The sequence below is a fragment of the Paenirhodobacter populi genome, assembly GCF_004022215.1.
Taxonomy (GTDB): Bacteria; Pseudomonadota; Alphaproteobacteria; order Rhodobacterales; family Rhodobacteraceae; genus Rhodobacter; species Rhodobacter populi.
The window spans coordinates 1-57,671 of sequence record NZ_SAUZ01000017.1; the positions used below are offsets into that span (position 1 = coordinate 1).

Annotated in this window: 47 protein-coding genes and 1 riboswitch (1 of these 48 running past the window's edge); of the genes, 25 read left to right on the forward strand and 22 right to left on the reverse strand. The window is 67.1% G+C overall.

The genetic code is table 11. From position 1 onward, the window contains the following. The coding region (locus D2T30_RS14560) for an aldehyde dehydrogenase family protein (protein ID WP_128208515.1) at positions 1-122 on the forward strand (122 nt) is incomplete at its 5' end. Positions 123-363: 241 nt separating this feature from the next. Here D2T30_RS14560 and D2T30_RS14565 read toward each other — a convergent pair. Further along, positions 364-2,529 (reverse strand): esterase-like activity of phytase family protein, encoded by a 2,166-nt coding sequence (locus D2T30_RS14565; RefSeq protein ID WP_128209473.1) that lies wholly within the window; start codon positions 2,527-2,529, stop codon positions 364-366. Positions 2,530-2,628: 99 nt separating this feature from the next. Next, on the reverse strand, positions 2,629-3,408 hold the full coding sequence (locus D2T30_RS14570) for a carbon-nitrogen hydrolase family protein (RefSeq protein WP_241651296.1): 780 nt from the start codon (positions 3,406-3,408) through the stop codon (positions 2,629-2,631). A 247-nt stretch (positions 3,409-3,655) separates the two neighbouring features. On the opposite strand from D2T30_RS14570, the gene D2T30_RS14575 reads away from it, so the two are divergent. The 4 genes from D2T30_RS14575 to D2T30_RS14590 all read left to right on the forward strand — a co-directional run bounded on the left by D2T30_RS14575 (position 3,656) and on the right by D2T30_RS14590 (position 8,565). Further along, positions 3,656-5,221, forward strand: coding sequence for a D-aminopeptidase (locus tag D2T30_RS14575; RefSeq protein WP_241651297.1), 1,566 nt, complete (start codon positions 3,656-3,658; stop codon positions 5,219-5,221). A 92-nt stretch (positions 5,222-5,313) separates the two neighbouring features. Then, entirely contained in the window at positions 5,314-6,717 is a 1,404-nt protein-coding gene (locus D2T30_RS14580) for a hypothetical protein (protein ID WP_128209475.1), read from the forward strand. Between the two features lie 80 nt (positions 6,718-6,797). After that, the gene (locus tag D2T30_RS14585) at positions 6,798-7,994 is read left to right on the forward strand and encodes a glutathionylspermidine synthase family protein (protein WP_241651298.1); all 1,197 of its coding nucleotides are present in this window, start codon (positions 6,798-6,800) and stop codon (positions 7,992-7,994) included. Position 7,995: 1 nt separating this feature from the next. Then, positions 7,996-8,565 carry a DUF1190 domain-containing protein gene (locus D2T30_RS14590; protein ID WP_128209476.1) on the forward strand — a complete coding sequence of 190 codons (570 nt, stop codon included), beginning with the start codon at positions 7,996-7,998 and terminating at the stop codon, positions 8,563-8,565. A 296-nt stretch (positions 8,566-8,861) separates the two neighbouring features. Here D2T30_RS14590 and D2T30_RS14595 read toward each other — a convergent pair whose 3' ends face one another. The 9 genes from D2T30_RS14595 to D2T30_RS14635 form a co-directional block, all read right to left on the reverse strand. Continuing rightward, entirely contained in the window at positions 8,862-9,641 is a 780-nt protein-coding gene (locus D2T30_RS14595) for a heme ABC transporter ATP-binding protein (protein WP_128209477.1), read from the reverse strand. A gap of 1 nt (position 9,642) precedes the next feature. Continuing rightward, positions 9,643-10,704: a FecCD family ABC transporter permease gene (locus tag D2T30_RS14600; RefSeq protein ID WP_128209478.1), complete on the reverse strand. Its 1,062-nt coding sequence runs from the start codon at positions 10,702-10,704 to the stop codon at positions 9,643-9,645. Further along, a complete protein-coding gene (locus tag D2T30_RS14605; RefSeq protein ID WP_128209479.1) occupies positions 10,701-11,540 on the reverse strand; it encodes a heme/hemin ABC transporter substrate-binding protein in 840 nt (279 codons plus the stop codon). Before D2T30_RS14605 ends, D2T30_RS14600 begins: the two co-directional genes overlap by 4 nt. Continuing rightward, positions 11,540-12,559, reverse strand: a complete 1,020-nt coding sequence (locus tag D2T30_RS14610) for a hemin-degrading factor (RefSeq protein WP_128209480.1) — start codon at positions 12,557-12,559, stop codon at positions 11,540-11,542. Before D2T30_RS14610 ends, D2T30_RS14605 begins: the two co-directional genes overlap by 1 nt. Next, positions 12,556-13,131, reverse strand: a complete 576-nt coding sequence (locus D2T30_RS14615) for a biliverdin-producing heme oxygenase (protein WP_128209481.1) — start codon at positions 13,129-13,131, stop codon at positions 12,556-12,558. Before D2T30_RS14615 ends, D2T30_RS14610 begins: the two co-directional genes overlap by 4 nt. A gap of 47 nt (positions 13,132-13,178) precedes the next feature. Then, positions 13,179-15,215, reverse strand: coding sequence for a TonB-dependent receptor domain-containing protein (locus tag D2T30_RS14620; RefSeq protein ID WP_128209482.1), 2,037 nt, complete (start codon positions 15,213-15,215; stop codon positions 13,179-13,181). Between the two features lie 168 nt (positions 15,216-15,383). Beyond that, positions 15,384-16,685: a glycolate oxidase subunit GlcF gene (gene glcF / locus D2T30_RS14625; protein WP_128209483.1), complete on the reverse strand. Its 1,302-nt coding sequence runs from the start codon at positions 16,683-16,685 to the stop codon at positions 15,384-15,386. Position 16,686: 1 nt separating this feature from the next. After that, on the reverse strand, positions 16,687-17,817 hold the full coding sequence (locus tag D2T30_RS14630; protein ID WP_241651299.1) for an FAD-binding protein: 1,131 nt from the start codon (positions 17,815-17,817) through the stop codon (positions 16,687-16,689). Then, positions 17,818-19,260 carry an FAD-linked oxidase C-terminal domain-containing protein gene (locus tag D2T30_RS14635; protein WP_380730293.1) on the reverse strand — a complete coding sequence of 481 codons (1,443 nt, stop codon included), beginning with the start codon at positions 19,258-19,260 and terminating at the stop codon, positions 17,818-17,820. It lies immediately after the preceding gene. A 197-nt stretch (positions 19,261-19,457) separates the two neighbouring features. Between D2T30_RS14635 and D2T30_RS14640 the strand changes: the two genes are divergently transcribed. Beyond that, entirely contained in the window at positions 19,458-20,228 is a 771-nt protein-coding gene (locus tag D2T30_RS14640) for an FCD domain-containing protein (protein WP_128209485.1), read from the forward strand. A 252-nt stretch (positions 20,229-20,480) separates the two neighbouring features. Here the strand turns inward: D2T30_RS14640 and D2T30_RS14645 are convergent, their stop codons facing one another. Beyond that, on the reverse strand, positions 20,481-21,263 hold the full coding sequence (locus D2T30_RS14645; protein WP_128209486.1) for an IclR family transcriptional regulator: 783 nt from the start codon (positions 21,261-21,263) through the stop codon (positions 20,481-20,483). A 97-nt stretch (positions 21,264-21,360) separates the two neighbouring features. On the opposite strand from D2T30_RS14645, the gene D2T30_RS14650 reads away from it, so the two are divergent. The 6 genes from D2T30_RS14650 (at position 21,361) to D2T30_RS14675 (ending at position 28,682) form a co-directional block, all read left to right on the forward strand. Continuing rightward, a complete protein-coding gene (locus D2T30_RS14650) occupies positions 21,361-23,508 on the forward strand; it encodes a malate synthase G (protein WP_128209487.1) in 2,148 nt (715 codons plus the stop codon). Positions 23,509-23,518: 10 nt separating this feature from the next. After that, positions 23,519-23,944: a GlcG/HbpS family heme-binding protein gene (locus tag D2T30_RS14655; protein WP_128184833.1), complete on the forward strand. Its 426-nt coding sequence runs from the start codon at positions 23,519-23,521 to the stop codon at positions 23,942-23,944. 379 nt (positions 23,945-24,323) lie between these two features. Then, entirely contained in the window at positions 24,324-25,985 is a 1,662-nt protein-coding gene (gene lldP, locus D2T30_RS14660) for an L-lactate permease (protein WP_128209488.1), read from the forward strand. Continuing rightward, positions 25,982-26,770 carry an FCD domain-containing protein gene (locus tag D2T30_RS14665; protein WP_128209489.1) on the forward strand — a complete coding sequence of 263 codons (789 nt, stop codon included), beginning with the start codon at positions 25,982-25,984 and terminating at the stop codon, positions 26,768-26,770. The genes lldP and D2T30_RS14665 overlap by 4 nt, the downstream gene beginning before the upstream one ends. 10 nt (positions 26,771-26,780) lie before the next feature. Beyond that, entirely contained in the window at positions 26,781-27,914 is a 1,134-nt protein-coding gene (lldD, locus tag D2T30_RS14670) for an FMN-dependent L-lactate dehydrogenase LldD (RefSeq protein WP_128209490.1), read from the forward strand. A gap of 60 nt (positions 27,915-27,974) precedes the next feature. Then, positions 27,975-28,682, forward strand: coding sequence for a hypothetical protein (locus D2T30_RS14675; protein WP_128209491.1), 708 nt, complete (start codon positions 27,975-27,977; stop codon positions 28,680-28,682). Between the two features lie 124 nt (positions 28,683-28,806). Here D2T30_RS14675 and D2T30_RS14680 read toward each other — a convergent pair whose 3' ends face one another. Further along, positions 28,807-30,561, reverse strand: coding sequence for a glucan ABC transporter ATP-binding protein/ permease (locus D2T30_RS14680; protein ID WP_206612977.1), 1,755 nt, complete (start codon positions 30,559-30,561; stop codon positions 28,807-28,809). Between the two features lie 357 nt (positions 30,562-30,918). Between D2T30_RS14680 and D2T30_RS14685 the strand changes: the two genes are divergently transcribed. The 4 genes from D2T30_RS14685 (at position 30,919) to D2T30_RS14700 (ending at position 35,206) form a co-directional block, all read left to right on the forward strand. Beyond that, on the forward strand, positions 30,919-32,217 hold the full coding sequence (locus tag D2T30_RS14685) for a D-amino acid dehydrogenase (RefSeq protein WP_128209492.1): 1,299 nt from the start codon (positions 30,919-30,921) through the stop codon (positions 32,215-32,217). A 146-nt stretch (positions 32,218-32,363) separates the two neighbouring features. Continuing rightward, the gene (locus D2T30_RS14690) at positions 32,364-33,380 is read left to right on the forward strand and encodes a TRAP transporter substrate-binding protein (protein WP_128209493.1); all 1,017 of its coding nucleotides are present in this window, start codon (positions 32,364-32,366) and stop codon (positions 33,378-33,380) included. Further along, positions 33,377-33,913, forward strand: coding sequence for a TRAP transporter small permease (locus tag D2T30_RS14695; protein WP_241648255.1), 537 nt, complete (start codon positions 33,377-33,379; stop codon positions 33,911-33,913). Before D2T30_RS14690 ends, D2T30_RS14695 begins: the two co-directional genes overlap by 4 nt. Positions 33,914-33,925: 12 nt before the next feature. Then, positions 33,926-35,206 (forward strand): TRAP transporter large permease, encoded by a 1,281-nt coding sequence (locus D2T30_RS14700; protein WP_128209494.1) that lies wholly within the window; start codon positions 33,926-33,928, stop codon positions 35,204-35,206. A gap of 108 nt (positions 35,207-35,314) precedes the next feature. Here D2T30_RS14700 and D2T30_RS14705 read toward each other — a convergent pair whose 3' ends face one another. Continuing rightward, positions 35,315-36,895: a gamma-glutamyltransferase family protein gene (locus D2T30_RS14705; protein WP_128209495.1), complete on the reverse strand. Its 1,581-nt coding sequence runs from the start codon at positions 36,893-36,895 to the stop codon at positions 35,315-35,317. A 343-nt stretch (positions 36,896-37,238) separates the two neighbouring features. Here D2T30_RS14705 and dld point away from each other — a divergent pair, with 343 nt between their 5' ends. Together dld and D2T30_RS14715 are read left to right on the forward strand one after the other, a co-directional pair. Next, a complete protein-coding gene (gene dld, locus D2T30_RS14710; RefSeq protein WP_128209496.1) occupies positions 37,239-38,972 on the forward strand; it encodes a D-lactate dehydrogenase in 1,734 nt (577 codons plus the stop codon). 121 nt (positions 38,973-39,093) lie between these two features. Beyond that, on the forward strand, positions 39,094-40,302 hold the full coding sequence (locus tag D2T30_RS14715; protein WP_128209497.1) for an AGE family epimerase/isomerase: 1,209 nt from the start codon (positions 39,094-39,096) through the stop codon (positions 40,300-40,302). Here D2T30_RS14715 and D2T30_RS14720 read toward each other — a convergent pair. Genes D2T30_RS14720 through D2T30_RS14730 form a run of 3 tightly spaced genes read right to left on the reverse strand, consistent with a single transcriptional unit; the run spans position 40,293 to position 42,672 of the window. After that, positions 40,293-41,027 carry an ABC transporter permease gene (locus D2T30_RS14720; protein WP_128209498.1) on the reverse strand — a complete coding sequence of 245 codons (735 nt, stop codon included), beginning with the start codon at positions 41,025-41,027 and terminating at the stop codon, positions 40,293-40,295. The genes D2T30_RS14715 and D2T30_RS14720 overlap by 10 nt on opposite strands. Next, a complete protein-coding gene (locus D2T30_RS14725) occupies positions 41,024-41,725 on the reverse strand; it encodes an ABC transporter ATP-binding protein (RefSeq protein WP_128209499.1) in 702 nt (233 codons plus the stop codon). Before D2T30_RS14725 ends, D2T30_RS14720 begins: the two co-directional genes overlap by 4 nt. Further along, positions 41,722-42,672 carry an ABC transporter substrate-binding protein gene (locus tag D2T30_RS14730; RefSeq protein ID WP_128209500.1) on the reverse strand — a complete coding sequence of 317 codons (951 nt, stop codon included), beginning with the start codon at positions 42,670-42,672 and terminating at the stop codon, positions 41,722-41,724. The genes D2T30_RS14725 and D2T30_RS14730 overlap by 4 nt, the downstream gene beginning before the upstream one ends. A 143-nt stretch (positions 42,673-42,815) precedes the next feature. Continuing rightward, positions 42,816-42,919, reverse strand: a riboswitch (TPP riboswitch). A gap of 319 nt (positions 42,920-43,238) precedes the next feature. Here D2T30_RS14730 and D2T30_RS14735 point away from each other — a divergent pair. Then, the gene (locus D2T30_RS14735) at positions 43,239-44,870 is read left to right on the forward strand and encodes a Na+/H+ antiporter (RefSeq protein ID WP_128209501.1); all 1,632 of its coding nucleotides are present in this window, start codon (positions 43,239-43,241) and stop codon (positions 44,868-44,870) included. 90 nt (positions 44,871-44,960) lie between these two features. Beyond that, positions 44,961-45,833 carry an SMP-30/gluconolactonase/LRE family protein gene (locus D2T30_RS14740; protein ID WP_128184865.1) on the forward strand — a complete coding sequence of 291 codons (873 nt, stop codon included), beginning with the start codon at positions 44,961-44,963 and terminating at the stop codon, positions 45,831-45,833. Between the two features lie 4 nt (positions 45,834-45,837). Here D2T30_RS14740 and D2T30_RS14745 read toward each other — a convergent pair whose 3' ends face one another. Further along, positions 45,838-47,355 (reverse strand): VOC family protein, encoded by a 1,518-nt coding sequence (locus tag D2T30_RS14745; RefSeq protein WP_128209502.1) that lies wholly within the window; start codon positions 47,353-47,355, stop codon positions 45,838-45,840. 180 nt (positions 47,356-47,535) lie between these two features. Here D2T30_RS14745 and D2T30_RS14750 point away from each other — a divergent pair, with 180 nt between their 5' ends. The 5 genes from D2T30_RS14750 (at position 47,536) to D2T30_RS14770 (ending at position 54,428) form a co-directional block, all read left to right on the forward strand. Then, entirely contained in the window at positions 47,536-48,504 is a 969-nt protein-coding gene (locus tag D2T30_RS14750; protein WP_277749562.1) for a thiamine pyrophosphate-dependent dehydrogenase E1 component subunit alpha, read from the forward strand. A gap of 16 nt (positions 48,505-48,520) precedes the next feature. Beyond that, complete coding sequence (locus D2T30_RS14755; protein WP_128209503.1) at positions 48,521-49,531, forward strand: alpha-ketoacid dehydrogenase subunit beta; 1,011 nt, start codon at positions 48,521-48,523, stop codon at positions 49,529-49,531. Position 49,532: 1 nt separating this feature from the next. Next, positions 49,533-51,074: a 2-oxo acid dehydrogenase subunit E2 gene (locus D2T30_RS14760; RefSeq protein ID WP_128209504.1), complete on the forward strand. Its 1,542-nt coding sequence runs from the start codon at positions 49,533-49,535 to the stop codon at positions 51,072-51,074. A 9-nt stretch (positions 51,075-51,083) separates the two neighbouring features. Continuing rightward, a complete protein-coding gene (lpdA, locus tag D2T30_RS14765) occupies positions 51,084-52,484 on the forward strand; it encodes a dihydrolipoyl dehydrogenase (RefSeq protein ID WP_128209505.1) in 1,401 nt (466 codons plus the stop codon). Positions 52,485-52,844: 360 nt separating this feature from the next. Next, positions 52,845-54,428 (forward strand): sugar phosphorylase, encoded by a 1,584-nt coding sequence (locus D2T30_RS14770; RefSeq protein ID WP_380730241.1) that lies wholly within the window; start codon positions 52,845-52,847, stop codon positions 54,426-54,428. A gap of 93 nt (positions 54,429-54,521) precedes the next feature. Here the strand turns inward: D2T30_RS14770 and D2T30_RS14775 are convergent, their stop codons facing one another. The 4 genes from D2T30_RS14775 to D2T30_RS14790 form a co-directional block, all read right to left on the reverse strand. Then, complete coding sequence (locus tag D2T30_RS14775) at positions 54,522-55,742, reverse strand: glycosyltransferase family protein (RefSeq protein ID WP_128209507.1); 1,221 nt, start codon at positions 55,740-55,742, stop codon at positions 54,522-54,524. A gap of 39 nt (positions 55,743-55,781) precedes the next feature. After that, the gene (locus D2T30_RS14780) at positions 55,782-56,549 is read right to left on the reverse strand and encodes an HAD-IIB family hydrolase (protein WP_128209508.1); all 768 of its coding nucleotides are present in this window, start codon (positions 56,547-56,549) and stop codon (positions 55,782-55,784) included. A 72-nt stretch (positions 56,550-56,621) separates the two neighbouring features. After that, the gene (locus D2T30_RS14785) at positions 56,622-57,269 is read right to left on the reverse strand and encodes a TetR/AcrR family transcriptional regulator (protein ID WP_128184881.1); all 648 of its coding nucleotides are present in this window, start codon (positions 57,267-57,269) and stop codon (positions 56,622-56,624) included. Between the two features lie 6 nt (positions 57,270-57,275). Then, positions 57,276-57,671 carry the 3' portion of a membrane-bound PQQ-dependent dehydrogenase, glucose/quinate/shikimate family gene (locus D2T30_RS14790; RefSeq protein WP_128209509.1) on the reverse strand. 2,013 nt of this gene lie beyond the right edge of the window, so 396 of the gene's 2,409 nt are visible here — the last part of the coding sequence; its start codon lies beyond the right edge, outside the window — the gene reads right to left on this strand; it ends in the stop codon at positions 57,276-57,278.

Below are 57,671 nucleotides of genomic sequence, written 5' to 3' on the forward strand. Positions count from 1 at the left end.
GCCTGATCTCCAACGAAGTCGCCCCCTTCGGCGGCGTCAAGCAATCCGGCCTCGGGCGCGAAGGCTCGAAATACGGTATCGAGGAATACCTCGAAATCAAATACATCTGCAGCGCCATCTAGGCGCTTCAGAACCGGAATCGTGCGCGCTGGCGGATGGGACGAAAAGGGGCGCTGCCCCTCACGTATTCGGCGGGCATCCTTCCACTGGAAGGCTACCTGATCCGCCTTATCCCGGGATATTTCGGGAAGAAAGAAGGCAGAAAGGGCCGGTTCGCGGTGGCTAACCTGTTCTCAGCTGCCCGCGCGCGGATGACAAAAGGGCCGCCAACAGGCGGCCCTTCGCATTTGCGCGGAGAGGGGATCAGTCGAGCTTGCCCGCGTTCCAGAACAGCGTCTCGCCCGAGCTGTCATCGACCCCGTCATTGTCGGTGATGATCCATGCGTCGCCCGCGGCGTCGAAGGCGAGCCCCTCGACCTTGTCGACGACATAGCCGTTGGTCAGGGATTTGAGTTCCGGGATCAGGTCGCGGACTTCCTCCTTGCCGACGACGGGCAGGTCGCCGCCAAGGGCCGCGGGCTTCAGATCGGCCAGCGCGACGCGGAAGATCTTCTTCACCTTCGCCTTGTCGCCGATCAGGTTGTCGCGTTCTAGCACATAGGCATAATCGCCCTTCACCGCGATCTCGGACAGGCCCATCCAGCCTTCGCCCTTCGGCTCCAGCGGATAGCGCACCGCGCCCCATTCACCGGTCTTGGTGTCATAGGCGAGCAGCTTCACCTGACCCTTCGGATCGTCGCCCCATTCGCGCTGCATCGCGATCCAGAGCGTGTCGCCCACAAGCGCGATCCCCTCGGCGCCGAAGCGGGTCTGATGGGGCAGCAGTTCGGCGGGCAGGGCGACTTCCTTCTTGATCTCGCCCTTGGCGTTCACGTTGAGGATCGCATGCGGCACCAGCTTCGCCGCATCGCCTTCGTTCGCCAGCCAGAAGCCACCCTTGCCGTCGGGGGTGATCCCCTCGATGTCGAGCTTCTGCGCCGGGTTGCCGTCGCGGGTGATGATGGTCTGCTTCACGATCCGCGCGGGCTTTTGCGTCGCATCGATCTCGTAAAGCGAGGGCATCGCGGAATAGACGCTGTCCGAGGCGGCGACCAGATGGCCCGGCTGGCCCTCGACCGCGGCGAGCGCGCCAAGCGCCCCCCAGCCGACCAGCGGATCCGTTCCGGCCGAGGTCAGCATCGGATAGACCGGCGCGGCGTCCTGAAGTTCGTAGATCATCACATGGGCGCGGGCCGCGCCATCCTCGCCCAGATCGGCCTCGTTCGCCGTCACCAGCAGGTTGCGCGACGGGATCGCCACGGCGCCTTCGGGGCTGATGCCCGAGGGCAGGATCTGCAGGAGCTTCGGCGCGGCGATGTCGGTCAGGTCATAGACCCCGACGACCGAGGCGCGTTCCGACACGACGAACAGATAGGGGGTGTCGCCGAAACGGGCGAATTCGACGCTTTCGATTTCCACGCCCTTGGATTTCGACCGCTTTTCCGGGTAATGGCCGATTTCCGCGATGGCGCGTTCCAGCGAGGCGCCGGAGTCGTAAACTACGGTGCCGTCCTTGGCGAAGATGGTGAAGCCGCGCGAGCCGCCCTTCCAGTCGCCCTCGTTCGCGGTGGCGAAGTGATCGGCGTCGATCCATTTCACCCCATCGGGTTCGCGCGCGATCGGGTCGGTCGTCTGGGTGAAGCTCAGCTTGCCGTCGGTCTTGGTGTCCACGCCTTCCAGCGCGACGGAACCCGCCGGGAAATGCGAGGCGATCTTGCCGTCCTTGCCGACCACGACGATGTGGTTGTTTTCCTGCAGGGTCACGACGATCTCACCCGCGTCGTTGATGTCGACGAATTCGGGTTCCGGGTCCTCGGCGCCGACTTCGGCAAGGCCGGTCAGGTCGATCTTCTGGAGCTGCGCGCAATCCACCGCCTCGCCCGAGATCGGCAGTTTCACCAGATAGCCCGCGGGCATCTGCGGCAGGCCGCCGTCGCCCAGATCCTCGTTCCGTTCATTCTCGATCGCGACGGCGAGGAAGCTGCCATCGGGCGCGATGGCGACGGAATCCGGCTGGCCGCCCAGATCGCAGGACGCGGTTTCCGTGGCGCTTTTCAGGTCCACCACGGCCAGACGGCCCGAAGGGTTCGCCTTGCTTTCCGAGGTGTTGACGCCGACGAAAGCCTTGCCGCCGATGATATGCGCGGTCGTCGGCTCGCCGTTCAGCACGACATTGCCAAGCGGCTTCGGCGCATGCGGATCGGTGATGTCGATCAGCCCGACGACGCCAAGCGGGCTGTCGGTGTAGATCAGCGTGTTGCCGTCTTCGGAGACCGAGATGATCTCGGCCGAGGATGCGCGCCCGGTATCCTCGCCCGCGCCCATGTTGGCGATGACGGGGAAGGTGGCGATGCGGTTGAAGCTGTCGGCGAAGCCCGGCCCGGCGACAAGCGCCAGCACCGAAACGGCGGAAAGGAGGCGGGTGGTCATGGAATGTCCCTCTGGTCAGTCGAGGGTTCGGTAAGCGCCGCCTGTGTCGTTTCCGTTACCGGAAGATGAAGGTTATGTGTCGCCCGAAGGCACCGCAGATCACCCCTGCGGGATGCGCAGATCCGCCGCCTGCATCGACAGCAGACCCGGTTGGTAATCGTCCCGTTCCGGCAGGGTGACGATCAGGACCGCCTCGGTCAGGGCGCCCGCGCCGGCGATCGCCCGCGCATCCGGCCCGGCGATCACGGACCGTCCGCTGAACCGCAGACCCTCTTCGCTGCCGCAAAAATTCGCATAGGCGACGATCAGCGCGTTTTCATGCGCGCGGGCGGGCACCAGCACATCGGCGACGAATTCGTAGCCTTCGGGATTGGCCGTGGGGACGAGGATGATCCCCGCCCCTCGACGCGCGAGATCGGCGGCATGGGCGGGAAATTCGATATCGTAGCAGATCAGCAGGCCAAGCCTGCGCTTGCCGAGCGCGAAGACCGGTGGCGGTGCGTCGCCGGGGCGGAAGCTCGCCCTTTCCATCGGGCCGAACAGCTGGATCTTGCGATAGCTGGCAAGGATCGTGCCGTCGGGGCCGATGGCGACGGCGGTGTTGTAGACCTCGGCGCCGTCGCGTTCGGCCAGACCCAGCGTGACGCCGCAGCGGCTGTCCCGCGCCATCTGCCGCAGCCGGGCGATCCACGGCCCGTCGAGCGGCTGCGCCAGCGTGCCGTGCAGGTCGGGGCGGTTGTAGCCGGGCAGGAACAGCTCGGGCAGCAGCACCATGTCGGCCCCCGCCGCGCGCGCGACGGCAAGCAGCGTCTCCACATGGGCGAAGGCCGCCTCGATCCGGCCATCGGTCGGCATGGGTTGCGAAAGGATGAGTTTCACGTCTGGCTCCTGTTCCGGTCGGGTCATCTTCGCATGCCGGGCGGGGAGGGGGCAATCATCCCGTGACGGGTTCGGACGGGCTTCCCGTTTGCGCGGCGCGGCGCTAATTGTTGAAACCGCAACCGCAGGTGGGCGGATGGGGCGCAGGGGGCCAGCCCCCTCGGCGCAAGCGCCTCACCCCCGGGATATTTATGGAAACACGACAGCCCGGAGGCGTTTCGGGCGGTCATGGAAAGGAGCCCTCCCCGTGGAAGATTTCAATGCCGGAGCCGTCGAGGCCGTTCTCGATTCCCTGCCGAAGACCGTTCAGGGGCCGGGCGGGGTGGCGGGCGTCGTCAAAGACGGGCGCATCGTCGCGGCCCGCGCCTGGGGCTATGCCGACCTGACCGACGCGCGCCCGATGACCGCCGCGACGCGGATGCCGATCTGTTCGATCTCGAAGCAGTTCACCTGCGGCACGCTTCTGGCGACGGCGGGCGGGCCCGAGGTGTTCGATGACCGTCTGAAGGATTATCTGCCCCGGTTCGAGGGCGCGCTGCCCACCGTGCGGCAATTGTGCGACAACCAGTCGGGCCTGCGCGACTACTGGGCGCTGACGGTGCTGCATGGCGCGCGCGCCGAGCAGGAATTCCGCCGCGAGGATGCGCTGCCGCTGATCGCGCGGATGCGGACCGGGCATTTCGCGCCGGGCACGCAATATTCCTACTGCAACTGCAATTTCCGTATCCTTGGCGAGATGATCATGGCCCATACCGGGCGCGGGCTGGAGGATCTTTACCGCGAGCATATCTGGGGCCCGGCGGGGATGGAGACGGCCGTTCTGACCGCCGATACCCGCGCCCCGGTAGATGGTGTCGTGGGCTATGAAGGCAGTGCCGATCACGGCTATCTGCCCGCCGACAACGGCATCTACTGGATCGGGGATGCGGGGATTTCGGCCTCGCTCAACGACATGCTGGCCTATGAGGCATGGATCGACGCGACGCGCGACGACCCGCAGTCGATCTACCGCCGGCTGAGCGGAACGCCGCATTTCGCCGATGGCACCCGCGCGTGGTATGGCTACGGGCTGGCGCATGAGCGGATCGGTGATGTGGACTTCACCGGCCACGGCGGGGCGCTGCGCGGCTTTCGCGCCCATCGGATGAACGCCCGGTCGGCGCGGCTGTCGGTGGTGGTCATGCTCAACCACGAGGCGGATGCCCATGCCTGCGCGGCGCGGATCGCGCGGGCGGCGCTTGGCCTGCCGGATCCCGCCGAGCCGCCGATGCCCGAGGGCTGGGACGGGCTGTGGCTCGACCGTGACCGTGGGATGATCGCGCGTATCGTGACGGACCGGACCTCGGCCCGGCTGTTCTATGCGACGGGGCCGGTGCGGTTGCTGGCGACGGAGGACGGGGCGCTGGCCGCGCCGAACCTGCGGGTCGAGCGCGACGGGGCGGGGCTGCGCCTTGCCATCGCCGGCGAGAACACCCTGCGCCATCTGGAGCCGCTGGACGAAATCGACGCGGCGGATGGTGCCGCCATCGCCGGGGAGTATGAAACCGACGAGCTTGAGGCCCGCCTGCGGATCGAGGCCCGCGACGGCGGTGTTTTCGCCCGGTTCGAGGGGATGCTGGGTCAGGGCCGGATGGAACAGATGATCCCCGTGGCGCAGGATATCTGGGCGGTGGTGACGCGCCGCTCGATGGATGCGCCGGCGCCAGGGATCTGGACCTTCCGGATCGCGCGGGATGCGGCGGGCCAGGTCACGGGCGGCACGCTTGGCTGCTGGCTCGCGCGCGGGATCGGTTATCGCAGGATCGGTGGCTGAGGCGGCTCTTTGGTCTTTTTCACCGGGGCCTCTTCTTTTATGCAACGCCATGGAAGGTCCGCGGGGCCGCACTTGGACGGAAAGATCGCAGCATGACGGCGCCCGCGCGGGGAACGACCGGAACGGCGGTGGCGCCGGTGGTCTGGATGCAATGCCTGATGCTGGCGGCGCTGGTGATCGGCGAGATCGGCGGCTTCGGGGTGGTTTCGCTGATCGCCGCGGCGCTTGCCGTGGCGGCGACGGTGATGCAGTGGCCCCGGCTTCTGCCGCAGGCGCGGCTGTTCTTCGCCCTCGCGGCGGCGGGCGCGGGGGCGGTGGTGGTTCTGGCGCCACAGGCGATCCCGCAACTGCGCATCGCCCTGTTGCAGGGCGTCGGCTTCGGGGCGCTGATGATGGTGCTGGGCCTTTTGCGCCAGCCGGTGCGGCGCGCCGCCATCACCCGCGCGGCGGCGGAATACCTGTTGTCCTTCGGCGCGCGCGGGCGGTTCGCCGCGATCCTCAGCGGTTCGCATTTCATGAGCCTGATGTTCAACATCGGCATCATCGCGATGATCGGCGATCTGGTCCATGCCGGAAAGGGGCCCGAGGCGCGCACCGATCCGCCGCGCCGGGCGGTGGTTCTGGCGGCGATGCGGGGGGCGGCGCTGGCCACGGTCTGGTCGCCGATCGGGCTCGGTTTCGCGATCGTCACGGCGGGCATACCGGGGATCCCTGCGCTGCCCTTCATGGTGCTGTGCTTCGGCTTCACGCTGGCGGCGATGGCGCTCTCCGCGCTGCGCCCGATGCTGCCGGCCGAGGCCTCGGGCCGCCATTCCGCCGCGCCGGTCACGACGGCGGGGCAGGGCTCGCCCAAGGCGGTGGCCGAGACGCTGGCCGTAAGCGCGCTGCTGCTTGGTCTCGCCATCGTGCTGCATCAGTGGCTGGAGGTCAGCTTCACCATCGTTTCGGTGTTCCTGCTGCCGGTCTTTTCCTTCATCTGGCTGGCGCTGGAAAACCGCTCCGAACATGGCGCGCTGGCGCCGCGGTTGTGCAATGCGCTCACCGCGATGGGGGATCTGCGATCCGAAAGCGCCATCTTCATGTCGGCCAATGTCATCGGCGCCTGCCTGTCGATCGCGGTGCAGGCCTCGCCCCTGTGGGGCGCGATCCAGTCCGGCGGTTTCGCCGGGCTGCCGGTGCTGCTGGCCTGTCTGGTGATCGTGCCGCTGGTCGCCGCCTGCTACCTGCCGAACTCCATCGTCGTGGTGATGGCGGTGCAGCTTCTGGGGCCGACGCCCCTGGGGCAGGACCATCCGATGGCGCTTGGCCTGACGCTGGCGGTGGGCTGGGCGATGGCCATCGGCGTCTCGCCGATCAGCGCGATGACACTGATCTCAGGCGCGTTCTGCGCGGTGCCGCCGCGGCGCATCGCCTGGGGCTGGAACGTGCCCTTCGTCGTCTCTGTCACGGCGCTGGCGGCGGTCGCGGTGACGCTGGTTTACCTTGCGGGATGGTAGAACCGGGCCAAAAGGTCTTTCATGAAGCCGTCCCAGCGATTACATGACCTGCGTGACATGATCGAAACAAGGGGCAGACGGTGGAACTGAAGCATCTCGAACCGCGGGAAAACTGGCAGCAGATCGCGCAGGATGCGGGCTTCAGCTTCCACACGATGTATGGCGAGCCCTACTGGAACGAGGCGCGCGCCTACCGCTTCACCCTGCGCGAGATCGAGGAGGATATCGAGGATCCCTCGACCGAACTCCACCAGATGTGCCTCGACGCCGTGGGGCGGATCATCGAGAGCCAAGAGCTGATGGCCCGCATGGGCCTGCCCGAAAAGCACTGGGATTACATCGCCGGCACGTGGCGCGGCGGCGATCCCGGGCTGTATGGCCGGATGGATCTGGCTTATGGCGGCACGGGTCCGGCGAAACTGCTGGAATACAACGCCGATACGCCCACGTCGCTGTTCGAAAGCACCTCGTTCCAGTGGCAATGGCTGGAGGACCAGATCACCGCCAAGGTCCTGCCGCGCGACGCCGACCAGTTCAACGGCACATGGGAAGCGCTGGTCGCGCGCTTCGCGGAAATGTGGCCCGGCGGCGACACGATCTATTTCACCTCGGTTCCCGAGAACAGCGAGGATTACGGCACGGTCGAGACCATGGCCTGGGCCGCGAAGGAAGGCGGGGTCAACCCGCTCTACCTGACCATCGACAAGATCGGCGTCAGCGACGATGGCCGCTTCCTCGACGCCGACGGCTATCCGATCCGCTTCCTGTTCAAGCTCTACCCGTGGGAGAACATGCTGAACGAGCCCTTCGCCGATTATCTCGCGCAAAGCGGCTGTTTCATGCTGGAACCCGCGTGGAAGGCGCTCTTGTCGAACAAGGCGATCCTGCCGATGCTGTGGCGCTTCAACGAGGGGCATCCGAACCTGCTGCCCGCCTTTTTCGAGGACGAATTCACCGAGGCCGGCCCCGCCGTGCAACGTGCGGAAGCCGCCTTTGCCGCCGGGCGGGTGCTGAAGCCGATCTTCTCGCGCGAGGGGGCATCGGTGCGCATCCTCGACGCCGCGGGGGGCGAGATCGCGGCCTCCACCGATCACGGCTACGACGAACATCCCAGAATCGTGCAGGCCTATCACCCGCTGCCCGAATTCGACGGCAGCCATCCGGTGATCGGGGCATGGATCATCGGCGACACCTGCACCGGCATGGGCCTGCGCGAGGATCGCGGCCTGATCACCCAGAACCTGAGCCAGTTCATTCCGCATTACATCGAGGGTTGAGATGAAGCGTTCCCGGAACTTCCGTCCCCTGACCATCGGCCTGATCGGCGCCTCCGCCTTCGCGCTTGCCGCCTGCAAGGAGGAAACCGAACAGGCCACGGCCTATCCCGACCTGTCCGCATGCCTCGCCGACGCGAGCCGCGGCTCCGCCCCGGTGACCGAGGAGCAATGCCGCGTCGCCTATGCGCAGGCCTTGCAGACGGTCAACGACTCCGGGCCGAAATACGATGCGCTTGCAGCCTGCGAGGAACAGCATGGCGTCGGCAACTGCCAGCAGGCGGAAAATCCGGGCGGCGGCATGGGCAGCATGTTCATGCCGCTGCTGACCGGGTTCCTGCTTGGCAAGATGATGGGCGGCGGAATGATGTCGCAGCCGCTGACACCCACCAAGAACGGCACCTTCACCACGCCGGGCGGCACGCAGTTCAACAACAACCGGGGCGTGGCGACGGTGCCCACCTCGACCTTCACCAACAAATCCACCGCCGGGTGGAACAACGCGCAATCGGCCGCCCGCTCGACCGGCGGCTTCGGCTCGACGATGAGAAGCACGGGCGGCGTCGGCGGCTGACCCGGCCGCACGCGCTGACAGGCTGCTGAAAACGTCCGTGTGACGGGGTAGGGCTTGGCCGGAAACCGGGAAATCTGTCTTGCACTGGCCGGAAAAAACCGGATTTCAGGTCGATCTCATAGAACGATTTTGGCAATGATGCCTGCTCAAAATCCCTTCTCAGCAGCCTGCCACAGACGTTTGAACCCCCCGAACGAACCTTCTGCCATTCGTGTTTCCATAAATATCCCGGGGGTGAGGCGCTTGCGCCGAGGGGGCTGGCCCCCTCGCACCCCATCCACCCGCGAGTCCCGTCGCTACCCGCGCCCGGCCATCTGCGGCAGCAGCCAAGGCCCCTGCGCCGGAGCGGTATTGATCCGGATCCGGCTGCGATAGGCGGCGGACAGGCGATCGTCGGTCAGCACGGCCTCGGGCGGACCGTCGGCCAGCACCCGGCCCTCGGACATCAGCACCACCCGGTCCGCGTGCATCGCCGTCAGGTTCAGGTCATGCATCACCGCGACCACGCCGCCCCCCGTATCGGCAAAGCGCCGCAGCACCTCCATCACCAGGATCTGGTGGCCGATGTCGAGTGCGGCCACCGGCTCATCCACGAACAGCCAGCAGGCGCGGCCCTGCGTCACCGGCTGCCATATCTGCGCCCGCGCCCGCGCCAGATGACCGCGCGCCTGTTCGCCACCCGACAGATCGTGCAGGAAGTGATCGGCCTTGGCCGACAGACCGACCTCGGCGATCGCCATATCCACCACGGCGGGGGCATGGGCGCTGTGCCCGGCTTCAAACCCCATCCGCACCACCTCGCGCAGGGTGAAGGGAAAGCCCACCTGCACCGCCTGCTGCAAAACGGCGCGGCGCAGGGCCAGCAACCGGGGCGGCATCGCCGCAACCGGCGCAGCGTCCAAGGTCACCGCGCCGGGGCCGTCCAGATCGCCGGTCAACCGGCGCAACAGCGTCGTCTTCCCCGATCCGTTCGGGCCGACGATCACCGTCATCTCGCCGGGGCGGGCGGTGAAATCGACGCCATGCAGGATCTTGGTCCCGCCCAGTACCGCACCGATGCCGCGCGCCTCGATCATCTCACATCACCGTTCCCGGCCGGCGCGACAGCAGCAGCCACAGAAAGACCGGCGCGCCGATCAGCGCCATCAGGATGCCGATGGGCAGCTCCGCCGGGGCCACGATCAGCCGCGCCACGGTATCCGCCACGATCAGCAGCGCCGCCCCGAACAGCGCCGAGGCCGGGATCAGCCTGCGGTGATCCGGCCCGATCGCCAGCCGCAGCACATGCGGCGCGACGATGCCGACGAAGCCGATCCCGCCCGACACCGCGACCGCCGCCCCCGTCATCGCCGCGACGGCGAAGATCGCGCCGCGCTTCACCCGCTCGACCGGCACGCCCATGTGGCGCGCGGCGGGCTCGCCCATCGCCATCGCGTTCAGCCCGCGCGCCAGAAGCGGCGCGACCGCCAGCCCCGCCAGCAGCACCGGCGCGGCGGCGGCAAGCTTCACCCAGTTCGCCCCGGCGAGCGAGCCGAGCCCCCAGAAGGTCAGGTCGCGCAACTGCCGGTCGTCGGCCAGATAGATCAGGATCCCGGTGAAGGCATTCGCCAGCGCCCCGAGCACGATCCCCGCCAGCAGCATCGTGGTGACCGAGGTATGCCCCCGCAGCCGCGCCAGCCGATACAGGATCAGCGTGGTGATCCCGGCACCGGCAAAGGCGAAGACCGGCGCCAGATACATCCCCGTCACCGCATGGATCCCCGCGGGGAGCGCGCCGCCAAGGACGATCGCGCCGACCGCGCCCAGCCCACCCCCGGCGCTGACGCCGACCAATCCGGGATCGGCCAGCGGATTGCGAAACAGCCCCTGCATCAGCACGCCCGACACGGCGAGTCCCGCCCCCACCAGCGCGCCGAGGATCAGCCTTGGCAGCCGGATGCTGAACAGGATCGCCGTTTCCGCGGGGTTCAGCGGACGGAGGAACATCTCCCACGGCAGGATGCCCGAGGCACCGAGGCTGAGGCTCGCCCCCGCCACCAGCACCAGCAGCACCGCCAGACCCGCGACCACCGGCCCCGCGGGCAGGCGCGCGGGCGCGCGGCGGTTTCGTATCGGCGCGGATGCCCCGAGCACCGTCATGGCGCCCGATGGGCCGCAAGCGCACTGTGGAGCATGTCGATCGCCGCGCCGGTGCGCGGCCCGAAGCCAAGCAGCAGCAGACCCGGCAGCCGGACGACCGCACCCTTTTCCCCGGCGGGCGTATGGGCCAGCGCCGGATGCGCCAGCAGACCAGCGGTATCGTCACTGCCGTCGCCGCGGTCCATCATCAGGATGACATCGGGGGCGGCGGTGGCGATGGCCTCGTCGCTCAGCGTCTTGTAGCCCGTGAAGCCGGTCACGGCATTCTCTCCGCCCGCCAGCTCGATGATCGAGGAGGCGGCCGTCTGCGCCCCGCCGCCGGTCAGCCTTCCACCGGAATTCGCCAGCACGAACAGCACGCGCGGCTTCGGGCCGTGATCTTCGGCGACCCGGGCGCGGGCGGCGGCGATATCCGCCTCGATCCGCGCGGCGAGGTCGGCGCCCTTGTCCGGCACGCCAAGCGCATCGGCCACGACCCGGACCTTTTGCGCGACGCCCTCGGGCGTGTAGTCATCGGGGACGGTCACCATCCGGACGCCCGCGCCGCGCAGGGCCTCGATCGTTTCGGCGGGGCCGGCGCCTTCCTCCATCAGGATCAGGTCGGGGGACACCGACAGCACGCCTTCGGGCGAGAGCGCCCGGACATAGCCCACATCGGGCAAGGCCGTGGCCTCGGCGGGCCAGGTCGAGGTCGTGTCGCGGCCGATGAGCCGTTGCTGTTCGCCAAGCTGATAGATGATCTCGGTCACCGTGCCGCCAAGCGGCAGGACGCGATCCTGCGCATGGGCGGCGAGCGGCATCAGCATGAGCAGGGCGGACAGCAGCAGCCGGTTCATCAGACCCCCTCCGGCAGCGCGGCGACCAGCGCGTTCCATTGCGAAACGGCGTCCTCGCCGGCGCGCAGCACGCCGAAGATCTGCGCGATCAGCGCGCCGTCGGCGGCGAAGAATTCGACCGAATGGGCCGGGCCGCGTTGGGTGTTCTTCACCACCGCATAGATCTCGGCGATATGGTCCATCCGCAGGTGCAGATCGAACCCGGGGTCGAGGACGTTGATCCACGGCCCGGTTTCCACCACCCGCGCGATCGGGCCGGTGTGGATCTCGATGCAGCCCTGATTGCCGACGAAAACCATGATCGGCACGGCGACATCCGCCGCCTGCCGCAGCAGGCTTTCGACCGATCCGGGGGCGAGCCGCCGCGCATAGGGCAGCCCCGCGATCCGGTAGGCGCCCAGCCGGTTCATCTTGAGCCGCGAGGTCAGGCGCAGGAACTGATGCGTGTCGGTCAGCTCGTCCCAGCCGGCGCGCAGTTCATCGGCGCGGTCGGGGTTGGCCTTTGCGGGTTCGGGTGGCTTGCGCGGGGTGAGGGTCAGGCTCTGCCCCTGATCGGCCAGCCGCAGCCCGGCGACGAACCCGTCCCAATGCGCGGCATTGCTTTCGGGGCGCAGGTGGATCTTGTGGATCGCATCCCCCGCCGCGTCGAAGATCTGGACCGAGCGTTTCCCGCCCTCCCCCTCGACGGCAAAGGCATGGACCCAATGGCCGGGGAACAGCCGCAGGTCGATGCCTTCGTTCACCACCAGCGCGGCATGGGGACCGGGGCGGAAATTGTCATAGGTGCCGACCTTTTCGATCACGCAGCTTTCGTTGCGGGTCAGGGCCATGACCGGACCGAAACCCGCGAGCGCGGGGATCAGGCGATCGGGATGCGCCTCGATCCGGATGACCCCCGCGCCTGCGAAGGCCGCGCAAAGCCCGGCCTCCGCGATACCAAGCTTCGCCGCCAGATCGCGCGGGCGGGCCTGCGGTTCAGCCTCCCTCGCGGCGCGGATGTCGGCGGGGGAGAGGCTCATGCGAAGCTCCGTTGTGCAAGGCCGCGGGCATGGTCGAAGGCCGCGACGGCACCGGCGATCACCCGTGCCTCGTCCTCGGGGGCAAGCGGCGCGCTGTCGAGCCCGGCCTTGAACGCGCGCCAATGCGCGGCGCGGCCCTCGGGCGCGCCGGCCAGATGGCGGGCGCCGTGGTCTTCGGACAGGCCGAGCTTCTGCGCCGCCTTCAGCAGGAAGGCCGCACCGAGATTGGACCCCTCGATCACATAAAGCCAGCCGAGCGCCTCGGGCAGGGGCAGATCGCCCAACGGCGCGCCGGGATCGGGCAGGGCCCCGCCCAGATCGGCCAGATCCTGCGTGACGGCGGCAAAGCGGCTGAGCGCCGGCAGGTCCGCGATATGGTCCGCAAGGTCCGCCCGCGCGTAAAGCGGCGCGGTATGGTGGTGCAGGGAATATTGCATCGCCGCGAAGCGACCGTAATTTTCCACGCTGTCGAAGGGTTTGGCTGCCATGATCGTGCGGTCGAGCCGTTCATGCGCGTCATGGGTGGCGGCGCGCAGGGCCTCGGCACGGGTCAGGGTTGCGGTCTGGGTCATCGTCGGTTCCGTGTGTGGGGCCGGGTCCGGAAACCCGGCGGGGGAGGTCAGAACGTCTTGGCAAGCGTCAGCTTGAAGTTCCGCCCGGCTTCGGGGTAGGTCACGCTGGTTGCGGTGGTGGTGTATTGCAGCTGGTATTGCTTGTCGAAGACGTTTTCGACGCCAAAGTTGATCGTCGCGCCCGCCAGTGCGCCTTCCTGCACGGTGTAGCTTACGGCAAGATCGCTGACGCCGAAACCCGGCTGATGCACGATGCCCAGATCCTGCCCGGCGCCGCCGCGCAATGTCCAGGACAGATCAAGCCCGTTCCAGTCGCGGCCCACCGTGACGGAGCCCTGATCCATCAGCGCATATTCGTAGAACACCCAGTCCGTGGTGGGCGCGCGCTTGTTGTCGCTGAAGGTCTTGGTCAGCGCGAGGCGGGCGTAGACGCCGTTGTCGAGCTGATAGGTCGCCTGCGCCTCGATCCCCGAGGTCTTTCTCTGCGCGTAATAGACCGCCGTCGTGCCGACCGCCTGCGTGTTGTCGTTCCAGATGGCGGTCTGGAACAGGCCGATCGAGCCGCTCAGGCCGTCGCCGCCGGTGAAGACGTCATCGCCCCGATATTTCAGGCCGGTTTCCCAGGTGCGGCTCTGGAACACCTTGTCGCCGAAATAGATGGGGTCGATGGCGGGGCGGGAACCGGCGAAGTCGATCGGGCTGAGCCCCTCGCCATAGGCGAAGGAGCCGTAGCCCGTTACACCGTAGCCCAGACCCTTTTCGACGCCCAGACCGGCACTGCGGGCGGTGGCGCCCATATCGGCAAGCGGGGCCTCGGTATTGCTGCGCAGGGCATAGAGCCTTTGCCGTTCGATCCGCGCCCCGGCCGAGGCGGTCAGCTCATTGCCGAAATCCATCTGGTCGAGGGCGAAGATACCCTGCCGGACATATTTTCCGTCCCCGGAAACCTGCGTCATCACCTCTTTGCGGTGCTGGCGGGAAATCTCGGCCCCTGCGGTCAGCGTATGGCTGACGGTTCCGGTCACGAAGGTCGCGGTGTTCTTGGCGGTCAGCGTGTCGGTGTCGACGGAATACTCGCCGGCGAAGGAGCCGGAATAGCCGCTCACGGGTTCGATGTCGAACTGCTGGCGCGACTGCGAATATTGCAGGCTGAAATCGACCCAGGGGTTGTTTTCCGGCGCATAGGCATAGGTCAGACTGGCGGTGTGGCCCTTGCGGTCGCGGTTGATGGTGCCAAGCGCCGAGATGATCGAGGATTGCGCGAAGGGCACGTTGCGCTGCGCGCTTTCCGACCGGTTGTAGGAGAAGGTCAGCGACTGGTCCATCGCCGCGCCGAAACGGTAGCGCGCCTTCAGCAGGTAGGACGGGACGTTGTAGCCGCCAAGGTCGATCTTGTCGCCGTTGCCGTCCTTCTGGTTGTCGCGGTAGCTGCGGGTGTAGTTCGCCAGCAGGTCGAACGACTCGTTCGGCTGCCATGCCAGCGTGGTGGAGGTCGTCCAGCCGCCGCCGTTCGAGCTTGCGCCCAGAAGCTGGCGCACCTTGACGCCCGGCTGGTCGCCCGTCAGATCCGAGGCATTGATCGTTTCCGCCGCGACCGTGCCGCCGACCAGCCCCGAGCCGTATTCGAGCGAGGCGAGCGGCCCCTTGAACACCGAGACGGATTTCAGCAGCGCCGGATCGACGATCTGCCCCGATGTGTTGCGATAAAAGCTGCCGCCCGAGGAATCGACGCCATCCAGAACGAATTTCACCCGCGGATCGGAGGTCAGGGCCGAATTGCCGCCGAAGTTGCGGATGGTGAAGTTGGAGCTGAGCAGGTCATCCGCCCGCGCGACCGACACGCCCGGCACCTGCGAGATCGCCCGGGCCACGGTGGCGGCCTGCTTCTTCTGGATCTCGGCCGCGGTGACGGTGGCCGAGGGGCTGGTGCCGGCGGGATCGTCTTCCTTCGTTCCAGTGGCGGTGATCTGGATCGTGCCGAGCGCGACCGGATCGGTGCGGGAGGTGACCTCTTGCGCCAGCGCCGTCAGGGGCAGGCAGGTGGTCGAAAGCAAAGTGAAGCAAAGCAGGGCGCGCGTGTTCATGGCATATCCGCTGAAAGGGGGAGGACAGCTGGCGATACGCTTGCGTTACCTGCTCGTTACTTAAGTCGACTGTTTCTGTCAAATAACATGTATGCGCGGAGGATTGTGCATCCATGCACGGGCGGAAAGGGTCCGGAGCGCCGTATAAAAGGCGCTCCGAATCCGGTGTCAGGCAGCGGCACGGCCAGCCAGAGCGCGCGGTTTGGGCCCGCCGGTCGCCCAGTCCAGCAGCTCGACCGTATGGATCACCGGAACCCCGGTGGCCGAGCCGATCTGCATCATGCAGCCGATGTTGCCGGCGCTGATGACATCGGGTTTCAGCTCCTCCAGCGTTTCGACCTTGCGGGCTTTCAGCTCGGCCGAGATCTTTGGCTGCAACAGGTTGTAGGTCCCGGCGGAGCCGCAGCACAGATGGCCGTTGCGCGGCTCGACCACGGTGAAGCCGGCGGCGGACAGCAGTTCCTTCGGCGTCGCCTTGATCTGCTGGCCGTGTTGCAGCGAGCAGGCGGAATGATAGGCGACACGCAGCGGCACGGCATTGGATGCCGGGCCAAGCCCGAGCGTGGCGACGAATTCCGTCACGTCCTTTGCCAGAGCCGCGACCTTTGCCGCGTCCTGCGCCAGCGGACCGTCGCGGAACATCTGCCCGTAATCCTTGACCGTCGTGCCGCAGCCCGAGGTGTTGATGATCACGGCATCCAGCCCCTGACCCTTCACCTCGGCCATCAGGGCCCGGATATTGTCGGCGGCAAGGCCGTGGGCCTGTTCCTCCTTGCCCATGTGCTGCGGCAGCGCTCCGCAGCAGCCAAGCCCCTTGGGCACCACCACCTCGCATCCCAGACGCCGCAGCAGGCGGATGGTCGCATCGTTGATGTCAGTGTTCAGCGCCCGCTGCGCGCAGCCGATCAGCAGCGCCACGCGCTTCCTGCGCGCGCCCTGCGCCGCAAAGACCTGAGGCGCGTCATTCGGGCTGGGCGCCGGGGTCGCCGCCGGCGCCATGTCGATCATCGCACGCAGCCGTTCGTCGGGCAGCAGCCGCCGGAACGGCCGGGCAAGCCGAGCCCCCTTCAGCGCCAGCCGGAACCGCCCCGGATAGGGCAGGATCCACGCCAGCAGGCCGCGCAGCAGGCGGTCGCGCAGGGGGCGTTCGTATTTCTGCTCGATATAACTGCGGGCGTGGTCCACCAGATGCATGTAATCCACGCCCGAAGGGCAGGTGGACATGCAGCTGAGGCAGCCGAGGCAGCGGTCGATATGCCGGACGGTCGCCTCATCCGGCACCTTGTCGTTTTCCAGCATGTCCTTGATCAGGTAGATCCGCCCGCGCGGACTGTCGAGTTCGTCGCCCAGCACCTGATAGGTCGGGCAGGTGGCGGTGCAGAAGCCGCAATGGACGCAACTGCGCAGGATCTCGTTCGAGCGGCGGGTCGCGCTGTCGGCCAGTTGTTCCGGCGTAAAGGTGGTTTGCATGTCAGGCGTCCATCAGGCCGGGATTGAGGATCCGCGCCGGATCGAACGTGCGGCGCAACTGGTCGGAAAGGCGGGCGACGACGGGTGGCGGGGGCGTGAAGGCAGGTCCTTCGGCCCCGCCGCGCCGGATCAGCGTCGCATGGCCCGAAGGCAGCGCCGCGCGCAGCTGCGTCCCGCTGCCCGGTCCGCAATACCAGATCAGCCCGCCCCCCCAGTCGAGCGAGAAGGCCCCGCCAAGCGCCGCGAGCCGCCCGGTGATCGCCCCCGCATCGGTCGGACGCACCATCAGCCGCCACAAGGGCGCCGCCGTCCCGGCGAAATGGTCAAGCTCGCGCAGCGACCGCCACAGCGCGCGGGTTCCCTCGGCGTCGATCTGGTCGATCTCGCGGTTGCGGAACATCGCGCGCAGCTTTTCGCTGCGATAGGGAACCTGCCGGTCCAGCCCCTCGATCCGCAGATAGGCGGTGCCGTCGCGCCATGCGGCCCCGGCGATGTCATAGGGCGTGGCAAGCGCCACGGAAAACACCTCGACCGCCTGCGCGACGCTCAGCCCCGGCAGCGCCAGCGTTTCCGTCGCGCGGGCGGCGGGCAGGGTCTTCATCACCACCTCTGTTAGCACTCCGAGCGTGCCGAACGAGCCGCACATCACCTTGCCCAGATCGAGCCCGGTGACATTCTTCATCACCCGGCCGCCGTTCTTCAGGATCCGCCCCTGACCGTCGACGAAACGCACGCCCAGAAGATGGTCGCGGCAGGCGCCGACCCGCAGCCGGCGCGGACCGGAATCGTTCGCCGCCACCACGCCGCCGATCGTCGGTGTGCCGTTGCCGCCAAGCACGCCGCGCAGGTCGGCGGGTTCAAAGGCAAGGGACTGGTTTTCGCGGGCGAGCATCTCCTCGATCTCGGACACCGACGTGCCGGGGCGGACGATCAGGGTCATCTCGCCCGGTTCATAGGTGACGACGCCGGACAGGCGGGCGGTGGACAGGGTCAGCCATTCGGGGGATCGCCCCTCGATCCGCGTGCCGCCGCCGAAAATGCCGATCGGCGTGCGCCGGGCATGGGCTTCCGCGATAACCTCGGAAAGCTCCTGTTCGCTCGCGGGGGCGAGCATCTCGTCTTGCACTGTCATTCAACGGGCCTCCGCGCTGCGATGTGCCGCGCTCGATTGCAGCGGGAAGACCTTGGCGGGGTTCAGCAGCCAGTCGGGATCGAAGACATCCTTCACCGCCATCTGGATCGACAGGTCGTCATCCGTGTATTGCACGGTCATCAGGTCGCGCTTTTCCACGCCCACGCCATGCTCGCCGGTCAGGCAGCCGCCGACCTCGACGCACAGCCGCAGGATGTCGGCGCCGAAGGCCTCGGCCCGTTCCAGATCGCCGGGGGTGTTGGCGTTGAACAGGATCAGCGGATGCATGTTGCCGTCGCCCGCGTGAAAAACGTTGCCGACCTCCAGCCCGTGTTCCTTCGACAATTCGCCGATCCGGCGCAGCGTGTAGGGCAGTTGCGAAACCGGCACCGTGCCGTCGAGGCACATGTAATCGTTGATCCGCCCCATCGCGCCGAAGGCCGACTTGCGGCCCTTCCAGATCGCCATCGCCTCGTCGCCGTTGCGGGCCTCGCGGAATTCGACAGGGTTCAAGGTGTCGGCGATCTCGCGGATCAGGGCGATCTGGTGGTCGATCTCGTCGGGCGATCCCTCGACCTCGACGATCAGCACCGCCGTGCAGGTGGGATAGCCGGCATGGACGAAATCCTCGACCGCGCGCACGACCACGTCATCCATGTATTCGATCGCGACCGGGATGACGCCGGAGCGGATGATCTTGGCCACGCATTCGCCCGCGACCTCGGCGCTGTCATAGCCGATCAGGACGGGGCGGGCGCCCTCGGGTTTGGGCAGGATGCGCAGGACCGCCTCGGTCACGATGCCAAGCTGGCCTTCGGACCCGCAGATCAGGCCCAGCAGGTCCAGCCCCTCGGGCCCCATCTCGGTGCCGCCCAGCTCGATCACCTCGCCCGTGGTCAGCACCACCGTCGCGCCCATCAGGTTGTTGGTGGTGACGCCGTATTTCAGGCAATGCGCGCCCCCCGAATTCATCGCGATATTGCCCGCGATGGTGCAGGCAAGCTGCGACGAGGGGTCCGGCGCGTAGAAGAACCCGTGCGGGTCCAGCTCGCCGCTGACCGACAGGTTCGTCACCCCGGTCTGCACCCGGATGAAGCGGTTGTCGGTGTCGATCTCCAGATAGCCCCGCAGCCGCAGGGTCGAGATGATGACGCTGTCCGCCGTCGGCAGCGCCCCCCCGGCAAGCGAGGTGCCCGCGCCGCGCGGCACCACCGGAATGCCGTGGGCATGGCAGACCGTCATCGCCGCCGCCACCTCGGCCGTGGTGCGCGGCAGGACGACCGCCAGCGGCGGGCAGCGATAGGCCGTCAGCGCGTCGCATTCGTAGGCGTGGGTCTCGGCCGGGTCGGAAATCACGAGTTCCGCCGGCAATGCGGCGCGCAGGGCGGCGACGACCTCTTCCTTGCGGTTCAGGATGGCCTGATCCGGGGCGGGCATGGCGATGGTGGACATGCGATGCTCCTGGCTGGCGGGCGGGGCCCCCGCGTGCGTGGAAGGACGGCCCGCTCCTCCTCCGCGCGGCCCGCGACAGCCGGAATCCTCCTGCCGGCTGGTAAAATTATTTTACCACTCGATTCCGGGGAAAAGTCAATATACCATTATCGGCGACGTGGCGTCGGCTGGCGCAAAGAGGGCATGTGATGGCGATACCCCTGAAATCCGAACCCGCCGCGCAGGTCGTGGCGCGCCATATCGAGGCGCTGATCCTCGAAGGGTCGCTCGTTCCCGGCGAGCCCCTGCGGTCCGAACGCGATCTGGCCGAGCAATTCGCGGTTTCGCGCCCGACGCTGCGCGACGGGCTGAGGATTCTCGTCGACAAGGGGCTCTTGCGGCAAGGCGCGGGCCGGGGGCTGGAGGTGGCGCCGCTCGGCACCAGCATCACCGATCCGCTGATCGCGCTGCTGGCCGCACATGGCGAGGTGGCGGACGACTACCTCGAATTCCGCGACATCGTCGAATGTTCGGCGGCGGCCTATGCTGCGGTGCGCGCGAACGACATCGACCGCGACCGGCTGCGCGAATGCCTCGACCGGATCGCGCGCGCCCATGCCGCCGCCGACCCGCAGGAAGAGGCCGATGCAGATACCGAACTGCATCAGCTCATCTACGAGGCCAGCCACAACCTCGTCCTGCTGCAGATCATGCGGGCGCTGTCGGATTCGCTACGCCAGGATGTGATCCAGAACCGCGGGCGGCTGTTTTCCATCCCGACGATCCGCGAGACCCTGCGTGATCAGCACGTCGCCATCGCGCAGGCGATCCTCGACGGCGATGCAAAACGGGCGCAGGCGGCGGCGCATGACCACCTGACCTATCTGCGGCAGGCGGCGCGCGAAGTCCGCATGGCGCAGGAAAAGCTCGACCTGTCCCTGCGCCGGCTGCAACGGGGAGGGGTCGGAGTGCCCGGCTGAAAAGGCGCCGCGCCTCCTCTTTCGTGTTTCCATAAATATCCCGGGGGTGAGCCCGGAACGGGCGAGGGGGCTGGCCCCCTGCTCGCTATCCGCGATATCAGCGGTTCGGAGTCCGGGTGCGTTTCCGGCCGCATCCGGTCGCGCAGACGGACAGGTCGCAAGGGGGCCAGCCCCCTCGGCGCAAGCGCCTCACCCCCGGGATATTTATGGAAACACGAAAAGGGGTTTGTTTCGGAATTCCTGAGGTCCGGCCTATGCGTTTCCCGCCGAGACGGTGCCGCCAAGCACGCCGGTCAGCGCCCGCGCCTGATCGCGCACCTTTTCGCCGAGTGCGGCCATATCCGCCTCGCCCAGCCGGGCGGCGAGGGCCGAGACCGACAGCGCCCCCACCGGATCCCCCGCCGGCGACCAGACCACGGCGGCGACGCAGCGCATGCCGATGGTGAATTCCTCGTTGTCGAAAGCATAGCCGCGGGCGCGGATCAGGGCGATTTCCTGCCAGACGGCCTCGGGCGAATGCAGGCTGTGGCGGGTCATCGGGCGCAGGGGATGGCGGGCCAGCAATTCCTCGATCGCCGCATCGGGCCAGGTGGCGACGATCGCCTTGCCCATGCCGGAATTCATCACCGGGGCGCGGCCGCCGGGGGGAGCGATCGCGCGGATGATCTCGCGGCTTTCGACCTGGGCCACGGTAATGACTTCGCCGTCTTCGAGCACGCCGAGGTTGGCGGTCTCGCGGCTCATGTCGCGCAGGCGGCGCAGGTAGGGCGTGGCGGCGGCGATGAAGCTTTGCCAGCGGGTATAGGCGACGCCGACGACAAAGGCCTTGCGCCCGATGTGCCAATGCGTCTTCGCCGGGTCGAACTGCGCGAAGCCCCGCTGTTCCAGCGTCGTCAGCAGCCGGTGCGTGGTCGAGGGCGCCAGCCCGACCTCGCGCGCGATATCTGACAAACGCACGCCGTCGGGATGGATGGCGAGCGTTTCCAGCAATTGAAGGGCCCTGTCGACGGCCTGAACGGTTCCGGTCTTTTCCATTCCGCGATTGGTATTCCGTATCGTGGAAAAGTCAAACGCCAAACTGGAACTGCGCCCGCCCCTGCGCCTAACTGTTCCGCAAATGAGGAGAAAAGAGATGACGGATCGTGTCTCGCGTGCGGGGCTGGCGGTGGCGCCGGTCCTTGCGGATTTCGTGGAACAAAAACTGCTGCCCGGTCTGCCGGTGACGGCGGAGGCCTTCTGGACGGGCTATGCGGGCCTCCTGCGCGACCTCGCGCCGGAGAACCGCGCGCTGCTGGCGGAACGGGACGATCTGCAAAAGCGGATCGACGACTGGCTGACGGCGCATCGCGGCAAGGACTGGGACAATGCCGAATGGCAGTCCTTCCTGCGCGAGATCGGCTATCTGCTGCCCGAAGGGCCGGATTTCAAGGTCGAGACCGGGCCGAGCGACCCGGAGATTTCCGCCGTCGCCGGGCCGCAGCTTGTCGTGCCGGTGATGAACGCGCGCTTCGCGCTGAACGCGACGAATGCGCGGTGGGGATCGCTGTATGACGCGCTTTACGGCACCGATGCTCTGCCGGGACAGGCCGAGGGGCCGGGCTATGACGCGGCGCGGGGGGCGCAGGCGGTGGCCTGGGCAGCGGATTTCCTTGACCAGTCGGTGCCGCTGGCCGAAGGCTCGCACAAGGATGTGACGGATTACCGGGTCGAGGGTGGCAAGGTGGTCGCCACCTTGGGCGACGCGGAAACCGGGCTGACGGATCCCGACTGGTTCGTCGGCTTCTCGGGCGAGGGTGACCAGCGGTCGATCCTGCTGCGCCAGAACGGGCTGCATATCGAACTGGTCTTCGATCCCGCGCATCCGGTCGGCAAGGCTTCGGCCTCGGGCCTGCGCGATGTGGTGCTGGAAGCGGCGCTGACCGCCATTCAGGACTGCGAGGATTCGATCGCCGCCGTGGACGCCGAGGACAAAGTGGCGGCCTACACCAACTGGCTGGGCCTGATGAAGGGCGATCTGGTCGAGACCTTCGAGAAGGGCGGCAAGTCCCTGACCCGGCGGCTGGGCCCGGACCGCAGCTTCACCGCGCCGAATGGCGGCACGCTGACCCTGCCGGGGCGCGCGGTGCTGCTGAGCCGCAATGTCGGCCATCTGATGACGACGGATGCCGTGCTGCTCGACGGGCAGGAAACGCCCGAGGGGATGATGGATGCCATCGTCACCGTCGCCGCCGCGCTGCACGACCTGCAAAAGACCGAAGGTCCGCGCAATTCCCGCGCCGGTTCGGTCTATATCGTCAAGCCGAAGATGCATGGCCCGAAAGAGGCGGCCTTCGCCGACCGCACCTATGCGCGGGTCGAGGATATCCTCGGCCTCGCACGCGGCACGGTGAAGCTGGGCCTGATGGACGAGGAGCGCCGCACCTCGGCCAACCTGCGCGAATGTATCCGCGCGCTGAAAGGGCGGATCGTGTTCATCAACACCGGCTTCCTCGACCGCACCGGGGACGAGATCCACACCGTCATGCAGGCAGGCCCCGTGCTGCCGAAGTCGGAGATGAAGGATGCCGCCTGGCTGCCCGCCTATGAGGCCGGGAATGTCGATGCGGGTCTGGCGACGGGGCTGCGCGGCAAGGGCCAGATCGGCAAGGGCATGTGGGCGAAGCCCGACGCCATGGCCGAGATGCTGGCGACCAAGCAGGGCCATCCGCTGGCCGGCGCCACCACCGCTTGGGTGCCGAGCCCGACCGCCGCGACGCTGCACGCCGTCCACTATCATCAGGTCGACGTGCCCGCCCGGCAGGACGAACTGGCGAAACGCGAACGCGCCAGCCTCGACGCGCTGATGACCCCGCCGCTGATGGGGCCGCGCAATCTGTCGGCCGAACGCATCGCGCGGGAAATCGACCTGAACTGCCAGTCAATCCTTGGCTATGTGGTGCGGTGGGTCGATCAGGGCATCGGCTGCTCCAAGGTGCCGGACATCGACGATGTGGCGCTGATGGAGGACCGGGCGACGCTGCGGATCTCGGCCCAGTTCCTGGCGAACTGGCTGCTGCACGGGCTGATCACCGAGGAACAGATCGACGAGAGCCTGCGCCGGATGGCCATTGCGGTGGACCGGCAAAACGCCAAGGATGCGGCCTATGTCCCGATGGCGCCGGGCTATGACGGCCCGGCCTTCAAGGCGGCGCGTGCGCTCATCATCGAAGGCACGACCCAGCCCTCGGGCTATACCGAACCCCTGCTGCACGCCTGGCGGCGCGTGGCGAAGGCCCAGTGAGGAGGAAATCATGAAGACCATCACCCGACTCGACCTTGAAGACGCCCGCGTCCTGATCGCCGGGGCCGAGGCCCATGCGCGCGAGATCGGCGTGCCGATGTGCATCGCCGTGGTCGACGAAAGCGCCCAGCTCATCGCCTTTGAGCGGATGGAGGGCGGCAAGGTCACCTCGACGACCATCGCGCTCGACAAGGCGTTCACCGCCGCCGGGGCGAAGAAGGCCACGCATGAATACGGCGCATCGAGCCAGCCGGGCGCGCCCGCCTACGGCATCTTCTCGGCCATCGGCGGGCGGCTGATGGTCGTGGGCGGCGGCCTGCCCATCGCCTTCGACGGTGCGGTCGTTGGCGGCATCGGCGTGTCCTCGGGCACGCCCGCGCAGGATCAGGCCGTCGCGCAGGCCGGGATCGACCACTGGCTGGCACAGCAGAAGTAACACAGACCACTACCACTCGCGATCAGCGGCGCCCGGGTCAATCCGGGCGCCGTTTCGCGTTCCGGCGGCGCTGATTCGGGCGATCCGGGCGGCGCAAGGGGGCGCGACCATCCGCCGCAGTCCGATCCGGCGAAACCTGAGCGCAAGAAAATTACGTCGCCCGACAAGATGACGTAAAGTCATAACTCACGGAATCTTGAGCGGCGGCCCTGTAAAATCAGGGCTTTGGACGGAGCGCACGGTCCCCCATTCCGTCGTGGTCAGACCAAGCTACTGAAATTCCGCAAATAAATGTTTGACTTGGCGGGGCGCTTCGCAATCATACCCCGATATTGGGCCATTATGGTCCGACCATACTCTGGGAGGAGGACAGTCTCACATGACCTGGGCTCAGGATTATGTTCCTTTGGGCAATATCTGGATTTCGGCGCTGGTCGCCGCGATTCCGATCATTTTCTTTTTCGTCGCCCTCACGTTCCTTCGGCTGAAGGGATACATGGCGGGAACGATCACCGTCCTTCTGACGCTGCTGATCGCGATCCTCGTCTATCGCATGCCGGTGTCCGCGGCGCTGGCCTCCGGCGTCTACGGGTTCTTCTATGGCCTGTGGCCGATCGCGTGGATCATCGTCAGCTCGGTCTTCCTCTACAAGCTCACCGTGGCGACGGGGCAGTTCGACATCATCCGCAGCTCGATCCTCAGCGTGACCGAGGACCAGCGCCTGCAGATGCTGCTCGTCGGTTTCGCCTTCGGTGCCTTCCTTGAAGGCGCGGCGGGTTTCGGCGCGCCGGTGGCGATCACCGCGGCGCTGCTGGTGGGGCTGGGCTTCAAGCCGCTTTACGCCGCGGGGTTGTGCCTGATCGCCAACACCGCGCCGGTCGCCTTTGGCGCGATGGGGATCCCGATCATCGTCGCCGGTCAGGTCAGCAACATCGACCCGTTCCACATCGGCCAGATGGCCGGGCGTCAGCTGCCGCTTCTGTCGATCATCGTGCCGTTCTGGCTGATCATGATCATGGACGGCTGGCGCGGCGTGAAGGAAACCTGGCCCGCGATCCTTGTCTGCGGCATCACCTTCGCCACCGTCCAGTTCCTCACCGCCAACTTCATCGGCCCGGAGCTGCCCGACATCACCGCCGCCATCGCCGCGCTGATCGCCCTGCCGCTGTTCCTGCGCGTGTGGAAGCCGAAGCGCATCTTCCGCTTCGACGTCGAACGTGACGCGAGCGGCGCCGAGATCGCGCCCGTCGACACCTCGAAGACCTTCACCTCGGGCCAGATCTTCAAGGCCTGGTCGCCCTTCATCATCCTGACCGTGATGGTCACGATCTGGAGCCTCGCGCCCTTCAAGCGGCTGTTCGCCCCGAATGGCGCGATGTCGAACTGGGTTGCCTCGATCCATGTGCCGCTCCTTGACAACATCGTGCTGAAGACCCAGCCGATCGTGGCCGAGCCCACACCCTTCGCCGCCGTCTACAAGTTCGACTGGCTGTCGGCGGTGGGCACGGCGATCCTGATCGCGGCGCTGATCTCGATCGTGGTGCTGAAGGTGAAGCCCTCCAAGGCGGTCGAGGTGTTCGGCGACACGCTCAAGACCCTGATGATCCCGATCTACTCGATCGGCATGGTTCTGGCCTTCGCCTTCCTCGCCAACTATTCGGGCCTTTCGGCAACGCTGGCGCTGGCGCTGGCGCATACCGGGCACGCCTTCACCTTCTTCTCGCCGTTCCTCGGCTGGCTCGGGGTGTTCGTGACCGGCTCGGATACTTCGTCGAACGCGCTGTTCGGGGCCTTGCAGGCGACGACCGCGCACCAGATCGGCGTGCCCGACGTGCTGCTTGTCGCGGTGAACACCACCGGCGGCGTGACGGGCAAGATGATCTCGCCGCAGTCGATCGCCATCGCCTGTGCGGCGGTGGGGATCATCGGACGGGAATCCGACCTGTTCCGCTTCACGGTCAAGCACTCGCTGGCGATGTGTACGATCATCGGCATCGTCACCACGTTGCAGGCCTATGTGTTCCCCTGGATGATCCCATGACCACGGCGGAGCCACAGCCGAGACTGCGTGTGGCCGAGCGCCTCGAAAAGGAGATCGAGGCGCTCATCCCGAACAAGGGGCTGAAGCCGGGCGACCGGCTTCCGTCCGAACGGACCCTCGCGCAGACGATGAACGCCTCGCGCGCCTCGCTGCGCGAGGCGATCCGGCAGCTTGTCGCGCGCCAGATCATCGAGGTGCGCAAGACCGGCATTTTCGTCGCGCAGCCCCTGCCGCAGACCTGGGCCGAGGAAGCCATTGGCACGCCCCTCTCCGCGCTGGTCGCCGAACATGTCGGATACGGCCATGACGTGATGGAGGTGCGCACCGCGCTCGAAGGCACGGCGGCCTATTACGCGGCGCTGCGGGCGGACGATACCGCCCGGCGGCGGATCCGCGAGCGGCTGGAAGAGATGGAGGCCACCTACGGCAACGGCGACGCCCGGGAACAGGCGCGCCGCGACGCGGCCTTCCACCTCGCCATCGCCGAAGCCTCGAACAACGCCATCCTGCGCCATGTCATGTCGAGCCTGCTCGGCCTGTTGCAAAGCTCGATCTCGCAGAGCCTCGAAAAGCTCTACCTGCTGCCGCGCATGGCCGAGGGTCTCGCGCAGCAGCATCGCGCGCTATACGACGCGATCGTCGCCGGCGATGCCGAGGCGGCGCGCGGCGCCTCGGACACGCATCTGACCTTCATCGAGAATTCGATCCGGCAGATTGACGACGATCTGGCGCGCAAAGACCGTGCCCGTGCCGCCCGCGCGGCGCATATCACCTCCAGGAGTTGAGACCGTATCCATGATCATCTCGTCCATTTCCGATTACCGCGAGGCGGCGCGCCGCAGGCTGCCGCCCTTCCTGTTCCATTACATCGACGGCGGCGCCTATGCGGAATACACGCTCGGGCGCAATGTCTCGGATCTGTCGGAAATCGCCCTGCGCCAGCGGATCCTGAAGAACGTGGCGGAGCTGAGCCTTGAAACCGAGGTGCTGGGCCAGAAATTCGCCATGCCGGTGGCACTGTCGCCGGTGGGGCTGACCGGCATGTATGCCCGCCGCGGCGAGGTGCAGGCGGCGAAGGCCGCGGCGTCGCGCGGGGTGCCCTTCACCCTCTCCACCGTCTCGGTCTGCCCGATCGAGGAGGTGCAGTCCCAGTCCCCCGCGCCGATCTGGTTCCAGCTTTACGTGCTGAAGGACCGCGGCTTCATGAAGAACGCGCTCGAATGCGCGCAGGCGGCGGGGATCACCACGCTGGTCTTCACGGTGGACATGCCGGTGCCCGGCGCGCGCTACCGCGACCTGCATTCCCACATGTCGGGGGCGAATGCCAAATACTGGCAATACTGGCAGGCGGTGACGCATCCGCAATGGGCCTGGGACGTGGGCATCCACGGCAAGCCGCACGATCTGGGCAACATCTCCGCCTATCGCGGCCAGCCGACGAAGCTCGAGGATTACATCGGCTGGCTCGGGGCGAATTTCGACCCGTCGATCAGCTGGTCCGATCTGGAATGGATCCGCGAGTTCTGGAAGGGACCGATGCTGATCAAGGGCATTCTGGACGTGGAAGATGCGCGCGACGCGGTGCGTTTCGGGGCGGACGGGATTATCGTGTCGAACCACGGCGGGCGGCAGCTCGACGGGGTGCTGTCCTCGACCCGGGCGCTGCCGGCGATCGCCGATGCGGTCAAGGGCGACCTGACGATCCTTGCCGACAGCGGCGTGCGCTCGGGCCTCGACGTGGTGCGGATGATCGCGCTCGGGGCCGATGTGGCGATGATGGGGCGCGCCTTCGTCTACGCCCTCGCCACCGGGGGCGAGTCGGCGGTCGGCCATATGCTCGACCTCGTGGCGAAGGAGATGCGGGTGGCGATGGCGCTGACCGGCGCGCGCTCGATCGCGGAAATCAGTGCCGACTCGCTCGTCCGCTGACCCCTTGGCCGCCGTCCCGCCCCGTGGCAGGATGGCGGCCGGGAAACTAACGGACGCATCATGACCGCCGCGACCAGACGCTTTCGGGGACGCCCGACGGAATTCGACATCTTCGAGGGCCATGTCTCCTACAAGATCGTCCCCTTTCTGGATGGCCGGAGCGAGGAGATCCTTGCGCTGGCCGAAACCGCGGAGGGTGCGGAGGTCGAATCCGCGCTGGTCGCCTTCGGCCGCGACTGCGCGCTGACCGGGGCGCTGGCGCTGGCGGCGGCGGTGAACCGCTCGGTGATCGGCGAGGATTCCGATATCGTCTTCGCCGATGCCTGTCTGGCCGCATATTTCATCCTGACGGATCCGTTCAAGACCACGCGCAACACGCGGATCATGCTGTCCACGCATTTCCGCCGCTTCTTCGGGCAGGACATCGACTATCTGATCCTGTCCCCGGAACGCGAGATCCTGCACCTGAAACGCAAGGGCTGGCCCGCGATGGTCGCCCAACGCGATATGACACAGGAGCCGCGCGATCCGGATTTCTACGTCGATCTGCTCGCCCGGGTCAGCGCCGCCCGGCTGAACGCCAACTGGCACCCCTATGACGATCTCGAAAGCCGTCCCCCCCTGAAACCCGAGGCGCAGGAATTCTTCGACGAAAACCTCGACGCTCTGCGCCTGCGGAACTTCCCGAAGCTGACGGCATGGATAACCACCGCCCGTCAGGCACGCGCAACGCTGCAGGCGCGCGGCATCGCCTTCTGGGCGGACTAGGCCGCGGGCTCTGCCCCCGGCCGTTTGCAGCCCGCCAGATCTTTCCTGCTTTCATCTTTCCGAAAATATCCCGGGGGTGAGGCGCTTGCGCCGAGGGGGCTGGCCCCCTGACCCCGCCCGCCAATCACTCTTTCGGCGTCGTGATCGCGCCTTCGGTCACCATTCGCGCGAACAGCCCGCCCCGCCGCACCAGACTGTCGAAATCGCCCCGCTCCACGATCCGGCCCTGATCGAAGACAAGGATCAGGTCCGCATCCGCCACGGTCGACAGCCGGTGCGCGATGATCAGGGTGGTGCGGTCCGTCCGCAGCCGGTCGATGGCGCGCTTGATCCGGGCCTCGGTCACTGAATCGAGCGCCGATGTCGCCTCGTCCAGCACCAGGATCGGCGCGTTCTTCAGGATCGCGCGCGCCAGCGCCAGCCGCTGGCGTTCCCCGCCCGACAGCGATGCGCCGCGTTCGCCGATGACGAACTCATAGCCGCCCGGCTTGTGGCGGATGAAGTCATCCGCCTCGGCCAGTTTCGCGGCCTCGACGATCTCTTCCATCGTGGCCTCGGGGCGGCCGACGCGGATATTCTCGGCGATCGAGCGGTTGAACAGCCCCGCCTCCTGAAACACCGTGGCGATATTGTCGCGCAACGCTGCCAGCGTGATCGAGGGCAGGGGCCGCCCGTCGATGGAAATCGCCCCGCTGTCCGGATCGCGCAGGCGCTGCAACAGCGCAAGACAGGTGGTCTTGCCCGCCCCGGTCGCGCCGACCAGCGCCACGGTCTGGCCCGGCATCACCTCGAAGTCGATGTCGAACACGCCCTGATCGCTGTCGGGGAAGTGGTAGCTGACGTGATCGAAAACGATATGCCCCCTGGGCGGCGCGTCGAAGGGGTGCGCATCGGGGCCGTCGGCGACCTCGGCGGTGGCGTCGAGCAGGCCGAAATAGCTGCGCAGCACCGGGGTCTGCCGAAAGACATTGGTGACGAAGGACGCCAGCTGATCCAATTGCCCGACCAGCAGCCCGGCAAAGGCGCCGAAGGACACGATCTGACCCACGCTGATCTCTCCCCGCGCGGCGAAGATCGCGCCCACGGCAAAGATCACCACCATCGTCAGCGTCGCCGCCGCCCGCGTCAGCACCGTCAGCAGCCCCCACCACGTCAGCACCGGATATTGCGCCGCGAGCAGGGAGGAGGTGAGATTGCGCAGCTCGTTCATCTCCATCGCGAAGCGGCCATAGCTCTGCACCACGGTGACATTGCCCAGCACGTCGCCCACCCGGCTGTAGAGTGCGCCGGACACCCGCTCCACCACCCTCTGCCCGCTGTCGGTCTTGTGCACGACAAGGACATTGGCGGACAGATAGACGAGCCCCAGCACCAGCAGCACCACCGCCATCCGCGCATCCATCGAGAAGGCCGTGGGGATCATCAGCGCCACCCCGAACAGCGCCGTCATCTGCTGGCGCAGCGCGCCGAGCCAGATCGCGAACAGCGCATCCGTCCCCGACAGGATCGCCCGCACCACCGCCCCGGTGCCCGACCGCGCGTGATAGCTGATCGGCAGGGTGATCGCCTGCGAAAAGGCCCGGCTCAGCGCCGCCATGCGGGTGCGATGCGCCAGCCGGTCGGCGGCGATCGCCAGAACCGCGCTCGACAGGATGCCCGCCAGCCCGAACAGCGCCCACAGCCCGATCAGGCCAAAGGCGCCCGCGCCCTCGGCCAGCCGGTCCACCATGCGCCCGAACAGCACCGGCTCCGCCAGTTGCACCACCGCGACGCCGACCCCCGCCAGCGCCAGCCCCACCGCCAGTGCCTTTTCCCGCGCCAGCAGCAAAAGCGTGCGCCGATAGATTTCCAGCGTTCCCGGTTCGGCGGATGGGGTCACGATCTGTCTCCTGCGCAAGGCGGTCCGCCTGTGCTGCGGCAGCGGGCGGCAACTGTCAACGGCTGTCGCATTTCGCGGCATTTCCGTGCGCACGGCGCGTGGCCGGGCGCCGGTCCTTTGCGCAGCCGGCGTTTGCGCGCATCCTGTGACTCTGCGGCAACCCGGATCGCGGCTGAGTCTTTGCGACGCGCACCAAAATTCGACCATTTTTTGCCTCTGTCGAATAATCTGTCGCCCGATAATCCCGCACCGATGCAATCGTCGATCAATCGTGGATATGTGCGGCATCTTTGCCAAGTTCTTTCATCGCCGCCGATTATAGTGGGGCATCTCGCAATTCTTCGGCACGAGGCAGCCATGAAAGTCGTCATTCTCGGGTCGGGTGTCGTTGGCGTCACCTCGGCATGGTATCTTGCAAAGGCAGGGCATGAGGTCACGGTCATCGACCGCGAACCGGGTCCGGCGCTGGAAACGTCCTTCGCCAATGCGGGGCAGGTCAGCCCCGGCTATTCCGCCCCATGGGCCGCGCCCGGCATTCCGCTGAAGGCGCTGAAATGGATGTTCCAGAAACATGCGCCACTGGTCATCAACCTGACGCCCGACATGAAGAAGCTCGGCTGGATGGCGCGGATGCTGATGAACTGCACCGCCGAGGCCTATGCGGTCAACAAGAGCCGCATGGTCCGCATCGCCGAATATTCGCGCGACTGCCTGCGCGACATGCGCGCCGAGACGGGCATCACCTATGACGACCGGCAGCAGGGCACGTTGCAGATCTTCCGCCACGCCTATCAGGTCGAGGCAGCGGCGAAGGATATCGCCGTGCTCAAGGCCGATGGTGTGCCGTTCGAGGTTTATGACGCCGATGGCTGCGTCGCGCTGGAACCCGGCCTGAAGGCCTTCAAGGGCCAGATCGCCGGGGCGCTGCGGCTGCCGGGCGATGAAACCGGCGACTGCTTCAAATTCACCAACCGGCTGCGCGATCTGGCGATCGAAAAGGGCGTAACCTTCCGCTGGAACACCGCGATCGACGCGCTGGAAACCGAGGGCGGGCGGATCGTCGCCGCGCGCTCGGGCGCGGAACGGATCACCGCGGACGCCTTCGTCGTGGCCTTCGGCAGCTACTCGCCCATGCTGGTGAAGCCGCTTGGCATCAACCTGCCGATCTACCCGCTCAAGGGCTATTCGCTGACCGTGCCGATCACCGATTTCGACCATGCGCCGATCTCGACCGTGATGGACGAAACCTACAAGGTGGCGATCACCCGTCTGGGCGACCGGATCCGCGTCGGCGGTCTGGCGGAGATCAACGGTTTCAACCTCGACCTGACGCCCAAGCGCCGCGCGACGCTGGACAAGTCGCTGACCGATCTGTTCGGCGGGGCCTGCGATCCGGCACAGGCGCAGTTCTGGTGCGGCCTGCGCCCGATGACGCCCGACGGAACCCCGATCATCGGCCGCACCCAATACGGCAACCTGTTCCTGAACACCGGGCACGGCACGCTTGGCTGGACCATGTCGGCGGGCTCGGGCCGGGTGCTGGCGGATATCGTGTCCGGCAAGGCGACCGAGATCGACGCCACCGATCTGGGCTATGCCCGCTACCTGAAGGATCACGGCGGCCGGGTGCATCATCCGAAGCCGCAGGCCGCCTGACGGCAGCGCCCGGATATTGGGCAGCCCGGCGCGGATTTCACCGCACCGGGCATATTCCCGCCCGCAACCGATGGACCATCGTCCTGCCGTGTTCTAACAATCGGGCAACACCGCCCGAGAGGGCGCGAAGCAAGGGGACGATCGGAATGGGCAGACATATCCTTTGGGCCGGAACGGCGATCTGGCTGGGCGCGGCGGCGATGGCTTCGGCGCAGACGACGCTGACCGTGGCGAACTGGCTGCCGCCCTCGCATCCGCTGGTGTCCGAGGTGATCGTGCCCATGACCGAACAGATCGCCGAGGCGACGGGCGGGACGGTCAAGGCCACGATCCTGCCCGCACCGCTCGGCCCGCCCGGCGCGCATTTCGACTTCGCCGTGAACGGGGTCGCCGACATCACCTTTGGCGTGCAGGGCTACAACCCCGGCCGGTTCAAGACGACCAATGTGGTCGAGCTGCCCTTCCTTGGCGAAAGCGCCGAGGATATCTCGGTCGCCTACTGGCGCGTGTGGGAGAAATACCTGCAACCCGCCGGGGAATATGATCAGGTCAAGGTGCTGGCGGTGTTCAGCCACGGTCCGGGCGAGGTCTTCCTCAAGGACGGCGATCCGTCGGCGACCGACGTTCTGAAGAACCGCAAGATCCGCGTCGGCGGCGGCATCGTGCATGAGGTCGTCTCGGCACTCGGGGCCGTGCCGGTTGAGGGGCCGTCGTCCAAGGCCTATGAACTGCTCAGCCAGGGCGTCGCCGACGGGATCACCTTCCCCTATGAATCGGTCGCCTATTTCAAGCTGATCCCGCAGTTGAAAACCGCGATCTCGGTCCCCGGCGGGCTGTTCAACACCTCGTTCTACATCGTCATGAACAAGGCGAAATGGAACAGCCTGACCGAAGAGCAGCAGGCGCAGATCGACAGCGTGACCGGCGAGGCGCTGGCCCGCATGGCCGGGCAGATGTGGGACCGCGCCGATGCGGCGGGCCGCGCCGAGATGGAGGGCAAGATCGCCATCTCGCCGGCGACCGAGGACCAGATGGCCGAATGGCGCGCCGCGCTGCAACCGCTGACGGATGCGAAACTGGCCGAGGCGGCCTCGGCCGGGATCGACGCAGAGGCGGCGCATGACATGCTGGCGGCGGAAATCGCGGCCGAGGCGGCGAAGTGACCTCGGACACCGCGGACGCCAAGCCCCGCATGCCGGAGACGGACCCGTCTTCCGGCAAGCGGCCGGAGCCGGTGCCGCGCACCCTCGGGCGGCGGGTTCTGGCGGCGGTCTGCGGCACGATGCTGATGGCGATGATGGCGCTGACGGTCTGCGACGTGATCGGGCGCTATGTCTTTGCCCATCCCGTCACCGGCGCCACCGAACTGACGGAAATGATGCTGGTGGGGGTGATCTTCCTTGGCCTGCCGGCCGTCAGCCTCGACCGTGACCATGTGGCCGTCGACATCCTGACCGACCGCCTGCCCGGATGGATCCAGCCGTGGCGGGAGCTGCTGGTGTCGATCCTTTCCGCTGCCATCCTTGGCGTGATCTCGTGGCGGATCTGGATCTATGCGGGGCAGATCGCCAGCTATGGCGGGGCCACGAATTCGCTGCGCCTGCCGGTCGCGCCGCTTGGATATCTGTGCGCGACGGCGGGCGCGGTGGCGGCGGTCTTCATGGCCGTCGTCGCGCTGCGCGACCTGCGGCGCTGAACGGAGACGATCATGAATCACTGGCAGGTGGGCATTCTCGTCCTCTTGGTTCTGCTGTTCGCGGGGATGCCGATCGCCTTCGCGCTGACGCTTGTCGGGTTGGTGGGGGTGATCTCGATCATCGGGATGCAGCCGGCGCTGGCGCTGCTGGGCTCGACCTTCTTCGACAGCGGGCGGGACTATTCGCTGTCGGTGCTGCCGCTGTTCCTGATGATGGGCAATTTCGTCGTGCAATCGGGCATTGCAGGCGAGCTTTACAAGGCCGCCTACGCCTGGACGCGGCACCGCAAGGGGGGGCTCGCCTCGGCCACGGTGCTGGCCTGCGGGGCGTTTTCCTCGGTCTGCGGATCGTCGATGGCGACGGCGGCGACGATGGCGCGGATCGCGCTGCCCTCGATGCGGAAATTCGGCTACCCGGACCGGCTTTCGACCGCCTCGATCGCGGCGGGGGGGACGTTGGGGATCCTGATCCCGCCTTCGGTGATCCTCGTCTTTTACGGGATCATGACGCAGCAGGATATCGGGCGGCTGTTCCTTGCGGGGATCATTCCGGGGGTGATCGGGGTGATCGGCTACATGATCGCGGTGCGGATTTCCGTCGCGCTGTCGGGCCATGACCTGCCGGTCGAGCCGAAGCTGCCGCTGAAGGACCGGATCATGGCGCTGAAGGGCACGGCCGGGGCGATCTTGCTGTTTGTCTATGTGATGGGCGGGATCTATCTGGGCGTCTTCACCCCCACCGAAAGCGCCGGCATGGGGGCGGGCGGGGCGCTGCTCCTGCTGATCCTGTCGCGGCGCTTCAGCTGGAAGGGGCTGCTCGACGTGCTTTACGACACGATGAAGACCACCGCGATGATGTTCTTCATCCTCTTCGGCGCGCTGACATTTTCCAACTATGTCAACATGTCGGGGATGACGACCGACATTCAGGCCTTCATCGAGACATGGGGCGGCAACCGCTGGGGCGTGATCCTGATCATTCTGGCGATCTACCTTGTGCTCGGCTGCGTGTTCGAGAGCCTGTCGATGATCATGCTGACGGTGCCGGTGCTGTATCCGATCGTCGCGGCGCAGGGGTTCGACCTGATCTGGTTCGGTATCTTCGTCGTCGTGGTGACGGAGATTTCGCTGATCACCCCGCCCGTGGGGATGAATGCCTTCGTGCTGCGCTCGGTCGTGCCGGATGTGCCGATCGGCACGATCTTCCGCGGTCTCGTGCCGTTCGTGGCGATCGACCTTGTGCGGGTGGCGGTGATCATCCTGTTGCCGGGGCTGGTGCTGTTCCTGACCTGAAGGGCGCGCATGGGGAGGCGGAGGAGGGGGCCAGCCCCCTCTTTGCGCTGACGCGCAAATTCACCCCCGGGATATTTATGGAAAAACGACGGCAGGGACCGGCGCGCGTCAGTAGCCGAGCGCCATGCCGTCCTTGCGGCTGTCCGAGCCGCCTTCGAGCAGGCCGTCGGCCATGCGGATGGCTTGGCTGCCGCCGATCGGGCTTTTGACCACGACGATGCTGTGGCCGCGCGCGGCAAGGTCGGCGCGGACGGCCTCGGGCACGGTGGGTTCCACTTCGAGCACGCCGCCGTAGGCGAAGCTGCGCGGCCGGTCCATCGCCTCCTGCAGGCCGAGGCCGAGGTCGATGACCCCGGACAGGAAGGCCGCGTGGCCCGCCGCCTGATACTGCCCGCCCATGACGCCGAAGGGCATCTCGACCCGGCCGCCGCGCGTGACCATGCCGGGGATGATCGTGTGCATCGGGCGCTTGTTCGGGCCGATGGCGTTCGGGTGCCCCTCGATCAGCCGGAAGGACGCGCCGCGGCTGTGGAACAGCACCCCGGTTTCCGGGTCGAGATGCCCCGAACCGAAGCCGTGGAAGATCGAGTTGATGAAGGAGATCGCATTGCCCTCTTCGTCGACGACGCAGAGGTAGATGGTGTCCTTGTGCTCGGGCTCGTCCCAGAGCGCGGGGGCGCCGGCGCGGGTCATGTCGATGCGGGCGCGCAGGGTGGCGATGACCTCGTCCGAGAGCAGCCTTTCCGCCACGCCCCGGCAATGGTCGGGATCGCCGATCAGCGCGTCGCGGTGGTGGTAGGCGATCTTCGTCGCCTCGGCATGCAGGTGGATGCGGTCGGCCTCCGACAGGCTCGCCATGTCGAAGCCTTCGAGGATCTTCAGGATCAGCAGCGCCGCCGTGCCCTGCCCGTTGGGCGGGCATTCGTGGATGTCGTAGCCGCGGTAATTGGCGCTGACCGGCGTCACCCATTCGGCGCTTTCCTTGCCCGCGGCGAAATCCTCGGGCGTGTGCAACCCGCCAAGCGCCTGCAGCCGGGCGACCATGGCGGCGGCGTTCGGGCCTTCGTAGAAGGCGGCGGCGCCACCTTCGGCGATCTGGCGCAGGGTGCGGCCAAGGCGGGGCTGGGCGATGAGCGACCCCTCGGCCGGCACCGCGCCGCCGGGCAGGAAGACGGCGGCGGCGAATTCGTCGCCCGCCACGGTGGCCTTGCTGCCGGCCCAGTCCTGCGCGACGCGCGGCGTCACGCGGAAGCCGTCCTCGGCATAGCCGATGGCGCGGGCGAAGATGGTGGCGAGCGGCAGCGAGCCGTGATCCGCCATCAACCGGCACCAGGCCGAAATGGCGCCCGGCACGGTGACCGCATGGGGCGAGGTCTGCGGGATCGTGTCGGTCAGGCCGGCGGCCTTCAGCGCGGCGACCGTCGCGGCGGCGGGCGCCCGGCCCGAGCCGTTCAGCGCCATGACCTTGCCGCCCGCAGGCGCATAAAGCGCAAAGCAGTCGCCGCCGATCCCGGTCATCAGCGGATCCACCACCGCCTGCACGGCGACCGCCGCGATCGCCGCATCGACGGCATTGCCGCCGCGTTGCAGAACCTCAAGCCCCGCCGCCGTCGACAGCGGATGCGAGGTGGCGATCATCGCCTTGCCGGTCAGCGTCGAGGGCCGGCGGGCGGAAAAGAAGTTGAACATGGGATCTTCCCTCAGGCGTTGGTATGGCAGGTGGGCGCGGCGGTTCGCACGGATCGGCCGAGTCGTCCGGATTTTGATAGAGGATCGCCGCGCCGCAGGCAAAGGCCATGGCTCAGGCACGGGCGAAACCCGCCGGACTTGCGGGAGGCGAAGCCCTCTGCCGGTGCCCCCGACAGCGCCGATTTGCCCGGACCGGATCGGCCCCGGGCGGCGGCTTCACGCGGGATTTTCGCGCGCCGATGCCCGAAGCACATTGACGGCTGGCGGATAATCTGACCGCCTTGGGTCATTACCGGAAGGATTCGGCAGGCACTGACCCCGGATCCCGGAGGAGGAGAAACGGATGAAGGACTTCCCGCCCCCCGCGTCGCCGCGCGGCGCATTGCTCGAATCGCTCCGCGCCATTGTCGGGGCGGAGAACGTGCTGACCGCCGCGCGCCACACAAGGCGGTATATCCGCGGGATCCGCTTTGGCGGCGGGCCGGTCGCGGCGGTGGTGCGGCCCGGATCGCTGGTCGAGATGTGGCGCGCGCTCAACACCGCGATAGCCTCGGGCCGGGCGGTGATCTTTCAGGCGGCGAACACCGGGCTGACCGGCGGCTCGACCCCCTGGGGCGAGGATTATGACCGCGAGATCGTGCTGATCAGCGTGATGCGCCTGCGCGGGATCCATCACCTCGACGGCGGCAAGCAGGTCTTGTGCCTGCCGGGCGCGACGCTCGACACGCTGGAGAAATCGCTGCGTCCTCTGGGGCGGGAGCCGCATTCGGTGATCGGATCGTCTTGCATCGGGGCCTCGGTTCTGGGCGGGATCTGCAACAATTCGGGCGGCGCGCTGATCCGGCGCGGCCCGGCCTATACGGAAATGACGCTTTATGCCGAGATCCGGCCCGACGGCTCCATCGCGCTGGTGAACCATCTGGGGATGGAGCTGGGCAATGACCCCGAGGAAATCCTTGCCCGTGTCGAGCGGGGGGAATTGCCCGAGGTCGGGGACAGCACCGCCTGGGCCTCGGACCACGAATACAAGGACCATGTGCGCGAGGTCGATGCCGAGACGCCGGCCCGTTTCAATGCCGATCCGCGGCGGCTGCATGAATCGGCGGGCTGCGCCGGCAAGCTCGCGGTTTTCGCGGTGCGGCTGGATACGTTCGAGGCGGAAAAGGAAACGGCGGTCTTTTACATCGGCACCAACGACCCGGCCGAACTGACCGAGATCCGCCGCCATATCCTGTCGGGTTTCGAGAGCCTGCCGATCGCCGGGGAATACATCCACCGCGACGCCTATGACATCGCGGCGCGCTACGGCAAGGACACCTTCCTGTTCATCCAGAAGGCCGGGACGGACCGGATGCCCGCCTTTTTCGAGGCCAAGTCCCGCGTCGACGCCTTCACCGAAAAGCTCGGGCTTGGCACGACGATCTCGGACCGGATCGCGCAGGGCATCGCCGATCTGATGCCGCAGCACCTGCCGAAGCGGATGAACGACTGGCGCGACCGCTACGAACATCACCTGATCCTGCGGATGGGCGGCACCGGCATCGCCGAGGCCCGCGCATGGTTCGGGGAAATCTTCCCCTCGGCCCAGGGCGACATGTTCGAATGCACGGCGGAAGAGGGCAAGGCCGCCTTCCTGCATCGTTTCGCCGTGGCGGGCGCGGCGGGGCGCTACCGCGCGATCCACAAGCGCACGGTCGAGGATATCGTCGCGCTGGACATCGCGCTGCGCCGCAACGACCGCGACTGGGTGGAACATCTGCCGCCCGAGATCGACAGCCAGATCGAGAAAAAGCTCTATTACGGCCATTTCTTCTGCCACGTCTTCCATCAGGATTACGTGGCGAAGAAGGGCACGGACTGCATCGCGCTGGAACATGCGATGTGGCATCTGCTCGACGCGCGCGGGGCCGAATATCCGGCCGAGCATAACGTCGGCCATCTCTACAAGGCCAAACCGTCGCTTGCGGATTTCTATCGCCGGATCGACCCGACCAACAGTCTCAACCCCGGCATCGGGCAGACCTCGCGCAGCGCCCACTGGCATGAGGGGGGAAAGGGGTCGTCCTGTTGCGGTTGACCCCCGCCTTCGGCAAGGCGCCGCGCGGGCGTTCCGAAACCGCGTGCGTTCCATCGGATGGCGGCGCAGAATGAGGCGCGGCGGTCCCGCCCCCGGGCCGGATCACGTGAGGGAGGACGACATGACGACAGATCCCGCGAAGGACATCGCGGAGTATTCCGACAAACGCTGGCTGCTGGCGCAGGCCCGCGCGCTGCTGGATTTCCATGTGAATGCGGTCGATCCGAAGGGCGGATTCCGGACGCTTGATCTGGAAGGCCAGCCCTTGCCCCCCGGCCCCGGCGGGGCGGAGCGCGCGTTGCATGAGGTGACGCGGATGGTGCATGCCTATACGATGGCGACGCGGCTCGATTACCCGAAGGCGCGCGAGATCGTCGATCACGGCATCGAATGGCTGCTGACCCGGCAGTATGATGCACAGAACGGCGGTTTCTTCTGGAGTGTCGACGACAATGGCCCGGTGGACCCGCTGAAACAGGCCTATGGCCATGCCTTCGTGCTGCTCGCCGCCGCCTCGGCGCATCAGGCGGGGCACGGGGATGCGGAAAAGCTGCGCGATCTGGCGATGGAAACGCTCTGGACCCGGTTCTGGGAAGAAGAGCACGGCGCGGTCAGCGATACCTTCGATGCCGACTGGACCAACGGGCTGGCCTATCGCGGGCAGAACGCCAACATGCACCTGACCGAGGCGCTGATGGCCGCCCACGATGCCTGGGGGGATGCGATCTACCTGACCTCGGCGCGGCGGATCGCTGAGCGGATCATCAACGTGAACGCCCGGGCGGCGGGCTGGGTCGTGCCGGAACATTTCCACCCGGACTGGAGCCCCGATCCCGATTTCGCGGGGGATGTGATGTTCCGCCCCTCGGGCACGACGCCGGGCCATGCGCTGGAATGGGCGCGGCTGGTGCTGGAACTGTGGCAGCGCACGGGCCGCATGGACGACTGGATGCCAGAGGCGGCGCAGGGGCTGTTCCGGCAGGCGGTGGGGCTGGGCTGGCTGCCGGACGGCGGCTTTGCCTATACGCTGGCGAATGACGGAACGGTCTCGCGCGACTGGCGGCTGTGGTGGCCCTGCGCCGAGGCGATCAACGCGGCCTGGGCGCTGGATCAGGTCACCCCGGATCCGTTCTGGCGCGGCTGGTATGGCCGGGTCTGGAGCTTCGTCGACCGCAACATGATCGATCACCGGCATGGCGGCTGGTTCCCCGAAATCGGCCCGGATGGCGAACCGAAGACCACCGTGTTTGCCGGCAAGCCGGACATCTACCACGCCTTGCAGGCCTGCCTGATCCCGGCGGGCGTGATGGGGCCGGCGTATCAGCCGTAACGCGCGAACCGCGCGGCCACCAGCCGCGCGACCGCCGCATGAAAGGCCAACGCCAGCCCCGTCACCACGACAAGGCAGGCGAAAACGAGGTCGATCCGCATCCGCCCGTTCGCATGGATCATCAGCGCGCCCAGCCCCTCGGACCCGCCGACCCATTCGCCGATCACCGCGCCGACGGGCGCGTAGACGGCGGCGATCGTCAGCCCGATGCCAAGCGCGGGCAGCGCCGCGGGAATACGGATCCGCGTCATCACCCGCCACCGCGAGGCCCCCATCACCTGCGCCAGATCGAGCCACGCCGCCGGCGTCCGCCCCAGCCCGTCCAGAAACGCCGAGGCGACCGGGAAGAAGGTGATCAGCACCGTCACCGCGATCTTCGGCGCCATCCCGTAGCCCAGCCACAGCGTCAGGATCGGCGCGAGCGCGAAGATCGGGATCGTCTGCGACACCAGCAGCACTGGCCGCAGCGCCGCGCCGACCCGCGGCAGGGCGGAGGTCAGCAGCGCCACCGCGATGCCAAGGGCAGCGCCGAGCCCGAACCCCGCGATGATCTCCGTCGCGGTGCGCAGGGTCGCCCATGCCAGATCGGCGCGGTAGCGCCACAGCGCCTCGGCCACCGCCAAAGGCCCCGGCAGCAGAAAGGGCGGCAGGCCCGCGAGCACGATCACCCCTTGCCAGAGGCCCAGAAGGGCCGCCACCGTCAGAACCGGACGGGCGAATTTCATGCCGCCGCCCCGATCAGTCGGCCAAGGAGCGCAGCCTGCGCGGCCAGAACCTCGGGCGCATCCATAGGGCGCGGCGGCGGGGTCGCGGGGACCGGCTGTGCGGTCAGGCCGTTTTCGGTCAGAAGCAGGATGTGATCCGAAAGCCGCGCCGCCTCGCCGGGGTCGTGGGTCACCATCAGCACCATCCGGCCGCGCAGCAGCTCCGCCGCCAGATCCTGCATCCGCAGCCGCGACAGCGCATCGAGCGCCGAGAAGGGTTCGTCGAGCAGGACCGGATCGCGATCCTCGATCAGCGTGCGGGCAAGGGCGACCCGCTGCCGTTGCCCGCCCGACAGAGCGGCGGGAAACCGTTCGGACAGATCGCCGAGCCCCACGCGGGCCAGCAGGTCCCGCACCCGCGCGGGGTCCGCGCGTTCCCCCCGCAGGCGCGCGCCAAGGGCGACGTTCTGCGCCACCGTCAGCCAGGGCAGCAGCCCCGCATCCTGCGCCATCAGCGCGGCGGGGCGGCGGCCCTCGACCCGGCCCTCGAACCGCACGCCGGTGGGCAGCCCGGCGATCAGGCGCAGCAGCGTCGTCTTGCCGACGCCCGAGGGGCCGAGAAGCGAGGTCCATGCCCCCGTCGCCAGTTCCAGCCGCAGGGGCGGGAACAGCGGTCGGTCCTCCACCCATGCCGATCCGGTCAGGACCAGTGGGGTCATTCCTGCGCCCCCGGATCGATTGCCAGCCTTGCCACGGGGAACACCGTGTCGACCAGCCCGGCCTCTTTCAGAAAGACCTCGAACCGCGCATAGCGCCCCTGATCCAGCGCGGCGGGGCTGTGGGCAAAGCGGGGCAGGGTGTCGATCCACGCCTGCCGGTTCAGCTCATCCGACAGATCGGGCGAGGTGGCGGCGAAGGCGGCCCATGCCGCGTCGGGGTGGTTCAGGATCTCGGTCACGCCACGCTCCACCGCGCCGAGGAAGCGGTTGATCCGGTCGCGGTCGAGCGTTTCGGAATTGGCGACGAAGATCAGTTCGTCATAGGCGGGCAGGCCGGCTTCCTCGGGGTAGAAGCATTTGCCCGCGCCGCCCGCGAGCCGCATCTGCGTCAGCTCGAAATTGCGGAAGGCGCCGGCCACGGCATCCACCTGCCCGGTCATCAGCGCCGGGGTCAGCGACCAGTTGACGTTGATCATCTGGACGTCTTCCATGCTCAGCCCGGCGGAGCCGAGCATCGCCGCCATCATCGCCGTCTCGATCCCCGAAAGCGAATAGCCGACCTTGCGGCCCTTGAGGTCGGCGAGGCTTTGCACCGGCCCGTTCGCATCGACCATCAGGCAGTTGAGCGGCGTCGAAACCAGCGTGCCCACCCGCACCAGTGGCAGGCCCTCATGCACCTGCAGATGCAGTTGCGGCTGGTAGCTGACGGCAAGATCCGCCTTGCCCGCGGCGACGAGCTTGGGCGGTTCGGTCGGATCGGCGGGGGCGACGATGTCGACCTCGAGCCCGGCGTCGCGGAAATAGCCCATCTCCTGCGCGACGATGACCGGCGCATGGTCTGGGTTCACATACCAGTCGAGGATCAGCGTCAGTCGGTCCTGTGCCAGCGCCGGAGCGGCAAGCAGCAGGCCGGCAAGAAGCGCGGCGGTCAGTCGGGTCGGACGCATGGGAAGCCCTTTCGCGGAGGAATGAAACGCGGGAAAGGGGCAAGCATGCCGCAATGCAGACTGTGATAGACGGCGCCATGCCGTGCCCCCTCTTGAACCGGCGAGGGGGACAGGACGGAACACCACGGCAGGGCCGCGATCGCATCCGTGCTTTACCCGTTCCCTCCGCCGGCATGAACCGGATCAGGTTCGATGGGTTGGCAAAGCCTCTCAGCCCCGGTTTCCCGGGACACCCCAACGAGTAATCGCGCGAAGCCTACCCCGGCGCGGGGCGCGGTGCAACGGGGGAAGGGGCAGGTTGTTCGGGATGACGGGCGCGGGTGCGGGCGGTGAGGGAAGAAGGGGGCCAGCCCCCTCGCGCGTTCCGCGCTCACCCCCGGGATATTTATGGAAACACGAAAGGCAGAAGGCGGGTCGGGGGCAAGATCCGTTGGGGGGAGGCGGGCAGGTGTGCCTGAAAAATGAACCTGCGGTTGCGCCGGGATTTGCACCGTCGCGGCCGCGCATGTAGCTATGGGGAAATGGCCGCGCGGTCGCGCGCGGCGGGCATCTTGCAGGTGGGACAGGTGGCCGAACTTTCCGTCGTTCTTATCCTTCTTTTCGTCGTCGTGGTCAGTGGCGGGCTCAGCCGGATGCTGCCGAAGACGATCCCGCTGCCGCTGGTGCAGATCGCGCTTGGCGCCGGGGTGGCGGCGATCGCCGATCTGGGGGTTTCGCTGGAGCCGGAGCTGTTCTTCCTGCTGTTCCTGCCGCCGCTGCTGTTCCTCGATGGCTGGCGGATCCAGAAAGAGGGGCTGTTTCGCGACATCGGCACGATCCTGAATCTGGCGCTCGGGCTGGTGGTGTTCACGGTGCTGGGGATCGGGCTGCTGATCAACTGGCTGATTCCGGCGATCTCGCTGCCGCTGGCCTTCGCGCTGGCGGCGATCCTGTCGCCCACCGATCCGGTGGCGGTTTCGGCGATTTCGCGGCGGGTCAACGTGCCGAAGCGGTTGATGCACATTCTGGAAGGCGAGTCGCTGCTGAACGACGCATCGGGCCTTGTGTGCATGCGCTTTGCCGTCGCGGCGGCGATGACGGGGGCGTTTTCGCTGTCCTCCGCCGCGCTGACCTTTCTGTGGCTTGCGCTGGCCGGGGTGGCGGCGGGGGTGGCGGTGTGCTGGCTCGTCACCTTCACCAAGGGGCTGGTCACGGCGCGCTATGGCGAGGATGCGGGGTCGCAGATCCTCGTCAGCCTGCTGATCCCTTTCGCCGCCTATCTGGTGGCGGAAAAGATCGGCGCCTCGGGCATTCTGGCGGCCGTTTCGGCCGGGCTGACGATGAGCTATTCGGAAATCAGCGGCAAGGCGCTGGCGACGACGCGGATCCGGCGCAATGCCGTCTGGGATACGGTGCAGTTCTCGCTCAACGGCGTCATGTTCGTGATCCTGGGCGAGCAATTGCCGAAGATCGTCTCGAACGCCGTGGTGGTGGTGCAGGAAACCGGCCATCACGATCCGATCTGGATGCTGGCCTATGTTGTGGTGATCAATGTCGCGCTGGCGGTGCTGCGGTTCGTCTGGGTCTGGGTGTCCTACCGGCTGGTGCTGTTGCGCCAGCACCGGCAGGAAAAGACGGACTGGAAGCTGATCGCGGCCACCTCGGTCGCGGGGGCGCGGGGGGCGATCACGCTGGCGGCGGTGCTGTCGCTGCCGCTGACGATGACCGACGGATCGATGCTGCCGGCGCGGGACCTGCTGATCTTCATTGCCGCCGGGGTCATCATCGTGTCTCTGATCATGGCGAGCATCATCCTGCCGCTGCTGTTGCGCAATGTCGCCATGCCGCCGGAGCCCTTGCTGCTGCAACAGCAGGACCGCGTGCGGCAGGCCGCCGCCGAGGCCGCGATCACCGCCGTGGGCAAGGCGGTGCATGCGCTGCCGGTCGGGCAGGAGGACAAGGATCTGTATACCCACGCCGCCACCCGCATCATCGACATGTATCGCGAACGGATCGCGGGCTACGGCAGCAAGGAAGCCGCCGACATGGCCCGCTACAAGCGCGCGCAGGAGGCGGAGCGGCAGCTCTGGCTTGTCGCCATGCGGGCGGAGCGCGAGACGATCTACGATGCCTCGCGCCGCAACCGCCTGCCCGATGACGTTGCCCGCGACATGGTGCGCGAGGTCGACCTGATCGAGGAACGCCTCGGGTCGGCCTGATCCCGCCGGCGGGGCTGTCAGCGGGGTCCGTGCCGGACTATGTTGCGCGGCAGGCCCACCGAGAATGGAAACCGCGAGAAAGGAAACCGGATGAGCGTTTTCGATCCCCGCATCTGCACCTTGGGCGAGGGGGCGTTGTGGCATCCCGAACGGCGCGCGCTGTTCTGGTTCGACGTCGCCGGGCGCCGTCTTCTGTCGCGCTGCCCCGAAACGGGCGAGACCCACGACTACGCCTTGCCGGAAATCTGTTCCGCCGCCGCGTGGATCGACCGGGACAGGCTGCTGATCGCCTCGGAAACCGGGCTTTCGGTCTTTGATCTGGAGGCCGGGCGGTTCCTGTTGCGGCTGGCGGATCTTGAGGCGGACAATCCCGACACCCGCACCAACGACGGGCGCGCCGATCCCTGGGGCGGGTTCTGGATCGGCACCATGGGGCGCGAGGCGGAGCCGGGCGCGGGCGCGATCTACCGCCTTTACGGCGGCGAGCTGCGGCGGCTGTTCGACAATATCTCGGTCCCGAACGGGATCTGCTTCGCGCCGGACGGGTCCTGCGCCTATCACGCGGATACCGACCGTGGCCTGATGTTCCGCACGGCGCTGAACCGCAACGGCTGGCCGCAGGCGGAGCCGGAGCCTTTCGTGGATTTTTCCCGGATCGGCTTCTGGCCGGATGGGGCGGTGACGCTGTCGGACGGGTCGCTGCGCGTCGCGCTCTGGGGGGAGGGGGCGGTGATCGCCGTATCCCCGGTGGGCGAGGTGGGCGCGCGCAAGACCTTTGACGCGCCGCAGACGACCTGTCCGGCCATGGGCGGCGAGGATTATCTGACGCTGTTCTGCACCTCGGCGGCGCAGGGCCTGTCGCCCGCGCGGATCGCCGAGGCGCCGCTGTCGGGCGCGGTCTTCGCGGTCGAGGAAACGGTGCCGGGGCGTCCGGAACCGGCGTTCCGGCCGGGTCCGGCCTGAAGGATCAGTCCCGCGCGGCGAGCCATGCGCGCGCGGCTGCCTCATCCTCGGGGATCAGGTTGTGGCCCGCCTCGACCGTGACCACCTCGACCCGCGCGCCATCCGCGGCAAGGTCCGTTGCCAGCGCCGGCCCCGCCGGGCCGGTGAGCAGATCGAGCCGGCCATCGAGCATCAGCACTTCGGTCGTGATCGCGGCATCGGGCGGGTCGCGCAGCACCTCTTGCGCGCGCAACAGGATCGCGCGGGAAACGAGGCCCGGATGCAGCCGCAGGAAGGCCGCGAGGAAATTCGCCCCGTTCGACTGCCCGATGAACACCGCCTTTGACAGGTCGATATCGTAGAGCTGCGCCAGATCCGGCAGGAAGGCGGCGAAGGCCTCGGCCTCGGCGGCGATGTCGTCCTGATCGAAATCCTGAAAGCCGAAGCGGCGGAACCAGCGCAGGCTGCCTTCCTCGGTCGCGCGGCCTCGTAGACCAACCAGCCGCGCGCGCGGCGCGACGGCATGGGCAAAGGGCAGGAGGCTGGTTTCATCACCGCCCGAGCCATGCAGCGTGATGAGCACCTGATCGTCGACCGGATCGGGCGTATGGAGCCGCTGGCCGAACAGCAACTGGCGGCGGGGCCAGCGTTCCTCCCCCGGCAGGGCGAATTGCGGCAGGGTCACGCGCAGATCGTCGCTCATGCCCGGCGGGGTGAAAAGCGTCTCGCCCAGATGCGCGGGGGGTTCGTCCACGGTGAAGCCGGGCCCGTCCGAGGCGTATTCATACAGGATGCCCGCCGCGTCGCGCACATAGAGGGAGACGAAATACTTGCGGTCATGCAGGTTGGTCTCGCCCAGATCGGGCGGCAGCGCGGCCCCCACGGCGCGGACCTGATCCGCATCGCGCGCCCGCAGCGCCACATGATCGAAGGTGCCGGTGCCCGCGATGCCCGGCGCATAGCCCGCCACATCGCGCAGGTCGATCACGTCGCTGTCCGAAACCATCCGCAGGATCGCCCCCGATCGCGGCCCGGGACGATAGCCGAATCGCTCCAGCATCGCGCGGCCCGAATCCGGCTGGTCGGTCAGCAGCGTGACGGAATGGAGGCGCGTCGGCGCGGCCGGATCGGGCAGGGGCGCGGTGGCGGGGATGTCCCGGCCCACCAGCTTGACGATGATTCCATCCGGATCCTTGAGCCGCAGCACGGTTTCGCCGAATTCGCGCAAAGGCCCCTCGACCGGCACCCGCGCGGTCAGCGCCCGCGTCAGCCATTCGCCGATGGAACCGGGGGGCACGGCAAAGGCGATCTCGCCCACCTGACCGATGCCGACGCGCCCCGGCGCGCCATCCTCCCATACGAGGAAGCTGATCACCGATCCGGGCGCGCCGACCGCATCGCCGTAAAACAGGTGCAGCTGGCGGGCATCCTCGAACCCCGCGGTCCGCTTGACCAGCCTAAGCCCCAGAAATCCCAGATAGAAATCGACGTTCGCCTGAACGTCGCGGGTCAGCGCGGTGACGTGATGAATGCCGGTGGTCATGCTGCCTCCTGTCCTGCGATCAGTGTCCCCGGGAACGGCGGAGATGGGAAGGGCCATAGGCGGATTTCCGCAAAAGATACGGCAAGAATGAACGAAACCGTTTCGTATCGATATTGATCTGAATCAACGCATATTGTCTGCTGTCAGGGTAGCTCTGTTCTTGGAAAAGGAGGACCAAGCATGGTTATGCAGCTCGACAAAGACCAGCTCCTGCAAGCCTATCGGAAGATGAGCGAGATTCGCGCTTTCGAGGAACGCCTGCACGAGGAAAACGCCACCGGCGACATCCCGGGGTTCATTCACCTCTACACCGGCGAGGAGGCCATCGCGGTCGGCGTCTGTCAGAATCTTCTGCCGACGGATTACATCGGCTCGACCCACCGCGGGCACGGCCACTCGATCGCCAAGGGCTGTGACATCCACGGCATGATGGCCGAGGTGTTCGGCAAGGATGCCGGCGTCTGCCGCGGCAAGGGTGGATCGATGCACATCGCCGACCTGTCGAAAGGCATGCTCGGCGCGAACGGGATCGTGGGCGGTGCGCCCTCGCTCGCCATCGGCGCGGCGCTGACGGCCAAGACGCTGAAGAACGGCGGCGTGGCCGTGTCGTTCACGGGCGACGGCGGCTCGAACCAGGGGCTCGTCTTCGAGGCGATGAACATGGCCACCGTCCTGCAACTGCCGGTGATCTTCATCTTTGAAAACAACGGCTACGGCGAAGGCACGGGCTTCGACTACGCGGTCGGCGGCCGGGACATCACCAAGCGGTCCTCGGGCTTCGGCATGCCGTCGATCCGCGTTGACGGGACGGATTTCTTTGCCGTCTACGAGGCGGTGTCGGAAGCGGTGGACCGGGCGCGCACGGGCGGCGGTCCGACCTCGATCGAATGCATGGCCTATCGCTGGCACGGGCATTTCGAGGGGGATCCGGGTCTCTATCGCGCCAAGGGCGAAGTCGCCGGACTGCGCAAGAACCACGACCCGCTGAAGATCTTCCGCGACAAGGTCAGGGATCAGATCAAGGCTTCGGAACTCGACAAGATCGACGCCGAGGTGACCGCGCAGGTCGACGATGCCGTCAAGCAGGCGCGCGCCGCGGCCTATCCGCCGGCGGAGAACCTGCTGGCCGATGTCTATGTGTCCTACTGAGGGGGAGGTCAGACAGATGAGCACGAAAAGCTATCGCGAGGCCATCAAGGATGCCATCGCACAGGAAATGCGCCTTGACGACACGGTTGTCGTGATCGGCGAGGACCAGCGCGGCGGCCACGGCGGCCACCAGCCCGAGGTCGAGGCGCTTGGCGGCGTTCTGGGCGTCACCAAGGGTCTGTGGACGGAATTCGGATCCGAGCGCGTGATCGACACGCCGATCACCGAATCCGCTATCATCGGCATGGCGGCGGGTGCCGCCGCGACGGGCCTGCGCCCGGTGGCCGAGCTGATGTTCATGGATTTCTTCGGCGTCGCCTTCGACGGGATCTACAATCAGGCGGCCAAGTTCCGCTACATGTTCGGCGGCAAGGCGAAAGCGCCGCTGGTCGTGCGCGGCATGGTCGGCGCCGGGTTCTCGGCGGCGGGGCAGCATTCGCAATCGCCCTACCACATCTTCGCCTCGGTGCCCGGCCTGAAGGTCGTGTGTCCCTCGACCCCCTATGACGCCAAGGGGCTGCTGATCGCCTCGATCCGCGACGACGACCCGGTGATGTTCTGCGAGAACAAGATCCTCTACGACATGAAGGGCGAGGTGCCGGACGAACCCTACACCATCCCGCTCGGCGTGGCGAACTACACCCGCGAGGGCGAGGACGTGACGATCATCGCGCTCGGCTCGCTGGTGCATCAGGCCAATGCCGCCGCCGACAGGCTGGCGAAGGACGGGATCACCTGCGACGTGATCGACCCGCGCACCATCTCGCCGCTCGATGAAACGGCGATCCTCGAATCCGTCGCGGCGACGGGCCGGGTGGTGATCGTGGACGAAAGCGCGGCCCGCTGCGGTTTCGCCCATGACGTGGCGGCGCTGATCGCCTCGAAGGGCTTCGACTATCTGCGCGCGCCGATCGAACTGGTGCTGCCGCCGCATACGCCGGTGCCGTTCTCGCCTGCGCTGGAAAAACTGTGGCTGCCCGATGCCGCGAAGATCGAGGCCGCCGCCCGCAAGCTGATGGGGGCTTAAGATGGCCGATCTCAAGACGCTTGAAATGCCGAAGTATGGGCTTTCCATGACGGAAGGCACCGTGGCGAACTGGCTGGTCGAACCCGGCCAGTCCTTCGACAAGGGGCAGGAGGTCTGCGAGGTGGAAACCTCCAAGATCACCAATGTCTTCGAGGCGCCTTTTGCCGCGACGCTTTATGCGGTGATCGCGCCCAAGGGCACCGTCCTGCCGGTCGGCGCGCCGATGGCCGTCGTCGGTGAGGCAGGGGCAACGCCCGCCGAGGTCGAGGCCTTCGTCGCCGCGCTGAACGGCGCGAAGGAGCCGGAGCCCGCCGTTGCGGCACCGGCCAAGGCCGAAGCCAAGGCGGCCCCCAAGGCCGCACCTGCACCCGCGCCCAAGGCGGCGGCGACCGTTGCCGCTTTGGCGAAGAGCATCGACAAACCCGTCGCCGGGGCGACGGTCGTTCCCGCCGCGCTGAAGGGCGAAACGCCGGAAGGGGTGAACGCCTCTTCGCGGGCGCTGCGTCTGGCACAAAAGCTTGGCATCAACCTCGCGCTCGTCACTGGGTCGGGGGCGGAGGGCCGCATCTCGGTCGAGGATATCGAGGTGGCGGTGCGCGCCGCCGGGGGTTCCGTCGCGGCCCCCGCGCCTGCGGAGCGGGCGAAGGTGGAAAGCCATGCGGACGACAGCGCGGTTCCGGCGACTCCGGTCGCCCGCCGTCTGGCGCAGAAGCTGGGCGTCAACCTGAACGACTGCCGGGCGACCGGAACGCAGGGCCGGGTCTGCCGTGACGATGTGCTGCTTGCGGCACAAAAGCTCGGCAAACTGGAAGACGCCCCCGCCTCGGTCGCGGCGGCGGTGCCGCAGCCCGCGGAAGACCCCGTCGTCACGCCCATGTCCGGCATGCGCCGGGCGATCGGCGCGCGGCTGGTGCAGTCGAAGCTCGAAGCGCCGCATTTCCGCCTGACCACGGAAATCGACATGTCCCGGCTGAACGCGCTCCGCAAGGAGATCAACGCCGATGTTCCGGGGGTGAAGATCTCGGTCAACGACCTGCTGATCAAGGCGGTCGCGGCGGCGCTGATCAAGGTGCCCGACGTCAACGTCTGCTACGACGCGGAACAGCAGGCCATCGTCAGGTATCCGGATGCCGACATCTCGGTCGCCGTGGCGCTGAACGGCGGGCTGATTACCCCGATCGTCAAGGCGGCGAACCGGAAATCGGTGACCGACATCTCGAAAGAGGTGGTGGCGCTGGTGACCAAGGCCAAGGCCGGGACGCTGCAGCCCGAGGAATTCCAAGGCGGGTCGTTCTCGATCTCCAACCTCGGGATGTTCGGGATCACCCAGTTCGACGCGATCATCAACCCGCCGCAGGGGGCAATCCTTGCCGTCGGCGCGGCGATCGAACGCGCAGTGCCGGTGAAGGGGCAGGTCGAAATCCGACCGATCCTGACCGCCACCCTGTCGTGCGATCACCGGGTGATCGACGGGGCCTTGGGTGCGCAGTTCCTGAAGGAGCTGAAGCGCTTCGCCGAAGCCCCCAACCTGATGCTGGTGTAAGAGGACGATATGTCTGGCTCATATGACGTGCTGGTGATCGGCGGTGGACCGGGTGGTTACATCGCCGCGATCCGGGCCGCCCAGCTGGGACTGAAGGCGGCGCTGGTAGAGCGCCGTCACCTCGGCGGGATCTGCCTCAACTGGGGCTGCATCCCGACCAAGGCGCTGCTTCAGGGGGCGGAATTTTCCCATGCGCTGAAGGACAAGGCCCCGATGCTGGGCTTTGACGTGGCGCTGAACGGCTTCGAGCTGTCGAAGCTCGTCGGCCACAGCCGCTCGGTTTCCGAACGGCTTGCGGGCGGTGTCGGCTACCTGCTGAAGAAGAACGGCGTGACCGTCTACGACGGAACCGCCCGCCTGACCGGCAAGGGTCAGGTCGAGGTCGAGGCGAAGGACGGCGCGAAGAAGCCCTTGACCGCCGCCCATGTCATCCTCGCCACCGGGGCGCGGCCACGGGTTTTCCCCGGCATCAATCCGGATGGCGAGAATGTCTGGGTCTCGTCCGACGCGCTGGTGCCGAAGGCGGTTCCGGAAACCCTGCTGGTCATCGGCTCGGGTGCGATCGGGGCGGAATTCGCCAGCCTCTTCAATGATCTGGGAACCAAGGTTCACCTTGTGGAAATGGCTCCCACGATCATGCCGAACGAGGATGCCGAGGTCGCGGCCTTCGTCAGGAAGCAGTTCCAGCGCCGCGGCATGGAGATCCACGAGGGCACGAAGGTGGTCTCCGTCACCCCCGGCCCCTCGGGCGTGGTGTGCCGGCTCTCCGGCCCGGCGGGCGAGGTCGAACTGACGGTGGACAAGGTGCTCTCCGCCACCGGCGTCGTGCCGAATGTCGAGGATCTGGGGCTCGAGGCGCTTGGCGTGGAACTCGACCGCGGTTTCATCAAGACCGACGCCTTCTGCCGCACCAATGTCTTCGGTCTCTATGCGATCGGCGACGTGGCGGGGCCGCCGTGTCTGGCGCACAAGGCCAGCCACGAAGGTGTCCTCTGCGTCGAGGCGCTGGCCGGTGTCGCGGGGGTGCATCCGATGAACCGCGCGACGATCCCGGGCTGCACCTATACCCGCCCGCAGGTCGCCAGCTTCGGTCTGACCGAAGCGACGGCGAAGAAGAACGGCATCGCGGTGAAGATCGGCCGCTTCAACTTTCAGGCCAACGGCAAGGCGCTGGCGATGGGAGAGGCCGAGGGCTTCGTCAAGGTTCTCTTCGACAAGGAAACCGGCGAGCTTCTGGGCGCCCATATGGTCGGCCCCGACGTGACCGAGATGATCCAGGGCTACGGCATCGCCCAGCATCTGGAAGCGACCGAGGAAAGCCTCGCTCAGGTGGTCTTCGCCCACCCGACGCTGTCGGAGGCGATGCACGAGGCCGTGCTCGACGCGCTTGGCCGGGCGCTGAACCAGTAATCTGTGGTGGCCTCCCCACCACAGCCGGGAGGGCGCGGGCGACCGCGTCCCCTATTTTCTTGCGCGGCGTCGAATTGCCGAAATCCGCGTCAATCCCGTCACACTCCATCGCGGCAACATGCGGCGGCGCGCATGCGGACTTTACCCGTGGGAAGGAGCCGCTACAGTGTCACAAACTAAACCGTCGAAAGGAGCAAAGCGATCTCGACCTCGCCCGCCACTCTCGGCCATCGGCTGAAGACGCTGCTGGAGCAGATCTATCCCGATCTGGACGCGGATCCCCTTGCGGCGCAGGTCATCGAGGCCTTCTGGCCCGAGGGCAGGCCCCATCGGCAAAGACCGCGCAAACCCTCGAACAACATGTGGTCGGAACGCGACGCGCTTGTCATCACCTATGGCAATTCGATCGTCGACGGCCAGCACAAGCCGCTGGACCTGCTGCTGGATTTCCTCGACCGCCATCTGCGCGGGACAGTCAGCGGCGTGCATATCCTGCCGTTCTTCCCCTATACATCGGACGACGGTTTCGCGGTCACCGATTACCTGAAGGTCGATCCGGCGCTTGGCGACTGGTCCGACATCCGCCGCATCGGCGCGGAGTTCAGCCTGATGTCGGACATGGTGCTGAACCACGTTTCCTCGGCGGGCACATGGTTCACCGCCTACCGGCAGGGCATCCCGCCCTACAACGGCTTCTTCATCGAGGTCGAACCGGGGGACGATCTGTCCGCCGTGATCCGCCCGCGCACCTCGCCCCTGCTGCGCGAGGTCGAGACCGTGGCGGGCAAGCGCGAGATTTGGTGCACCTTCAGCCACGATCAGGTCGATCTGAATTTCCGCAACCCCGAGGTGCTGCTGGAAATCCTGCGGGTGCTGCGGTTCCATATCGACGCGGGGGTGCGGACCATCCGGCTCGACGCGGTGGCGTTCCTGTGGAAGATCCCCGGCTCGACCTGCATCCACCTGCCGCAGACCCATGCCGTGGTCAAGCTGATGCGCGTGCTGGCCGATTTCGCCACCGAGCCGGTGATCCTGCTGACCGAAACCAACGTGCCCAAGGCCGAGAACCTTTCCTATTTCGGCCGGCGCGACGAAGCGCATATGGTCTACAACTTCCCGCTGCCGCCTCTGGTGCTGCACGCGATGCTGTCGGGCAATGTGCGCTACCTGCGCAAATGGCTGCGCGCCATGCCGCCGGCGCCCCTTGGCTGCGCCTATTTCAACTTCACCGCCAGCCATGACGGCATCGGCATGCGGCCCGTCGAGGGGATCCTGCCGCCCGAGGAAATCACCCGGATGATCGAATCCGTGCGCTCGGCCGGCGGGCTCGTGTCGATGCGGGCACTGCCGGGCGGGGGCGAGGCGCCCTACGAACTCAATTGCGGCTATTTCGACGCGATGAGCCGCACCTTCGCCGGCGAGGAAAAGCTGAAGATCGCCCGCTTCCTCTGCTCGCAGACCATCGTCATGTCGATCGAGGGGGTGCCTGCCTTCTATATCCATTCCTTCCTCGCCACCCCGAACGATTACGAGGGCGTGGCCAAGCGCGGCATCAACCGCGCGATCAACCGGCACAGGTGGAGCTATCCGGACCTGCGCGAACGTCTGGCCGATCCGGGCAGCAACCAGTCGGTCGTGCTGCGCGAATTGCAGCGGCGGCTGCGGCGGCGCGGGCAGCAACCGGCCTTCCATCCGAACGGGACGCAGCTGACATTGCAACTCGACGACCGGGTGCTGGGCATCTGGCGCCAGTCGCTCGACCGCAACCAGTCGGTCTTCGCGCTGCACAATGTCTCGGACGAGGTGGTCGAGATGGACGCCTACCTGCTGAACCTGATCGACGACGAGGACTGGCGCGACCTGCTGAACGGCGAAATCATCCAGCCGGACGGCAAGATCGTCCTCGCGCCCTATCAGTGCCGCTGGATCTCCAACACCGCATGAGGTCCTGAAACGGTTTCTGCCGTCGTTTTTCCATAAATATCCCGGGGGCGAGGGGGCAGCGCCCCCTCTGCGCCGCTGCCACGAAACCGGACGCTATTCCGTATCCGCCATATCCGCCGCCACCGCCGCCCGGAAATCCGACAGCAGCGTCGGATCGGCCGCATGGACGAGGTTCCAGTTCGGGATGAAGGGCAGCTCCTGCGGATTGTCGAGGAACATCTGCCCCGCCTGCATGATGTTCTCGGCGAACATCGCGATCGAGGTTTCCTCGGAATGGCGCTCGAACACCAGCCCGTTCATCATCGCATCATGCGAATAGACGTCGAGCAGATCGAGCGCCCGGCGGTGATAGGTCGCCTTCAGCGTGCGGAAGATGTTGGGCGAAAACACCGTCCCGTCCGCCGCCAGCTTGCGGAAGATCGCCTTGCAGATGTCGAGCGACATGCGGTTCAGCCCGGCCTGCGCATCCTCGGCCGAAAGGTCCTGATGCTTGTGGTCGTAGATGTCGGCGATCTCCACCTGACAGACGGCGCGCGGGCCCATGTTGCGCCAGGCCTCGGAGAGGATGCCGATCTCCAGCCCCCAGTCGGCGGGCATGCGCAGGTCGGGCAGGGTGGCGGTGCGCATGGCGAATTCGCCCGACAGCGGGTAGCGGAAGGCGCGCAGGTAATCGATGTAGTCGCGGTCCCCCAGCACCTTCTTCAGCGCGATCAGCAGCGGGCTGACAAGATTGCGCGTCACCCGCCCGCCCATCCGGTTGTTGCCGATCCGGGGGTAGAAGCCCTTGGACAGGTGATAGGGGAAGGCCGGATGCACCACCGGATAGACCAGCCGCGACAGCATCCCGCGTTCATAGGTGACGATGTCGCAATCGTGGATCGCCATCACCGCGCTGTCGGCGCAGGCGATCAGATAGCCGATGCAGCCCCAGACGTTGCGGCCCTTGCCCGGCTCGATCGGGCCGATGCCCAAGGGTTCCAGCCGGTCCATGATCGCCCGCACCCGCGGCCCGTCGTTCCAGATCACCACATGGTTCTGCGGCAGCACGGAAAAGAACTCGCGCGCATGGCGGAACTGCGCCTCATCCGCCGCATCGAGACCGATGATGATCCGGTGCAGGTATTTCACCTTCGACAGTTCCTGCAGGATCTTGCCGAGCGCCGGGCCTTCGAGTTCGGAAAACAGCGAGGGCAGGATCAGCGTGATCTTGCGCACCTGCGCAAAGGTTTCCAGCCGGTATTCAAGCTCTTCAAGCGGGCGGGTGCGCAGATTGTGGAACTGCGCGATATTCCCGTTCTGCTGGAAATCAGCCATGATCCTGTCCTTTCAGGCGCGCTGCGCCCCTGTGCCACGTCATCCGGCGGGCAAGGTGGCCAGAACATGTTCCAGCCCCTCCCGCCATCCTTCCGGGCCGCTGGCCTGCGTGCGCAGGATGCGGCCTTCGTCTTCGCCCGGCAGCGGCGGCAGGCCGGGGCCGTGATCGTTGCGGATGACGATGCCGCGATCCGCCGCCGCGATCATTTCCGCATCATTCGGCGCATCGCCAAGCGCCACCGTCAGATCGGGGCTGAAGCGCGCGATCAGCTCGGCCATCCGTCTGGCCTTGGTGCCGCCGTAGCTGAGCGTCAGGAACCGTCCGCCGCGACGCCCGCTGATGCCCTGCGCCTGCAACGCCGACAGGAACGCCGTAAGGTCAGCTTCGGATCCCTGCCACAGGCCCGGCTCGGAAAATCCCCGCCTGCGGGCAAGGATCGCATCCGCTTCCGACAGGCCGGTGACAGTGCGGACCTCCTCCACGCTCATGTCGGAAAAACCCCGGAAGGGCGCGCCGGTCGCGCGGATCGCCGCACAGAGCCTGCGGTAGGGGCCGTCGTCCAGCGCGCCCTCAAAGATCGCCGCGCCGTTTTCCACGATCGCGGGCCAGCGCGTCAGGCCAAGCCGTTCCTGCCAGACCGCGATTTCCGCCGCCGTCTTGGACGAGGCCAGAATGACCGGAACCCCGTCCCCGGCAAGCCGCCGCAACATCGGCTGCGCAGGCGCATAGTCATAGGTTTCGTGATCGAGGAGCGTGCCGTCGAGATCGGTGAAGATCAGCAGGCGTGGGCGCGTGTTCGGAGTCATCACCATGACCCTAGGGCAAACGCGGCGCGAAAGATAGCCGCAGCGCCGCCAAAATCCCCGACCCGCGCCGGATCACGCCGATCCATGCGTGACGATGCGGCCTGTCACCATGTCGAGCAGCTTGTCCAGATAGCGCGTCTGCGCATCGGCTGCCGTCATGTCCTGCCGCAGGACCGCGGTGCGGATGATCATGTCCCCGAAAACGGCGTCGAAAAGCATCTCGGGCAGGTCCTCATGGTCGAAATCGGCGGGCAGCCTGCCGCGGGCGATTTCCTCCTCGAAAGCCTCGTTCATCAGCTTGTACCAGACGCCCGGCCCATGCGTATGCCACGCCACGCCGATCTCGGGCGCCAGCTTCGCGCCGGTGACGATCAGGCGGAAGAAATCCGGATGGCTCGGCTTCAGGATGACGCGGATCAGTTCGACAAGGATGGCGCGCAATCTGGTGCGCAGGTCGGCGTCGCGCGGCGCATGGGGGGCAATGTCGGACAGGAAATCGGCGCACAGATATTGCACCGCCTCGACCATCAGCCCGTGCCGGTCGCCGAAATGACGATAGAGCGTCGCCTTGGACGCCCCCGCCTCGCTGGCGATCAGATCCATGCTGGTGCCGTCGAGGCCGTCGCGCAACAGGATGCGCGCGGCCTCGGCGACCAGTTCCCGCCGCCTCGCCTTGCCTCTGGAGATCTTCGGAGAGGCGGGGCGAGGAGCGGTTGGCATATGGGTCTACTTCTTGTCTGGCAGTGCGAAGGCGATGACATAATCACCGCGATCGGGGGACTGGCGCGCCCCACCGGCTACGATGACGATATACTGCTTACCCGTCACTGGCGAGATGTAACTCATCGGCGTGGCCTGCGCCCCGACCGGCAGGCGGCCTTTCCACAGTTCCTTGCCCGTTTCGATGTCCATCGCGCGCAGATAATAGTCCTGCGTGCCGGCGTAGAAGACGATTCCCGAAGCCGTGACGACCCCGCCGCCAAGCGTCGGCATGCCAAGCGGCACCGGCAGACCGACCCGCAGGCCGTCCATCTTGACATCCTGCACGGTGCCGGCCGGACGTTCCCAGACAAGCTGCTGCGTCTTCAGGCTGACCGCGGCGAACACGCCCCACGGCGGCTG

Coding starts and splice junctions, on each gene's coding strand:
- D2T30_RS14565 (WP_128209473.1), bottom strand. CDS start 2,529: ATGACCACCCGCCTCCTTTCCGCCGTTTCGGTGCTGGCGCTTGTCGCC.
- D2T30_RS14580 (WP_128209475.1), top strand. CDS start 5,314: ATGACGGCGCCCGCGCGGGGAACGACCGGAACGGCGGTGGCGCCGGTG.
- D2T30_RS14590 (WP_128209476.1), top strand. CDS start 7,996: ATGAAGCGTTCCCGGAACTTCCGTCCCCTGACCATCGGCCTGATCGGC.
- D2T30_RS14595 (WP_128209477.1), bottom strand. CDS start 9,641: ATGATCGAGGCGCGCGGCATCGGTGCGGTACTGGGCGGGACCAAGATC.
- D2T30_RS14600 (WP_128209478.1), bottom strand. CDS start 10,704: ATGACGGTGCTCGGGGCATCCGCGCCGATACGAAACCGCCGCGCGCCC.
- D2T30_RS14605 (WP_128209479.1), bottom strand. CDS start 11,540: ATGAACCGGCTGCTGCTGTCCGCCCTGCTCATGCTGATGCCGCTCGCC.
- D2T30_RS14610 (WP_128209480.1), bottom strand. CDS start 12,559: ATGAGCCTCTCCCCCGCCGACATCCGCGCCGCGAGGGAGGCTGAACCG.
- D2T30_RS14615 (WP_128209481.1), bottom strand. CDS start 13,131: ATGACCCAGACCGCAACCCTGACCCGTGCCGAGGCCCTGCGCGCCGCC.
- D2T30_RS14620 (WP_128209482.1), bottom strand. CDS start 15,215: ATGAACACGCGCGCCCTGCTTTGCTTCACTTTGCTTTCGACCACCTGC.
- glcF (WP_128209483.1), bottom strand. CDS start 16,685: ATGCAAACCACCTTTACGCCGGAACAACTGGCCGACAGCGCGACCCGC.
- D2T30_RS14630 (WP_241651299.1), bottom strand. CDS start 17,817: ATGACAGTGCAAGACGAGATGCTCGCCCCCGCGAGCGAACAGGAGCTT.
- D2T30_RS14640 (WP_128209485.1), top strand. CDS start 19,458: ATGGCGATACCCCTGAAATCCGAACCCGCCGCGCAGGTCGTGGCGCGC.
- D2T30_RS14645 (WP_128209486.1), bottom strand. CDS start 21,263: ATGGAAAAGACCGGAACCGTTCAGGCCGTCGACAGGGCCCTTCAATTG.
- D2T30_RS14650 (WP_128209487.1), top strand. CDS start 21,361: ATGACGGATCGTGTCTCGCGTGCGGGGCTGGCGGTGGCGCCGGTCCTT.
- D2T30_RS14655 (WP_128184833.1), top strand. CDS start 23,519: ATGAAGACCATCACCCGACTCGACCTTGAAGACGCCCGCGTCCTGATC.
- lldP (WP_128209488.1), top strand. CDS start 24,324: ATGACCTGGGCTCAGGATTATGTTCCTTTGGGCAATATCTGGATTTCG.
- D2T30_RS14665 (WP_128209489.1), top strand. CDS start 25,982: ATGACCACGGCGGAGCCACAGCCGAGACTGCGTGTGGCCGAGCGCCTC.
- lldD (WP_128209490.1), top strand. CDS start 26,781: ATGATCATCTCGTCCATTTCCGATTACCGCGAGGCGGCGCGCCGCAGG.
- D2T30_RS14675 (WP_128209491.1), top strand. CDS start 27,975: ATGACCGCCGCGACCAGACGCTTTCGGGGACGCCCGACGGAATTCGAC.
- D2T30_RS14685 (WP_128209492.1), top strand. CDS start 30,919: ATGAAAGTCGTCATTCTCGGGTCGGGTGTCGTTGGCGTCACCTCGGCA.
- D2T30_RS14690 (WP_128209493.1), top strand. CDS start 32,364: ATGGGCAGACATATCCTTTGGGCCGGAACGGCGATCTGGCTGGGCGCG.
- D2T30_RS14700 (WP_128209494.1), top strand. CDS start 33,926: ATGAATCACTGGCAGGTGGGCATTCTCGTCCTCTTGGTTCTGCTGTTC.
- D2T30_RS14705 (WP_128209495.1), bottom strand. CDS start 36,895: ATGTTCAACTTCTTTTCCGCCCGCCGGCCCTCGACGCTGACCGGCAAG.
- dld (WP_128209496.1), top strand. CDS start 37,239: ATGAAGGACTTCCCGCCCCCCGCGTCGCCGCGCGGCGCATTGCTCGAA.
- D2T30_RS14715 (WP_128209497.1), top strand. CDS start 39,094: ATGACGACAGATCCCGCGAAGGACATCGCGGAGTATTCCGACAAACGC.
- D2T30_RS14720 (WP_128209498.1), bottom strand. CDS start 41,027: ATGAAATTCGCCCGTCCGGTTCTGACGGTGGCGGCCCTTCTGGGCCTC.
- D2T30_RS14725 (WP_128209499.1), bottom strand. CDS start 41,725: ATGACCCCACTGGTCCTGACCGGATCGGCATGGGTGGAGGACCGACCG.
- D2T30_RS14730 (WP_128209500.1), bottom strand. CDS start 42,672: ATGCGTCCGACCCGACTGACCGCCGCGCTTCTTGCCGGCCTGCTGCTT.
- D2T30_RS14740 (WP_128184865.1), top strand. CDS start 44,961: ATGAGCGTTTTCGATCCCCGCATCTGCACCTTGGGCGAGGGGGCGTTG.
- D2T30_RS14745 (WP_128209502.1), bottom strand. CDS start 47,355: ATGACCACCGGCATTCATCACGTCACCGCGCTGACCCGCGACGTTCAG.
- D2T30_RS14750 (WP_277749562.1), top strand. CDS start 47,536: ATGGTTATGCAGCTCGACAAAGACCAGCTCCTGCAAGCCTATCGGAAG.
- D2T30_RS14755 (WP_128209503.1), top strand. CDS start 48,521: ATGAGCACGAAAAGCTATCGCGAGGCCATCAAGGATGCCATCGCACAG.
- D2T30_RS14760 (WP_128209504.1), top strand. CDS start 49,533: ATGGCCGATCTCAAGACGCTTGAAATGCCGAAGTATGGGCTTTCCATG.
- lpdA (WP_128209505.1), top strand. CDS start 51,084: ATGTCTGGCTCATATGACGTGCTGGTGATCGGCGGTGGACCGGGTGGT.
- D2T30_RS14770 (WP_380730241.1), top strand. CDS start 52,845: ATGTGGTCGGAACGCGACGCGCTTGTCATCACCTATGGCAATTCGATC.
- D2T30_RS14775 (WP_128209507.1), bottom strand. CDS start 55,742: ATGGCTGATTTCCAGCAGAACGGGAATATCGCGCAGTTCCACAATCTG.
- D2T30_RS14780 (WP_128209508.1), bottom strand. CDS start 56,549: ATGACTCCGAACACGCGCCCACGCCTGCTGATCTTCACCGATCTCGAC.
- D2T30_RS14785 (WP_128184881.1), bottom strand. CDS start 57,269: ATGCCAACCGCTCCTCGCCCCGCCTCTCCGAAGATCTCCAGAGGCAAG.